The sequence below is a fragment of the Lentzea atacamensis genome, assembly GCF_003269295.1.
GTDB lineage: Bacteria > Actinomycetota > Actinomycetes > Mycobacteriales > Pseudonocardiaceae > Lentzea > Lentzea atacamensis.
Window position 1 is genome coordinate 399,976 of sequence record NZ_QLTT01000005.1, and the last position, 55,070, is coordinate 455,045.

The 55,070-nt window shown below is 69.3% G+C and carries 59 protein-coding genes and 1 tRNA gene (2 of these 60 only partly in view); 30 read left to right on the forward strand and 30 right to left on the reverse strand.

Annotation, left to right across the window (positions count from 1 at the left end; genetic code table 11):
* Positions 1 to 608 carry the 3' portion of a chitosanase gene (locus C8D87_RS24470; RefSeq protein WP_233442265.1) on the forward strand. Its footprint begins 181 nt before the window's first position, so the window shows 608 of its 789 coding nt (coding positions 182–789); the start codon falls outside the window, past its left edge; the stop codon is at positions 606 to 608.
* Positions 609 to 664: 56 nt separating this feature from the next.
* On the opposite strand, the gene C8D87_RS24475 is transcribed toward C8D87_RS24470, so the two are convergent.
* Positions 665 to 3,595 carry a glycine--tRNA ligase gene (locus C8D87_RS24475; protein ID WP_112228696.1) on the reverse strand — a complete coding sequence of 977 codons (2,931 nt, stop codon included), beginning with the start codon at positions 3,593 to 3,595 and terminating at the stop codon, positions 665 to 667.
* A 232-nt stretch (positions 3,596 to 3,827) separates the two neighbouring features.
* Entirely contained in the window at positions 3,828 to 4,253 is a 426-nt protein-coding gene (locus tag C8D87_RS47910) for a hypothetical protein (RefSeq protein ID WP_233442266.1), read from the reverse strand.
* On the opposite strand from C8D87_RS47910, the gene C8D87_RS24480 reads away from it, so the two are divergent.
* The 4 genes from C8D87_RS24480 to C8D87_RS24495 all read left to right on the forward strand — a co-directional run bounded on the left by C8D87_RS24480 (position 4,225) and on the right by C8D87_RS24495 (position 8,276).
* A complete protein-coding gene (locus tag C8D87_RS24480; RefSeq protein ID WP_109642031.1) occupies positions 4,225 to 5,649 on the forward strand; it encodes an LCP family protein in 1,425 nt (474 codons plus the stop codon). The two genes, C8D87_RS47910 and C8D87_RS24480, sit on opposite strands and share 29 nt — an antisense overlap.
* 116 nt (positions 5,650 to 5,765) lie before the next feature.
* A complete protein-coding gene (locus C8D87_RS24485) occupies positions 5,766 to 6,251 on the forward strand; it encodes a helix-turn-helix domain-containing protein (protein WP_233442267.1) in 486 nt (161 codons plus the stop codon).
* 77 nt (positions 6,252 to 6,328) lie between these two features.
* Positions 6,329 to 7,576 (forward strand): MurT ligase domain-containing protein, encoded by a 1,248-nt coding sequence (locus tag C8D87_RS24490; RefSeq protein ID WP_233440067.1) that lies wholly within the window; start codon positions 6,329 to 6,331, stop codon positions 7,574 to 7,576.
* Entirely contained in the window at positions 7,569 to 8,276 is a 708-nt protein-coding gene (locus tag C8D87_RS24495) for a type 1 glutamine amidotransferase (protein WP_109640110.1), read from the forward strand. Before C8D87_RS24490 ends, C8D87_RS24495 begins: the two co-directional genes overlap by 8 nt.
* On the opposite strand, the gene C8D87_RS24500 is transcribed toward C8D87_RS24495, so the two are convergent.
* The gene (locus tag C8D87_RS24500) at positions 8,242 to 8,826 is read right to left on the reverse strand and encodes a TetR/AcrR family transcriptional regulator (RefSeq protein WP_211337605.1); all 585 of its coding nucleotides are present in this window, start codon (positions 8,824 to 8,826) and stop codon (positions 8,242 to 8,244) included. The genes C8D87_RS24495 and C8D87_RS24500 overlap by 35 nt on opposite strands.
* A 116-nt stretch (positions 8,827 to 8,942) precedes the next feature.
* On the opposite strand from C8D87_RS24500, the gene C8D87_RS24505 reads away from it, so the two are divergent.
* The gene (locus C8D87_RS24505) at positions 8,943 to 10,430 is read left to right on the forward strand and encodes a flavin-containing monooxygenase (RefSeq protein WP_112228520.1); all 1,488 of its coding nucleotides are present in this window, start codon (positions 8,943 to 8,945) and stop codon (positions 10,428 to 10,430) included.
* On the opposite strand, the gene C8D87_RS24510 is transcribed toward C8D87_RS24505, so the two are convergent.
* Positions 10,414 to 11,448, reverse strand: a complete 1,035-nt coding sequence (locus tag C8D87_RS24510; RefSeq protein ID WP_109640062.1) for a zinc-dependent alcohol dehydrogenase family protein — start codon at positions 11,446 to 11,448, stop codon at positions 10,414 to 10,416. The genes C8D87_RS24505 and C8D87_RS24510 overlap by 17 nt on opposite strands.
* 110 nt (positions 11,449 to 11,558) lie before the next feature.
* Between C8D87_RS24510 and C8D87_RS24515 the strand changes: the two genes are divergently transcribed.
* Positions 11,559 to 12,701: a carboxylesterase family protein gene (locus C8D87_RS24515; protein WP_112228521.1), complete on the forward strand. Its 1,143-nt coding sequence runs from the start codon at positions 11,559 to 11,561 to the stop codon at positions 12,699 to 12,701.
* On the forward strand, positions 12,698 to 13,459 hold the full coding sequence (locus C8D87_RS24520) for a class I SAM-dependent methyltransferase (RefSeq protein WP_112228522.1): 762 nt from the start codon (positions 12,698 to 12,700) through the stop codon (positions 13,457 to 13,459). Before C8D87_RS24515 ends, C8D87_RS24520 begins: the two co-directional genes overlap by 4 nt.
* Here the strand turns inward: C8D87_RS24520 and C8D87_RS24525 are convergent.
* From C8D87_RS24525 to C8D87_RS24535, 3 genes are all read right to left on the reverse strand, one after another.
* Entirely contained in the window at positions 13,431 to 14,102 is a 672-nt protein-coding gene (locus C8D87_RS24525; protein WP_112228523.1) for a hypothetical protein, read from the reverse strand. The two genes, C8D87_RS24520 and C8D87_RS24525, sit on opposite strands and share 29 nt — an antisense overlap.
* 67 nt (positions 14,103 to 14,169) lie before the next feature.
* Entirely contained in the window at positions 14,170 to 15,810 is a 1,641-nt protein-coding gene (locus C8D87_RS24530) for an NPCBM/NEW2 domain-containing protein (protein ID WP_215732466.1), read from the reverse strand.
* A 20-nt stretch (positions 15,811 to 15,830) separates the two neighbouring features.
* A complete protein-coding gene (locus C8D87_RS24535) occupies positions 15,831 to 18,002 on the reverse strand; it encodes a glycosyl hydrolase family 95 catalytic domain-containing protein (RefSeq protein WP_112228699.1) in 2,172 nt (723 codons plus the stop codon).
* 354 nt (positions 18,003 to 18,356) lie between these two features.
* On the opposite strand from C8D87_RS24535, the gene C8D87_RS24540 reads away from it, so the two are divergent.
* A complete protein-coding gene (locus tag C8D87_RS24540; RefSeq protein WP_233442268.1) occupies positions 18,357 to 18,971 on the forward strand; it encodes a TetR/AcrR family transcriptional regulator in 615 nt (204 codons plus the stop codon).
* Here the strand turns inward: C8D87_RS24540 and C8D87_RS24545 are convergent.
* Positions 18,968 to 19,189, reverse strand: a complete 222-nt coding sequence (locus C8D87_RS24545; protein WP_030469566.1) for a DUF3618 domain-containing protein — start codon at positions 19,187 to 19,189, stop codon at positions 18,968 to 18,970. The two genes, C8D87_RS24540 and C8D87_RS24545, sit on opposite strands and share 4 nt — an antisense overlap.
* A gap of 109 nt (positions 19,190 to 19,298) precedes the next feature.
* Here C8D87_RS24545 and C8D87_RS24550 point away from each other — a divergent pair.
* Positions 19,299 to 19,372 (forward strand) — tRNA-Leu (locus C8D87_RS24550).
* A 649-nt stretch (positions 19,373 to 20,021) separates the two neighbouring features.
* On the opposite strand, the gene C8D87_RS24555 is transcribed toward C8D87_RS24550, so the two are convergent.
* Positions 20,022 to 22,268, reverse strand: coding sequence for an ATP-binding protein (locus tag C8D87_RS24555; RefSeq protein ID WP_112228524.1), 2,247 nt, complete (start codon positions 22,266 to 22,268; stop codon positions 20,022 to 20,024).
* Positions 22,269 to 22,470: 202 nt separating this feature from the next.
* Between C8D87_RS24555 and C8D87_RS24560 the strand changes: the two genes are divergently transcribed.
* Complete coding sequence (locus C8D87_RS24560) at positions 22,471 to 25,008, forward strand: glycoside hydrolase family 97 catalytic domain-containing protein (protein WP_215732467.1); 2,538 nt, start codon at positions 22,471 to 22,473, stop codon at positions 25,006 to 25,008.
* A 96-nt stretch (positions 25,009 to 25,104) separates the two neighbouring features.
* Positions 25,105 to 25,746, forward strand: coding sequence for a DedA family protein (locus C8D87_RS24565; RefSeq protein ID WP_233440065.1), 642 nt, complete (start codon positions 25,105 to 25,107; stop codon positions 25,744 to 25,746).
* Here the strand turns inward: C8D87_RS24565 and C8D87_RS24570 are convergent.
* Complete coding sequence (locus C8D87_RS24570) at positions 25,679 to 26,776, reverse strand: NAD(P)-binding domain-containing protein (RefSeq protein ID WP_112228526.1); 1,098 nt, start codon at positions 26,774 to 26,776, stop codon at positions 25,679 to 25,681. The two genes, C8D87_RS24565 and C8D87_RS24570, sit on opposite strands and share 68 nt — an antisense overlap.
* Before the next feature lie 21 nt (positions 26,777 to 26,797).
* Between C8D87_RS24570 and C8D87_RS24575 the strand changes: the two genes are divergently transcribed.
* From C8D87_RS24575 to C8D87_RS48680, 6 genes are all read left to right on the forward strand, one after another.
* On the forward strand, positions 26,798 to 27,532 hold the full coding sequence (locus tag C8D87_RS24575; RefSeq protein ID WP_233442269.1) for a hypothetical protein: 735 nt from the start codon (positions 26,798 to 26,800) through the stop codon (positions 27,530 to 27,532).
* 7 nt (positions 27,533 to 27,539) lie between these two features.
* On the forward strand, positions 27,540 to 28,568 hold the full coding sequence (locus C8D87_RS24580; RefSeq protein WP_112228527.1) for an LLM class flavin-dependent oxidoreductase: 1,029 nt from the start codon (positions 27,540 to 27,542) through the stop codon (positions 28,566 to 28,568).
* A gap of 323 nt (positions 28,569 to 28,891) precedes the next feature.
* On the forward strand, positions 28,892 to 29,419 hold the full coding sequence (locus C8D87_RS24585; protein ID WP_109640052.1) for a hypothetical protein: 528 nt from the start codon (positions 28,892 to 28,894) through the stop codon (positions 29,417 to 29,419).
* A gap of 114 nt (positions 29,420 to 29,533) precedes the next feature.
* Positions 29,534 to 30,001, forward strand: a complete 468-nt coding sequence (gene bcp / locus C8D87_RS24590) for a thioredoxin-dependent thiol peroxidase (protein WP_112228528.1) — start codon at positions 29,534 to 29,536, stop codon at positions 29,999 to 30,001.
* Between the two features lie 275 nt (positions 30,002 to 30,276).
* Entirely contained in the window at positions 30,277 to 30,618 is a 342-nt protein-coding gene (locus C8D87_RS24595; RefSeq protein ID WP_112228529.1) for a DMT family transporter, read from the forward strand.
* A 128-nt stretch (positions 30,619 to 30,746) separates the two neighbouring features.
* Positions 30,747 to 30,869, forward strand: coding sequence for a hypothetical protein (locus C8D87_RS48680; RefSeq protein WP_267899884.1), 123 nt, complete (start codon positions 30,747 to 30,749; stop codon positions 30,867 to 30,869).
* 63 nt (positions 30,870 to 30,932) lie between these two features.
* Here the strand turns inward: C8D87_RS48680 and rdgB are convergent, their stop codons facing one another.
* Both rdgB and rph read right to left on the reverse strand, forming a co-directional pair.
* On the reverse strand, positions 30,933 to 31,532 hold the full coding sequence (gene rdgB / locus C8D87_RS24600) for an RdgB/HAM1 family non-canonical purine NTP pyrophosphatase (RefSeq protein WP_112228530.1): 600 nt from the start codon (positions 31,530 to 31,532) through the stop codon (positions 30,933 to 30,935).
* A complete protein-coding gene (rph, locus tag C8D87_RS24605; protein ID WP_112228531.1) occupies positions 31,529 to 32,293 on the reverse strand; it encodes a ribonuclease PH in 765 nt (254 codons plus the stop codon). The genes rdgB and rph overlap by 4 nt, the downstream gene beginning before the upstream one ends.
* A gap of 49 nt (positions 32,294 to 32,342) precedes the next feature.
* Between rph and C8D87_RS24610 the strand changes: the two genes are divergently transcribed.
* Entirely contained in the window at positions 32,343 to 32,837 is a 495-nt protein-coding gene (locus C8D87_RS24610) for a DUF2231 domain-containing protein (RefSeq protein WP_233442270.1), read from the forward strand.
* On the opposite strand, the gene C8D87_RS24615 is transcribed toward C8D87_RS24610, so the two are convergent.
* From C8D87_RS24615 to C8D87_RS24630, 4 genes are read right to left on the reverse strand one after another with little or no spacing between them, the layout of a single operon-like run.
* On the reverse strand, positions 32,795 to 33,211 hold the full coding sequence (locus C8D87_RS24615; RefSeq protein ID WP_109640046.1) for an OsmC family protein: 417 nt from the start codon (positions 33,209 to 33,211) through the stop codon (positions 32,795 to 32,797). The genes C8D87_RS24610 and C8D87_RS24615 overlap by 43 nt on opposite strands.
* On the reverse strand, positions 33,208 to 33,975 hold the full coding sequence (locus C8D87_RS24620; protein ID WP_112228533.1) for an MBL fold metallo-hydrolase: 768 nt from the start codon (positions 33,973 to 33,975) through the stop codon (positions 33,208 to 33,210). Before C8D87_RS24620 ends, C8D87_RS24615 begins: the two co-directional genes overlap by 4 nt.
* 1 nt (position 33,976) lies before the next feature.
* Complete coding sequence (gene murI, locus C8D87_RS24625; RefSeq protein ID WP_109640106.1) at positions 33,977 to 34,726, reverse strand: glutamate racemase; 750 nt, start codon at positions 34,724 to 34,726, stop codon at positions 33,977 to 33,979.
* Positions 34,727 to 34,737: 11 nt separating this feature from the next.
* On the reverse strand, positions 34,738 to 35,349 hold the full coding sequence (locus C8D87_RS24630; RefSeq protein ID WP_233440062.1) for a rhomboid family intramembrane serine protease: 612 nt from the start codon (positions 35,347 to 35,349) through the stop codon (positions 34,738 to 34,740).
* Between the two features lie 32 nt (positions 35,350 to 35,381).
* On the opposite strand from C8D87_RS24630, the gene C8D87_RS24635 reads away from it, so the two are divergent.
* Positions 35,382 to 36,242 carry an SMP-30/gluconolactonase/LRE family protein gene (locus tag C8D87_RS24635; RefSeq protein ID WP_112228534.1) on the forward strand — a complete coding sequence of 287 codons (861 nt, stop codon included), beginning with the start codon at positions 35,382 to 35,384 and terminating at the stop codon, positions 36,240 to 36,242.
* 44 nt (positions 36,243 to 36,286) lie between these two features.
* Here the strand turns inward: C8D87_RS24635 and C8D87_RS24640 are convergent, their stop codons facing one another.
* The 4 genes from C8D87_RS24640 to C8D87_RS24655 are packed head-to-tail and all read right to left on the reverse strand — an operon-like array spanning position 36,287 to position 38,610.
* Positions 36,287 to 36,889 carry a maleylpyruvate isomerase mycothiol-dependent enzyme family protein gene (locus C8D87_RS24640; RefSeq protein WP_112228702.1) on the reverse strand — a complete coding sequence of 201 codons (603 nt, stop codon included), beginning with the start codon at positions 36,887 to 36,889 and terminating at the stop codon, positions 36,287 to 36,289.
* A gap of 50 nt (positions 36,890 to 36,939) precedes the next feature.
* On the reverse strand, positions 36,940 to 37,890 hold the full coding sequence (locus C8D87_RS24645) for a PLP-dependent cysteine synthase family protein (RefSeq protein WP_109640042.1): 951 nt from the start codon (positions 37,888 to 37,890) through the stop codon (positions 36,940 to 36,942).
* 8 nt (positions 37,891 to 37,898) lie between these two features.
* A complete protein-coding gene (locus C8D87_RS24650; RefSeq protein ID WP_109640041.1) occupies positions 37,899 to 38,171 on the reverse strand; it encodes a MoaD family protein in 273 nt (90 codons plus the stop codon).
* A 28-nt stretch (positions 38,172 to 38,199) separates the two neighbouring features.
* On the reverse strand, positions 38,200 to 38,610 hold the full coding sequence (locus C8D87_RS24655) for a M67 family metallopeptidase (RefSeq protein WP_109640040.1): 411 nt from the start codon (positions 38,608 to 38,610) through the stop codon (positions 38,200 to 38,202).
* 110 nt (positions 38,611 to 38,720) lie between these two features.
* Between C8D87_RS24655 and C8D87_RS24660 the strand changes: the two genes are divergently transcribed.
* From C8D87_RS24660 to C8D87_RS24670, 3 genes are read left to right on the forward strand one after another with little or no spacing between them, the layout of a single operon-like run.
* A complete protein-coding gene (locus tag C8D87_RS24660; protein ID WP_109640039.1) occupies positions 38,721 to 39,083 on the forward strand; it encodes an ArsR/SmtB family transcription factor in 363 nt (120 codons plus the stop codon).
* The gene (locus tag C8D87_RS24665; RefSeq protein WP_112228535.1) at positions 39,064 to 39,564 is read left to right on the forward strand and encodes an SRPBCC family protein; all 501 of its coding nucleotides are present in this window, start codon (positions 39,064 to 39,066) and stop codon (positions 39,562 to 39,564) included. Before C8D87_RS24660 ends, C8D87_RS24665 begins: the two co-directional genes overlap by 20 nt.
* Entirely contained in the window at positions 39,561 to 39,986 is a 426-nt protein-coding gene (locus C8D87_RS24670; protein WP_170155186.1) for an SRPBCC family protein, read from the forward strand. The genes C8D87_RS24665 and C8D87_RS24670 overlap by 4 nt, the downstream gene beginning before the upstream one ends.
* Here C8D87_RS24670 and C8D87_RS24675 read toward each other — a convergent pair.
* Genes C8D87_RS24675 through clpS form a run of 4 tightly spaced genes read right to left on the reverse strand, consistent with a single transcriptional unit; the run spans position 39,964 to position 41,994 of the window.
* The gene (locus tag C8D87_RS24675) at positions 39,964 to 40,215 is read right to left on the reverse strand and encodes a hypothetical protein (RefSeq protein ID WP_112228536.1); all 252 of its coding nucleotides are present in this window, start codon (positions 40,213 to 40,215) and stop codon (positions 39,964 to 39,966) included. The two genes, C8D87_RS24670 and C8D87_RS24675, sit on opposite strands and share 23 nt — an antisense overlap.
* Before the next feature lie 17 nt (positions 40,216 to 40,232).
* The gene (locus C8D87_RS24680; RefSeq protein ID WP_112228537.1) at positions 40,233 to 41,144 is read right to left on the reverse strand and encodes a P1 family peptidase; all 912 of its coding nucleotides are present in this window, start codon (positions 41,142 to 41,144) and stop codon (positions 40,233 to 40,235) included.
* Positions 41,141 to 41,698: a DUF2017 domain-containing protein gene (locus tag C8D87_RS24685; RefSeq protein ID WP_215732468.1), complete on the reverse strand. Its 558-nt coding sequence runs from the start codon at positions 41,696 to 41,698 to the stop codon at positions 41,141 to 41,143. Before C8D87_RS24685 ends, C8D87_RS24680 begins: the two co-directional genes overlap by 4 nt.
* Positions 41,695 to 41,994: an ATP-dependent Clp protease adapter ClpS gene (gene clpS / locus C8D87_RS24690; RefSeq protein ID WP_109640034.1), complete on the reverse strand. Its 300-nt coding sequence runs from the start codon at positions 41,992 to 41,994 to the stop codon at positions 41,695 to 41,697. Before clpS ends, C8D87_RS24685 begins: the two co-directional genes overlap by 4 nt.
* A 79-nt stretch (positions 41,995 to 42,073) precedes the next feature.
* On the opposite strand from clpS, the gene C8D87_RS24695 reads away from it, so the two are divergent.
* Positions 42,074 to 43,363 (forward strand): nicotinate phosphoribosyltransferase, encoded by a 1,290-nt coding sequence (locus C8D87_RS24695; protein WP_109640033.1) that lies wholly within the window; start codon positions 42,074 to 42,076, stop codon positions 43,361 to 43,363.
* Positions 43,360 to 43,899, forward strand: coding sequence for an isochorismatase family protein (locus C8D87_RS24700; RefSeq protein ID WP_109640032.1), 540 nt, complete (start codon positions 43,360 to 43,362; stop codon positions 43,897 to 43,899). The genes C8D87_RS24695 and C8D87_RS24700 overlap by 4 nt, the downstream gene beginning before the upstream one ends.
* Here C8D87_RS24700 and C8D87_RS24705 read toward each other — a convergent pair.
* The 4 genes from C8D87_RS24705 to C8D87_RS24720 all read right to left on the reverse strand — a co-directional run bounded on the left by C8D87_RS24705 (position 43,896) and on the right by C8D87_RS24720 (position 46,992).
* On the reverse strand, positions 43,896 to 44,525 hold the full coding sequence (locus C8D87_RS24705; protein WP_112228538.1) for a hypothetical protein: 630 nt from the start codon (positions 44,523 to 44,525) through the stop codon (positions 43,896 to 43,898). The genes C8D87_RS24700 and C8D87_RS24705 overlap by 4 nt on opposite strands.
* 242 nt (positions 44,526 to 44,767) lie before the next feature.
* A complete protein-coding gene (gene wecB / locus C8D87_RS24710) occupies positions 44,768 to 45,940 on the reverse strand; it encodes a non-hydrolyzing UDP-N-acetylglucosamine 2-epimerase (protein WP_112228539.1) in 1,173 nt (390 codons plus the stop codon).
* A gap of 66 nt (positions 45,941 to 46,006) precedes the next feature.
* Complete coding sequence (locus C8D87_RS24715) at positions 46,007 to 46,198, reverse strand: LPXTG cell wall anchor domain-containing protein (protein ID WP_112228540.1); 192 nt, start codon at positions 46,196 to 46,198, stop codon at positions 46,007 to 46,009.
* Between the two features lie 11 nt (positions 46,199 to 46,209).
* A complete protein-coding gene (locus C8D87_RS24720) occupies positions 46,210 to 46,992 on the reverse strand; it encodes a choice-of-anchor P family protein (RefSeq protein WP_109640029.1) in 783 nt (260 codons plus the stop codon).
* 293 nt (positions 46,993 to 47,285) lie between these two features.
* Here C8D87_RS24720 and xrtP point away from each other — a divergent pair, with 293 nt between their 5' ends.
* The 3 genes from xrtP to C8D87_RS24735 all read left to right on the forward strand — a co-directional run bounded on the left by xrtP (position 47,286) and on the right by C8D87_RS24735 (position 49,835).
* On the forward strand, positions 47,286 to 47,804 hold the full coding sequence (gene xrtP / locus C8D87_RS24725) for an exosortase P (RefSeq protein ID WP_407656995.1): 519 nt from the start codon (positions 47,286 to 47,288) through the stop codon (positions 47,802 to 47,804).
* Between the two features lie 44 nt (positions 47,805 to 47,848).
* Positions 47,849 to 49,171, forward strand: coding sequence for a glycosyltransferase (locus tag C8D87_RS24730; RefSeq protein ID WP_112228704.1), 1,323 nt, complete (start codon positions 47,849 to 47,851; stop codon positions 49,169 to 49,171).
* 88 nt (positions 49,172 to 49,259) lie between these two features.
* The gene (locus tag C8D87_RS24735) at positions 49,260 to 49,835 is read left to right on the forward strand and encodes a biotin transporter BioY (protein ID WP_233440060.1); all 576 of its coding nucleotides are present in this window, start codon (positions 49,260 to 49,262) and stop codon (positions 49,833 to 49,835) included.
* Here C8D87_RS24735 and C8D87_RS24740 read toward each other — a convergent pair.
* Positions 49,832 to 51,721 (reverse strand): PA domain-containing protein, encoded by a 1,890-nt coding sequence (locus C8D87_RS24740; RefSeq protein WP_112228541.1) that lies wholly within the window; start codon positions 51,719 to 51,721, stop codon positions 49,832 to 49,834. The two genes, C8D87_RS24735 and C8D87_RS24740, sit on opposite strands and share 4 nt — an antisense overlap.
* A gap of 167 nt (positions 51,722 to 51,888) precedes the next feature.
* Here C8D87_RS24740 and C8D87_RS24745 point away from each other — a divergent pair, with 167 nt between their 5' ends.
* Together C8D87_RS24745 and C8D87_RS24750 are read left to right on the forward strand one after the other, a co-directional pair.
* Positions 51,889 to 52,677: a TIGR04222 domain-containing membrane protein gene (locus tag C8D87_RS24745; RefSeq protein WP_170166569.1), complete on the forward strand. Its 789-nt coding sequence runs from the start codon at positions 51,889 to 51,891 to the stop codon at positions 52,675 to 52,677.
* A gap of 52 nt (positions 52,678 to 52,729) precedes the next feature.
* A complete protein-coding gene (locus C8D87_RS24750; RefSeq protein ID WP_233440059.1) occupies positions 52,730 to 54,742 on the forward strand; it encodes an ATP-dependent DNA helicase in 2,013 nt (670 codons plus the stop codon).
* Here C8D87_RS24750 and C8D87_RS24755 read toward each other — a convergent pair.
* On the reverse strand, positions 54,711 to 55,070 hold the 3' portion of the coding sequence (locus tag C8D87_RS24755; RefSeq protein ID WP_112228543.1) for a VOC family protein. 252 nt of this gene lie beyond the right edge of the window; only the last 360 of its 612 coding nucleotides appear in the window; its start codon lies off the right edge, out of view — the gene reads right to left on this strand; the stop codon is at positions 54,711 to 54,713. The two genes, C8D87_RS24750 and C8D87_RS24755, sit on opposite strands and share 32 nt — an antisense overlap.

The following is a 55,070-nucleotide window of genomic DNA, read 5'->3' on the forward strand; positions in this document are numbered from 1 at the left end:
AGGACATCAAGGACGGCCGCGGCTACACAGCGGGCATCATCGGCTTCTGCAGCGGCACCGGCGACATGCTCGACCTGGTGGAGCTGTACAAGAAACGCAAGCCGGGGAACGTCCTGGAGAAGTACCTGCCCGCACTGCGCAAGGTGAACGGCACGCCCTCGCACGCGGGTCTCGACCCCAACTACACCAAGGACTGGAAGACCGCGGCCAAGGACTCGGCGTTCAGGGCGGCGCAGGAGTCCGAGCGCGACCGGGTGTACTTCAACCCGGCCGTGAAGCAGGCCAAGTCGGACGGCGTGCGCGCACTCGGCCAGTTCGCCTACTACGACGCGATCGTCATGCACGGCAACGGTGGCGACAGGCTGAGCTTCAGCAGCATCCGCAAGCGCGCGCTGGGCAAGGCGAAGCCGCCGTCGCAGGGCGGCAACGAGACCACCTGGCTCAACGCCTTCCTCGACGCTCGAGTGTGGGCGATGAAGCAGGAGCCCGAGCACGAGGACACCAGCCGCGTCGACACGGCGCAGCGCGTGTTCCTCAAGAACGGCAACCTCGATCTGAAGACGCCGCTCAGGTGGACGGTCTACGGCGACAGCTACGAGATCAAGTAACCTCGTCGGCACGGACGAAGAGGGGCGCTCCGAGTGGAGCGCCCCTCTTCCCGTGACTACAGCTGGGTCCAGTCCAGCACAGGCGCCGCGAAGTCGCGGATCGACGCCAGCAGCCCGAGCCGCGCGGCCTTCACCGCCGGATCCTCTGCCATGACCAGCACCTCGTCGAAGAAGGTGTTGATCGGCGCGGTCAGTCCCTCGGCCGCGGCGACGAACGCCGCCAGACCTGTGACATCCCGCGAGACACCGTCGAACGCCTTGTGCAGCGCCACTTCCGCGGGCTCGGACAGCACCGAGGCGTCGTAGGAAGCGGAGACGCCGGCCGGCACGATCCGCCGGACGCGCTGCAGGGCCGCCACGAGCGCGTCGAAGGACTCGTCGCCCGCCAACGACTCCAGCTGCGCCAGCGTCTCGTCGGCCAGCACCGGCGAGTCGGCCAGCGGCAGCACCGCCTGGACGAACCGGTGCTCGTGGCCCGCGTCGAGCAGCGCCTGCTCGTAGCGCCGCACCGCGAACTCACGCGCGGTCTCCAGCGCCTCGGCCGACACGTCAAGGCCCTCCGCGGCAAGTGAAAGCGCCAGCGGAACCGTGATCGCCCGCAGGTCCGGGAACGCCCGCAACACCGACACCGCGCCCAGAGCCGCGCGACGCAGGCCGAACGGGTCGGACGAACCGGTCGGCTGCGCGCCGATGCCGAACAGGCCCGCCAGCAGGTCGAAGCGGTCCGCCAGGGACAGCATCGCACCCGGCACCGACGTCGGCAGCGCGTCGCCGGCCGAACGCGGGAGTTCCATCTCCCACAACGCCTGCGCGACCTCCGGGGTCTCCCCCGCGCGCGAGGCGTACTCGCGGGCCATCACACCGGCCAGCGACGACAGCTCGATCACCATCTGCGAGCCGAGGTCGAACTTGGCCAGGGCTCCGGCGCGGTCCAGCGTCTCGCGGTCGGCGTCGACCACCGAGGCGAAACGCCCTGCCAGCGCGGCGATCCGGGAAGCGCGGTCGGCCATCGAGCCCAGCTTGTCCGCGAACGTCAGCTTCGCGAGGCCCGACTTCATCTCCTCCAGCGGCGTCTTGAGGTCCGCCCGCCAGAAGAACGCCGCGTCCTCGTACCGCGCCCGCAGCACGGCCTCGTTGCCCGCCCGCACCAGGTCCGCGTCGACGGAACCGTTCGCCACCGCCACGAAGTGCGGCAGCAGGGAGCCGTCGGCGGAGCGGACCGGCAGGTAGCGCTGGTGCTTGCGCATCACGGTGGTGAGGATCTGGCCCGGCAGCTCCAGGTACCGCTCCTCGAACGAGCCGAGGATCGGCGTCGGCCACTCGACCAGGTTCGTCACCTCGTCCAGCAGCCCGTCGACCTCGACGACACCGCCGACGGACGCCGCGAGCTCCTGTGCGGCCTCCACGATCGAAGCGGCACGAACCGAGGCGTCGGCCTGAATGCCGTGCCCGGCGAGGAACTCCAGGTAACCGTCCGCGGTGGACACCTCCACGACCGGCGACGAGGCGGTCCGGTGCACCCGCGTGACGGTGCCGGAGACCAGCGACGACACCGCTACCGGAACCGGCGTGGAGCCGAGCAGCGCCACCAGCCAGCGGATCGGCCTGGTGAACGACAGCTTCGGGTCGTTCCACTTCATGTTCTTCTCGGCGCGCAGGTCCGCGACGACCTCGGCCAGCAGCCCGCTCAGCACCTCGACGGCGCCACGACCGGCGTCGGTCCTGGTCAGCGCGACGAACTCGACGCCGTTCTCCTCAACCCGCCCCAACGCCGAAACCTCGACGCCCTGACCGCGCGCGAAGCCCTGCACGGCCTTCGTCGGGTTGCCGTCGGCGTCGAAGGCGGCGGAAACACGCGGGCCGCGCACGGTGCGCTCGGCGTCCGGCTCGCGCGGCGCCACCGCGGGCACCAGCACGACGATCCGGCGCGGCGTCCCGTGCACGGTCACCTCGCCGTGCGTCAGCCTGGTCGCGCCGAGCTTCGACGTGATCGCCTCACGCACCGCGTCGACGGTCCGCAGCACCTCGTGCGGCGGCAGCTCCTCGGTGCCGATCTCGAACAGCAGCGTCGCGGGAGCGACGACGTCCTCGAACGACGAGGGCTTCTCCGCGACAGCGGGAACCTCTGCGACACCGAGCGGATGCCCGAGCTCGGCACGTCGCTCGGCCCACAGCCCGGCGACTTCCCGTGCCAGGCCACGCATCCGGCCGAACGCACGCGCGCGCTCGGTCGTCGAGATCGAGCCCCGCGCGTCCAGCACGTTGAAGATGTGCGAGCACTTCAGCACGAAGCTGTGCGCCGGAACGGGCAGGCGGGCGTCGAGCATCTTGCGCGCCTCGGCCGCGAACTCCTCGAAGAGGCGCTTGTTCGCCTCCACGTCCGCGTCGTCGAGGTAGTACCGCGACATCTCGTACTCGGCCTGGCCGAACGCCTCGCCGTAGGAGATGCCCGGCGCGTACGCGATCTTCTTGAAGTGGTCGACGCCCTGCAGCGCCATCATGATCCGCTCGATGCCGTAGGTGATCTCCACCGACACCGGGTCGAGCGTCATGCCGCCGGCCTGCTGGAAGTAGGTGAACTGGGTGATCTCCAGGCCGTCGAGCCAGACCTCCCAGCCGAGGCCCCACGCACCGAGTGCGGGAGAGGCCCAGTTGTCCTCGACGAACCGGACGTCGTGCGCGCGCACGTCGATGCCCAGCGCCTCCAGCGAACCGAGGTAGAGCTCCTGCGGGTCGCCCGGATCCGGCTTCAGGATCACCTGGAACTGGGTGTGGGTCTGCAGCCGGTTCGGGTTCTCGCCGTAACGGGCGTCGTCGGGCCGCACCGAGGGCTCCACGTACGCGACGCGCCACGGCTCGGGACCGAGCACCCGCAGGACGGTGGCGGGGTTCAGCGTGCCCGCTCCGACCTCGGTGTTGAAGGGCTGCACCACGATGCAGCCCCGATCGGTCCAGTACTTGGTCAGCGCGAGCAGCGCGTCCTGCATCGTCAACACGGCGACGAGTCTACGAAACGGGCAAAACCGCTGGTCAAGGGGCCTGAATCCGGTGGCGTTCGCCACTGTGTCACGCTTTGCACAACCGAGTGGAGTTCCCGCACGTCTACTTGGGGTACCCGGATGTGCTGAGAGGAGTGGGTGTGGACAACCGGCCGCCGCGGCCAGGAGAACCGAACGGAACTCCCAGGCGACCCTCCGCCACCCCGCGTCCCCCGGCGGGTCAGCCCCGCCGTCCCCAGGTACCGCCGCGCAGCTCAGAGCCCCCGCGCCGGCAGCCGAACCGGGCCGAACCGCCGCGGCGGGAGCCCCCGAAGCGCTCCGAACCACCGCGCAAGGAACCACCGCGCAAGGAACCCCCGCGCAAGGAACCCCCGCGCCGCGCGTCCGCGAGCCGCAGCGAGTCGCCGCGCCGCGACCCCCAGCGCGGCCGCGAGCCGGCCCGCGCCACGTCGTCGGCCCCGCGCCCGCGCCCCGTGGCCGACCGTCCGACGGTCCGCACGACTCCGGCCAAGGCGAAGTCCGCTGCCCCCGCGGCCCGTCCCCGGCCCAGGCCCTCCGCTCGCCGACCGAGCGCGGCCAAGCGCGGTGCGTCCACCGGCGCCAAGATCTTCATCAGCATGATCTCCGCGACGATCCTGCTGGTCACCGGCGTCGCGTGGCAGAACCTGAACTCGCTGACCGAGAACCTGACCAAACAGGACCTCAACCTCGCCGACGCCGGGGAGAAGCCCGCCGACGGCGCGATCGACATCCTGCTCGTCGGCATGGACAGCCGCACCGACTCCAAGGGCAACCCGCTGCCGCAGAACATCCTCAACGAGCTGCAGGCGGGCGGCAGCGACGACGGCGGGTTCAACACCGACACGCTGATCCTGCTGCACATCCCGAACGACAGCGGCAAGGCGTTCGCGGTGTCGTTCCCCCGCGACTCCTACGTGAAGATCGCCGGCGGCTTCGGGCGTCACAAGATCAACTCTGCCTACGGTTACGCCAAGGGTCAAGCCGCCGAAAAGCTGCAGGGCAGTGGCAAGAGCCCGCAGGAGATCGAGATGGAGACCCGCAAGGCGGGCGCGAACAACCTGATCGAGACCATCCAGAACCTGACCGGCGCCACGATCGACCACTACGCCGAGGTCAACCTGGTCGGCTTCTACGAGATCACCAAGGCCATCGGCGGCATCGACGTCTGCCTCAACAACAACGTCCGCGACAGCTTCTCCGGCGCGAACTTCAAGGCGGGCCCGCAGACCATCGAGGGCAAGAACGCGCTGGCGTTCGTCCGGCAGCGCCACGGCCTGCCCATGGGCGACCTGGACCGCGTCGTCCGCCAGCAGGTCTTCATGGCCGGTCTCGCCAAGAAGATGCTCTCAGCCGGCGTGCTCACCGACGGCACCAAGCGCAGCGAGATGATCAAGGCCGTCAGCGGCGCGATCGTGCTCGACGACGGCTGGGACATCACGAAGTTCGCTCTGCAGATGAAGGATCTGACGGGCGGCAACATGACGTTCCAGACGATCCCGACAGGCAACCCGGACCTGCAGACCCCCGAGGACGGCTCCGCGGTCGAGGTCGACGAGGCCGAGGTCAGGACGTTCGTGAAGAACCTCGGCAAGGCCCCCGCGTCCTCGGCCGCGCCGGACCCGAAGTTCAACAACGCCTCGGTGACCGTCGACGTCCGCAACGCCTCCGGCGTCGCAGGCCTCGCGAGCAAGGTGCAGCAGTCGCTCGTCGCGAAGGGCTTCGTGGCGGGTCAGACGGGCAACGCCGAGGCGATGGCCAAGTCGGTCGTCCGCTACGGCAAGGGCGGAGAGGACGGCGCCAACGCCGTCCAGAAGGCCCTCGGCGGCATGAAGATCGAAGAGGACGTGAACATCCCGGCCGGCCGGGTCCGCGTCTTCATCGGCTCCGACTACTCGGGTCCCGGCACCCAGGGCTTCACGGGCTCCGGAGTGCTCAACTTGGACGGTGCGCGGCAGCAGCCGGCGCCCGACCCGAACGCTCCCAAACCCATTACCGCGGACGGCGTGCGCTGCGTGAACTGATACTCAGAGTAGAGAAGTATCGCCCGTTCGGGGGAATCTGCCAGGAAGTTGCGTAAGCGACGAAGAACTGGCGCCTTCCATCACCGTGAGACCCGCTCACGGGGTGGAGGGACCAGGTGCAAACCGCGAACGGCCGAATCGACACGGCGGCGTACCAGCGCGTGCTCGGTGATGAGATCCGCAGCCTTCGCAAGCAGCGCGGCTGGACCCGCAAGGAGCTGAACAAGCGACTGCAGACCGAGATCTCGCTGCAGACGCTGGCCACCTACGAGCTCGGCACCCGCCAGTGCTCGGTCGTGCGCCTGGTGGAGATCTGCCACGCCCTCGACGTTCCGGCACACGAAGTCCTCGCTCGTGTGCACGAACGCTTCTTCGGCGACGCCCCCGCCGGGCACCTCACGCTGAACCTCGCCGCGGTCGCCGCGACCGACAACCCCCGTCTGGTGCCGCTCAAGCGCTGGGCCGCCGGACGCCTGCACGTGCTGCCGCCGGGAGCGTCCCCGGAGGTGCACCTCGACCTGCCCGCGCTGGAGAACATGGCGCAGCTCTGCCAACTCCCGACCGTCGAGCTCATCCGCGTCCTGCGCGAGCTGAGCCACTAGTTGTACCGAACCCCGTTCACACCAACGCAACGACCGCCCGAAAAGGTTCAACCACCACCGCCGGTAGCATCGCGTGGGTGAACGATTCCCCCGCCCGCCTCCCGCTGCGCACCGCGGCCGCAGTGAAACTGGGCAACCTGAGCTCCACGCTGTCCCAGAAGATGGGTCTCGGCGCAGGCGGCATGATCGGCGGCCGGGTGGCGCTGAAGCTCGACCCGCAGGCGCTGAACCGGTTGACGCAGGGCCGCAGGGTCGCCGTGGTGACAGGCACGAACGGCAAGACCACCAGCACGATGATGCTGGCGAGGGCCGTCTCCGCGCTCGGTGAGGTCGCCACGAACCACAGCGGCGCCAACATGCCCGACGGCCACGTCACGGCGCTGTCGAAGCAGCCGGACGCCCCGTACGCCGTGCTGGAGTGCGACGAGGGCTACTTCCCCGCCGTCGCCGGTGCGAGCAACCCGGCCGTCGCGGTGATCCTCAACCTGTCGCGCGACCAGCTGGACCGCGTCGGCGAGGTGCGCACCATCGAGCGCTCGCTGCGCGACACCGTCACCGCGCTCAAGGACTGCACGGTCGTCGCCAACTGCGACGACGTGATGGTGACGAGCGCCGCCTGGAACGCGCAGAAGGTCGTCTGGGTCGCCACCGGCACCGGCTGGCACCACGACTCCGCGAGCTGCCCGCGGTGCGGCAACCCGATCCAGTGGCAGGGCGAGCACTGGCACTGCACGGGCTGCGACCTGGCACGCCCGCACCCGAACTGGATCACCACCGACGAGGCGATGATCACCCCCGAGCACCACAAGGTGGAGCTCCGCCTGACGCTGCCGGGCAAGTTCAACCAGGCCAACGCCGTCATGGCGTCGGCGGCCGCGTACGCGCTGGGCGTGCCCACGGAAGAGGCGGTGCGCCGGCTGCGCGGCGTCTCCAACGTGAGCGGCCGCTACCGCACGATCCAGCGCAACGGCCGCAGCGCGCGCCTTCTGCTGTCGAAGAACCCCGCCGGCTGGAGCGAGACCCTCACGGTCGTCAAGGAGGCCAACCACCCGGCCGTCCTGGTGATCAACGCCCAGGAGGCCGACGGCCGCGACCTGAGCTGGCTGTGGGACGTGCCGTTCGAGCGGATGCAGGGCCGCACGGTCATCGCGTCCGGCGAGCGCGCGACCGACCTCGCCGTCCGCCTGACCTACGCCGAGGTCGAGCACACGATCGTGCCCGACCCGCTGAAGGCCATCGACCAGATGCCGCCGGGCGCGGTCGAGGTCATCGCCAACTACACCGCGTTCCGCGACTTGAATGCCAGGGCTGCCGCTGATGAGTGAGTCGACAATCCAGATCGCGCTCGTGCTGCCGGATCTCCTCGGCACGTACGGCGACTTCGGCAACGCCGTGGTCCTCGAGAAGCGCATGACGTGGCGCGGTATCAAGGCCGAGATCGTGCCGATCAACTACGGCCAGCCGGTACCGGACTCGTGCGACATCTACGTCGTCGGCGGCGGTGAGGACACGGCGCAGACGCTGGCCGTGAAGCACCTGCGTGAGCACCCCGGCCTGCAGCGCGCCGTCACGAAGAACGCCGTGGTGCTGGGCGTGTGCGCCGGCATCCAGATCTTCGGCGAGAGCTTCACCCGTGCCGACAACGTCACCCACCCCGGCATGGGCCTGATCGACTCGACCTCGCACGCGGGTGGCAGCCGCGCGATCGGCGAGGTCATCGCCGAGCCCGCGAACGGCCTCTTCGAAGGCGTGCTGACCGGGTTCGAGAACCACCAGGGCCGCACCGTGCTGGGCCCGTCCGCCCGGCCGCTCGCGCACGTCAAGGTCGGCACCGGCAACGACGGCAGCGTCGAGGGTGCCGTGCAAGGCCGGATCGTCTGCACCTACCTGCACGGCCCGGTGCTGCCGCGCAACCCGCAGCTCGCCGACCTGCTGATCGAGTGGGCGACCGGCACGAAGGTCGCGCCGCTGGACCTCCCGGCCGTGACCGCTATGCGGGCGGAGCGGGTGCGGGCAGCTTCATAAGCTTCTCCGCGACACCTGGCCAGATCACGGCCATCACGTACTCGGTCGCGAGCGCAGGTCCCACCGCGGGCCTGCGCTCGGTCCACACCGCGAGGCGTTCGGTCGCGCCGACGACGATCTCGGCGAACGCCTCGGCCTCCAGCGGGTCGATGTCCGGTGTGAACGACGCCAGCACGGCCCCGATCATGTCCGTCTGCTGCTGACGGATGCCTTCCACCTCTTCCTGCGCTGACGGCACGGCCACCGCCGCCTCCTGCCGCAGCAGCGCCCACGACCTGCGGTGCTCGTCGATGAACTCGAAGAACGCGAGCAGTCCGAGCCGCAGGAACTCCTCGGGGCTCCGCGCGCCCGCGATCGCCGCCGCCGTCTTCTCGCGCAGTTCCGTGCGCGCACGGTGGATGCAGCCGATGAGCAGGCCCTCCTTCGAGCCGAAGTACTCGTAGAGCATCGGCTTCGAGACGCCGACGCGTTCGGCGATCTCGTCCATCGACGTGGCCAGATACCCCTGCTCGGCGAAGATCTCCTCGGCGACGGTGAGCATCTGCGCCATGCGCTGGGCCTTGGGCATGCGGCGCCGCGGAGCAGTCACGAACGAAGTCTACCGCTCGTAACTTACTTCGAGTAACCTACTGAGAAGTAGGCTCAGCGAGCGGAGGGACGTTCCCCATGCATCGAGAGACAAAAGTGCTCGTCATCGGCACCGGCTTCTCCGGCCTCGGCATGGCCGTCGAACTGAAGCGCCGCGGTGAGCACGACTTCGTGGTGCTCGAGAAGGCGAGCGACCTCGGTGGCACCTGGCGGGACAACTCCTACCCCGGCTGCGCGTGTGACGTGCCGTCGCACATGTACTCGTTCTCGTTCGAGCTGAACCCGAAGTGGTCGCGGATGTTCGCCGAGCAGGGCGAGATCTGGGACTACCTGCGGCACGTCGCCGACAAGTACCGGCTCCGGTCGCACCTCCGCTTCAACACCAAGGTCTCCGGGGCGCAGTGGGACGAGGAGTCCAAGCGCTGGCACGTGACGACCGAGCAGGGCGACACGTACACGGCGTCCGCCCTGGTGGCCGGCGTCGGCGCGTTGCACATCCCGAACATCCCGGAGCTGCCGGGCATCGAGAACTTCGGCGGCAAGACGTTCCACTCGGCGCAGTGGGACCACGACTACGACCTGACCGGCAAGCGCGTCGCCGTCGTCGGCACCGGCGCGTCCGCGATCCAGTTCGTGCCGAAGATCGCCAAGCAGGCCGGCTCACTGAAAATCTTCCAGCGCACGCCGCCGTGGATCATGCCCAAGGCGGACCGCGAGATCAACGGCTGGGAGCAGAAGCTGTTCCGCGCCTTGCCCTTCACTCAGCGGCTCTACCGCGATCTCGTCTACTGGATCCGCGAGTCCAGCGCCCTCGGGTTCGCGATCAACCCCCGGATCATGCGGCTCGCCCAGGGCATCGCGTTGCGGCACATGAAGAAGCAGGTGCCGGACCCGTTGCTGCGCAAGAAGCTGAAGCCCGACTACACCATGGGCTGCAAGCGCGTGCTGATTTCCAACGACTACTACCCCGCGCTGGGGTATCCGACCGTCGACCTGGTGACGGACAAGATCTGCGAGGTGCGCGAGTCGTCCATCGTGGACAGTGCGGGAGTCGAGCACGAGGTCGACGTCATCATCTACGGCACCGGTTTCCACGTCACCGACTCGTTCGACTACCTCGACATCCAGGGCAAGGGCGGCGTCGACCTCGCGAAGCAGTGGCGCGAGCACGGGATCGAGACCTACTACGGCATCACGGTCTCGGGTTTCCCCAACCTGTTCTTCCTGCTGGGCCCCAACACCGGGCTCGGCCACAACTCGGTCGTGTTCATGATCGAGTCGCAGATCCGGTACATCTCGCAGTGCCTCCAGCTCCTCGGCAAACACCGCGCAGCGGAGCTGGACGTGCGACCGGAGGCCCAGCAGGAGTTCAACCGCGAGATCCAGGGCAAGCTCGCCAAGGGCGTGTGGACCCAGGGCGGGTGCAAGAGCTGGTACCTCGACGCGCAGGGCGTGAACCGCACCGTGTGGCCGGGCTTCACCTGGCGGTACTGGATGCGGACCAAGCGCGTGCGCGCCGAGGACTACGTGCTCACCGCTGCCAGGAAATCTACGGCCGCACGATGACCTTCAGGGCGGTCCGCTCGTCCATCGCCTGGTAGCCCAGCGCGACGTCGTCGAGCGAGACCGTCCGGTCGAACACGGGACCGGGGTCGATCCGCCCGGCGAGCACGTCGGCCAGCAGCTCCGGCAGGTACGCCCGCACCGGCGCGACACCGCCACCGATGTTGATGTTGCGCCCGAACAGCTTGCCGAGCGGCAGCCCCGGCATCCCGTGCGGCACGCCGACGTACCCGATCGTGCCGCCGTCGCGCACGATGCCCATCGCGGTCTCCCACGACTGCTCCGTGCCGACGCATTCGAGGACGCACGACGCACCGAGGCCGCCGGTCATCTCCTTGATGCGCTCGACCGCGGCCTCACCGCGCTCGGTGACCTGGTCCGTGGCACCGAAGAGCTTGGCGATCTTCGCTCGGTCCTCGTGCCGGCCCATCGCGATGATCCGCTCGGCACCGAGGCGCCTGGCGGCGAGCACGCCGCACAGGCCGACCGCGCCGTCACCGACGACCGCGACCGTGCTGCCGGGCCCGACACCCGCGCCGATGGCCGCGTGGTGGCCGGTGCCCATGACGTCGGACAGGCTCAGGAACGCGGGCAGCAGCTCCGGTGACGCGTCGGCGGGCACGCGGACGAGGGTGCCGTCGGCGAGGGGCACACGCACGGCCTCGCCCTGGCCGCCGTCGCTGCCCTTGCTGCCCCAGAAGCCACCTGACCTGCACGAGGTCTGCAGCCCAGCCTGGCAGTACGAGCAGGTGCCGTCGCTCCACACGAACGGCGCGATGACGCGGTCGCCGACCTGGACGCTCTTCACGTCCTTGCCGACCTCCTCGACGATGCCGAGGAACTCGTGCCCGATCCGCTGTCCCTCCGCGCGCTTGGCGACACCGCGGTACGCCCACAGGTCACTGCCGCAGATGCAGGCCAGCTCGACCCGGACGACGACGTCGGTGGCTTCCCGAACGGCCGCGTCCGGCACCTCCTCAACGCGGATGTCACGGGTGCCGTAGATCGTCGTAGCCCGCACCGGGCGCCTCCTCTGCCTCGTTGCCCAACCGCCCCATCGTGCTCCCGCCGCGGCTTCCGCGCCGAATCGAGACGCTGTGGAATTGGTTACGCGCGCTTACGATCGACGACGTGCTGATCAACACCGAAGGTCTCGTGCGAGCGCGCGCTGTCCGTTATGCGACGGCTTCCCGGTTCGCCGAGCCCGAGCCGCTCCCGTGGGACGGCGTGATCACCGAGGAACGCGGCCCCGCCTGCCCGCAGCCGCCGTCGGCGCTGGCGTCGGTGGTGGGCAGCTCCGTCGAAGGGCTGACGTTCGACGAGAACTGCCAGGTGTTGAGCGTGACCGCCCCTGCCGGCGCCTCCGGCCTGCCGGTGATGGTCTGGTTCCACGGCGGTGCCTACGTGACGGGCAGCGGCGAGTCCACGAAGTACGACGCCTCGCTGCTGGCTCTGGAAGGCGTCGTCGTGGTCAGCGTCAGCTACCGGCTCGGCATCTTCGGTTACCTGCGGGACAACCTGGGCCTGCTCGACCAGCTCGTCGCACTGCGGTGGGTGCGGGACAACATCGCCGCGTTCAGCGGCGATCCCTCGAACGTGACCGCGTTCGGGCAGTCGGCGGGCGCGGACTCCGTGTACGCGCTGATGCTCGTCTCCGACGAACCCCTGTTCCACCGCGCGATCCTGCAGAGCGCCCCGCTGGGTGCCCGCGGCCCCGAGCGCGCGGAGATGACGGCCGCCCTGCGCGAGTTCGTCTCCGTCGACGCCTCCACGTCGGTGGACGACGTGCTGGCCGTCCAGAAGGACGCCCTGTCGATGGCGAGCGCGCGCTTCAGCCCGTCCGGCGGCATGCCGTTCGGCCCGGTGCTGGGCGAGATCGACCTCGCTCCGGCGGCTTCCCGGATCGAGCTGCTCGTCGGGCACACCGCTGACGACGCCAGCCCGTACGTGCCGGACCAGCCGGAAGCCTGGGAGATCGCGACCGAGCTCGTCTTCGCCGGTCCGGCCCGTCAGCTCGCCGCGGACTGGACCACGGCAGGTGGTCAGGCCGCGACCTTCAACTTCAGGTGGCGGCCAGCGAACGCTCCCCTGGGCGCGTGCCACTGCATGGAGCTGCCGTTCCTGTTCGACCCGGCCGGGTGGTCGGGTGCGGGCATGCTGGCCGGGCAGGAGCCGGATCCCGTGCTGGCCAAGACCGTGCGGAGCCTGTGGACCGGCTTCGCCCGGAACGGGATGGACGCCCTGCCGTCGCGCTCGCTTGAATTGGGCGAGTGACCGACCGCGAGCGCTTGCGCACCACGTTCGGAGAGGACGCGGCCCGCTACCACCGGGCCCGCCCCACCTATCCCCCGCAGCTGTTCGCGCGGCTCAGAGGTCCACGCATCCTGGAGATAGGACCGGGCACCGGGCAGGCCACGCTGCCGTTGACGCGGATCGGCGACGTGACAGCGGTCGAGCTGAGCCCGGAACTGGCGGCGGTCGCCCGCGAGCACGCGCCGCAAGCACGGCTGGTGGTCGCGAACTTCGACGAGTGGCCACTGCCGGCGGAGCCGTTCGACCTCGTGGTGTCCGCGACGGCGTTCCACTGGCTCGATCCGTCGACCAGGATGGCTCGGTGCGCGGCCGCCCTGAAACCGGGCGGTGCGCTGGCCGTGATCTCCACGCACCACGTCGCGGGCGGGACCGGGCAGTTCTTCGTGGACGTTCAGGAGTGCTACGAACGCTGGGATCCCGCCACCCCGCCGAACCTGCGGCTGTCGCCGGCCGAGGACATCCCCCGCGAGTTCGACGACAGCGACCTCTTCGAGGAGCCCGAGTTCCACGGATGCGAGTGGGAGCAGGCCTACGACACCGAGGCGTACGTCGACCTGCTCCTCACGTATTCGAACCACATCGCGCTACCTGCCCGCGACCAGCTGATCGCGGACATCGCGCAGCTGATCGACACCCGCTACGGCGGCCGGGTCACCAAGCGGTACCTGACCCAGCTCGCCGTGGCGCGAGTCAGGAGCGCTTCGTCCGGCGGGCCATGACCACGGCCGCACCGCCGGCGCCCACGAGCGCGAGGCCACCGAGGCCCAGCGGCAGGACGTCGAAGCCGGTGAACGCGAGCTCGTCGGCCTCAGCGGCAGTCGCGACCTGAGGTGCCGGTGCCTGCGGCGCGCCTCCACCAGGCGGTGGCGGCGGCGGGACCTCGTGCTTGGTCGGAGGCGGTGGCGGGGTCACCGGTGGCGTCGTCGGCGGGGTCTCGGCGGGCTTGCAGCCCGTGTGCGCCGGGTTCGTGCGGCCGATGCCGTGGTTGGCGTCGCACTCGTAGCCCTTGTTGGCGTCCGAGCCACCCGGCAGCTGGCCGGGCGGGTTCTTGTTGTCCGCCTTGCCGACGCAGCCCGCGCACGGCTTGCCGACCGCTTCACCGCCACCGTTGCCGTTCAGCGACGGCGAGCCGTCTCTGGTCGAGTCGTACGGACCGTGGGTGTTCGCACCGTTGCCGGTGAAGTCCGCATTGGACGGTGGTTGTGGCGTCGAAGTGTCCTGGGTGGACTGTCCTGGTGGGACCTGAGGGTTGTTCGTCACCCCGTTCCCCTTGCCGTTGCCGGGATCGGCGAGCCCCAGTCCGGGGGCCAGCACCAGCGCGGCGGCTGCGGCGAGGGCAGGGAGAAGCCGAGTTGCATTCATAGTCTGAATATAGAGCGGCCTGTGAGCCGCGTTACATCGCTACCCACAGACCGCTTCAAAAAACACGCTACGAACAGGTGATGCGCGGAGACGCCCAGTCACCGTGGTCGGAATTTATGCCGTCACCGGCGTCTGTGATGACCAAGCGCAAATTCTCGGATTCGGAAAGTGACGCGGTGAGCTTCTTCGCCGGATCGGTTCCGGTCATCCGACCGGAATCCGCAACCTTTGTTGAATCCGCGTACATCTCGAAGACCACGGAGCCCCTGCCTGCGGCCACCTCGTCGTCGACACCGACGTCCACAGTGACCGACGAGCACTTGCGACCGAGGTAGAACTCGATCGTCGAGGCCGCGTGCGCACCGAAGCCCTTCTGGTGCGTCACACCGTTGATCGTCAGGGTCTTGCCGTCACCGGCCTTGTTGCCGCCGACGGACCTGTCGATCTCCACCGGGCCCCAGCCGTTCGTGGCCGAGGTCGCCTCGAACGCCGAGAGGTCGGAGGTACCGGCCGGCGGGGTCGGGCGCGGGCCGCCGTCCCCCTTGGACACCCGGTAGATCACGGTGGCGTGCGACGGGACCGAGGCCGAGATCGCGCCGGTCGTGGTGCGCGTGGACTTGGTCCAGAGATCCTTCAGCACAGCGGGACCGGACATGCCGATCTCGGACAGCGAGGTCGAGATCGTCTGCGTGGAGCCGGACTTGTTGAACAGCGCCACCGCCTTGTCGCCGTTCGCCAGCGGCTTCACGATCACGTCGACGCCGGTCTTGCCGGTCGTGCGGATGCGCTTGCCCTGCACGCCGAGCTTGTCCTGGTCGATCGCGATGACGTCCTTGTTTCCCAGGATCGTGTACGTGTCGGCGTTGACCTTGCGCAGATCCGAACCGATGAGCAGCGGCGCGGCCATGATCGCCCACAGTGAGAAGTGGCTGCGGTACTGCGTGGCGTTCATCTTGCCGTTGCCGACTTCCAGCATGTCGGGGTCGTTCCAGTGGCCAGGACCGGCGTAGGAATCAAGCACGACGTTCTTCTCGTAGATGTCCATCGTGCGCGGCCAGGTGTCGTTGATGTCGCCGGTAGTGCGCCAGAGGTGGCCGGTGTCGGACGCCCACTCCCACGGCTTGTTCTGACCCCACTCGCACAACGAGAAGACGATGGGCCGGCCGGTCTTCTTCAACGCGTCACGCATCTTGCGGTAACGCTGCTTCGCGTCCACGCCCTGGTTGTTGCAGTTGTCGTACTTCAGGTAGTCGACGCCCCACGACGCGAACTGCTGGGCGTCGGAGTCCTCGTGACCCAGGCCGCCGGGGAAGCCGTTGTCCTTGTTGCAGGTCTTGGTGCCGGCACTCGTGTAGATGCCGAACTTCAGACCCTTGGAGTGCACGTAGTCCGCGACGGCCTTGATGCCGTTGGGGAAGCGCGTCTTGTTGGGGACGAGCTTGCCTTGGGCGTCGCGGGACTTCTCCGCCCAGCAGTCGTCGATGTTGACGTACTCGTAGCCCGCGTCCTTGAGACCGCGGGAGACGAAGATGTCGGCGATGCCCTTGACCATCGCCTCGTTGAAGTCGGCACGGCAGTGAGTGGCGTTCCAGTTGTTGAAGCCCATTGGCGGGGTCAGCGCCAGACCGTCCGGTAACGCCTGGGCCGCAGGGGCGACCAGGACCGCACCGACCATCGTGGTCAGTGCGGCCAGGGCGAGTGTGCGCATGGGGCTTTCCTTTCCGAACATCACGCGGGAAGACCCCAGGGCTTGCCGGGGGTCGTGATGGCGACCGGCTGCACGGTCAGGCCGGGGCGGCGGCCCCTGGGATGCACCAGGACTTCCTGCCCGCGGCGCAACGGGATCTCCAGCGTCCCGTCGCCGCGGTCGTGGCACCGGACAGGGCGGCCGGACGGCGTCACCACGGACACCGGCCCGGCGATGCCGTGCCGCAGCACCAACGGCTCACCCGCGCGGCTGCGGACGAGCACGAACTGGGTCCTGCCACCGGAACGCTTCGCGGTGACGGAGAAACCACCCTCGCAGGAGTGGTCGGCGATGACGACGTCCGGCCACGCGGACGGCACGGCGGGGAAGACCCGCACGATGCCGCCCCAGCTCTGGCAGACGAAGTCGTGGATCGTCTGCGCGCCGGACAGCGGCGTCTCCACGACCGGGCCCGCCTCGGTGTACATGGTGTTCTCGAGGACCGGGTAGCGCTTGGTCGTGTCGAACATCTTCACGAAGTACGCGTAGGCCTCGTCGCCGCGGAACATGCGCGCGGCGATCGAGCCGGAGCCGGAGTAGCTGTAGCCGCGGTGCGCGGGCTCCAGCGACATCCAGTGGCGCAACGACTTCTCGATGAGCTCGCGGTTCTCCGGTTGCTCCCAGTTCACCGTCATCAGCGGGAACGTCGCGAGCAGGTGCGAGAAGTGCCGGTGCGAGTTCACGAACGGCACCCCCGCACCGACCATGAAACCGTTGGCGTCGACCGGGTACGGGGTGAGGTCGCGGAGAACCTCGTGCCACCTCGGCTCCAGCGGGTCGTTGATCTTCAGCAGCTTCGCGGAGTCGACCAGCGTCTGGCAGCCCCACCGGATCAGCTGCAGGTCGTAGTTGCAGTCGGGGGCGTCGCCGTACTCGGGTGAGGTCGTGACGTCGAGATGGAGCTTGCCGTCGTTGCCCTTCTTGAGGAAGTGCAGGTAGTAGTTGATCGACCGGCGCAGCAGCGGGAAGACGACGTCGGCGAGGATCCGCGTGTCCATGCTGTGCCGGTACGACAGCCAGACGTTGTGCAGCGCCCACGTCAGGTTGCCGAGCTCCTTCACCCCGGTGCCGCCGGTGCCCGGCTCGTACAGGGTGCCCGCGTTGGACGTCGTCCGGTCGGTGCTGCGGCCGACACCGGCCGAGTCGTGCCGGTACTTCTCCTTGACGTTGCGGACGAGCTGGTCCTGGTGGTCCTTCAGCGTGCTGGTGATCGAGTCCAGCTCCAGGTGGCCGGAGCCGTGGATCAGCCAGTACTCCAGCTGCACGTTGAGGTTCCACCAGGCGGCGGCCCACGGCGTCTTCTCGAGCCACGGTCCGGTCGTCGCCATCACGGGGCTGCCGGCGCGTGACCCGGACGCGATCTTGTAGAGCTGGATCCAGTAGAACGCCTGCAGCCGCTGCTCGCCGAACGACAGGAAGCTCTTCCGGTAGAAGGCGTTCCACCACCTGCGGTGCGACCTGACCAGCAGCCCGCCGAGCACCGCTGCCTCGCGCACGGCCTTCAGCACGATCTTGTCGGCTGTCGCCTCCGGGTAGGTGTGCGCGACCGAGAGCAGCAACCGTTGTGTCGCACCTGTTGTCGTGGCCCGGAAAGCGGTCGCTGTCTGACCACCCGCGTTCAGCGCCTGCGTCACCAGCGTCTCGCGGCCGTCGGCTTTCGTCACAGGATCGGGGTTGAGCACGTAGCCGTCCGGCAGCGGGTTGAAGTCCGCGCGCGGCGGAATCGCCTTGGACGGCACGAACTCCAGGACCGGCTTCTCGGTGCCGGTCGCGGAGACGGTCAGCGACAGCACCGAACGCTCGGTGTGGATGTAGGCGGCGAACGAGATCACGCCGAGCGACGTGGTCACGGTTCCGCGCAGCTCCGCGTTCCAGAGGTCGAGGCGCCAGTCGACGGCCGTGACGGTGCCAGCCGCGGTCATCTTCAGGTTTCCGACAGGAAGTCTGCACACCCCGAACTGGCTGCCGCCGGTGGTGCGGTGGTCCTGCACGTCGGCGTGCTGCACGGTGAACCGCACGGTGTTGCCCTCCGCGTACACGACGCTGCCCAGCCGCCCGTCACCGAGGAACGGCGCCTGCCCGTACTGGGTCGGAGGCCGCTGCCAAACGAGATCCTGTCGGCCGATGAACTCGCGCCAGTCGCGTTCCGACATGCCGTCGCACCCGAAGACATCCGATGACACGGTCTCTTTCCCGGTTGCTACACCCGTGTGGACGAGCAGTGCCGCCGCCGTGGTACCACCGATGAAACCCCGCCTGCCAAAGACCATTTCCCGCTCCTCGCCCGCGCATGACGACATCGACGTCTCGCTGCGCGGCGGGGCAGCTGGTCCAGACAACACGGAAAGGTAGGAGTTCTGGGGCACATCGCGCAAGAGCCAACTAACCACAACACGATGCAACAACCGGGTGCTGCTCACCCTGCAACATGGGTAAGACGCCTAGGATGTCCCGCCAAAGGGGCGGGGAGAAAACGCACGAGCCGTGCCCTTGTACGAGGAGGTGGCATGGCCGTGTCGACAGCGGCGTTCAACGAGGGCAGGGTCCCCCAGCGGGGCCGCCCTCGCGACGCCAGCAGGGATGACGCATTACGTCAGGCAGCGCTCGAGGTGATGGCCGAGGTCGGGTACCGGGCCCTCACCATGGACGCCGTGGCAGCACGCGCCCGCGCGGGCAAGGCCACGATCTACCGGCGGTGGGAGTCGAAGCTCGATCTCGTGATCGACACGTGCACCCAGCTCGCCACGCAGAACCTCACGGCACCGGACACCGGCTCACTCGCCGGCGACCTGCGCGAGTTCCTCTCGTCGTTCGCCGCGTTCCTCTCCGGACCGATCGGCAAGGCAGCCCAGGCACTCGTCGGCGAACTGCCGCACGAGCCAGAGCTGGCGTCGGCGTTCCGGGAGACGTTCCTGATCTCGCAACGCGACGTGCTGCGCGGAATCCTCGACCGCGCCGCCGAACGGGGCGAGCTCAAGGCGGACGCCCCGCGCGGCATGGCGGTCGAGATCGCGGGCGCAGCGCTGATCTACCGGCTGATGCTCACCGGTGACCCGCTCGACGAGCCGTTCGTGGAGAAGGTCGTCGAGCAGGTCCTCTTACCGTTGGTGCGGGTGCCCTAGCGGAACAGCTTGCGGACCAGCGCGAAGCCGACCACGGCGCCGACCGCGATCAGCGTGTACTTGACCTTGGGCTGGCTCAGCACGTCGAGCACGGACGACTTGCCCTGCTCGACGAGCTTCTGCGGGTTCGCCCGCTCGCTGAGCTCGTCCAGGGTGGCGGCCAGCGCGGTGCGAGCCTGTTCGATCTCGCGCTGGATGGTGTCGGGATCGCGAGCCACATGTCCTCCTAGCAGCGGTTCTGGCGCCAACCGTAGTGGACGGCCGGTGCTGGAGGATTGAGCGACCCGAGAGAGCGAGTACATGGAAGCGCTATAGGCTTCCACGTGAGGGGTCGTAGCCCAATTGGCAGAGGCACTGGGTTTAGGTCCCAGCCAGTGGGGGTTCGAGTCCCCCCGACCTCACTCGATGACGGGTAAGCCCTGCTCGCGGAGGGCGCTCGCCTGGTCATCTCGTCGTGTCTTGTGGGGGCCGAGCCCCCACACCCCCAGCCGGCGGGCTCCGCCCCCGGACCCCCGAGCCGGCCCGCGCGTTCAGCGGTTCACCGCAGGCCGGTCCGCCCCGCCGGCGATCCGCCAGAGAGCTGGTCCGGACTTTCAGCGATCCACCGCAGCGCCGACTCTCCGCCCAGAACCCCGAGCCGGCCCGCGCGTCCAGCGACTGACCGCAGGCCAGACCGCCCGTTCGGCGATCCGCCAGAGAGCTGGTCCGGACTTTCAGCGATCCACCGCAACGCCGACTCTCCGCCCAGAACCCCGAGCCGGCCCGCGCGTCCAGCGACTGACCGCAGGCCAGACCGCCCGTTCAGTGATTCACCGCAGGCAAGTCCGCCCGTTCGGCAATCCACCGGAGAGCTGATCCGCGCGTTCAGCGATTCGCCGTACCGTGACTCTCCGCCCCACCCCGGACCCCGAGCCGGCCCGCGTTCAGCGGTTCACCGCAGGCCGGTCCGCCCCGTCGGTGATCCGCCCGAGAGCTGGTCCGCGGGTTCAGCGATCCACCGCAGCGCCGGTCCGCGCGTTCAGCGACTCGCCGCAACACCGGTCTGCGTGGTCAGCGGTTCGCCGCGCCCCGGCTCTCGGCCCACTCGGCGATCTGGGCGCGTGTCGTGAGGTCCAGCTTCTGCCGGACCCGCTGCAGGTGCGTCTCGACCATCCGTTGCGAGATCCGCAACTCCGCCCCGATGCCCGCGTTGGTGCGCCCCGCCGCCACCAGCGCCACGACCTGCCGCTCGCGTTCGCTGAGCTCCTGGGGCTCGGCCCGGTCCGCCAGCGCGTAGGCCACGGCCTGCTCGCGGGTCATCTCCCTGCCCTCGGCCAGGCAGGTGTCCACGCCGCGCAACGCGACCCGTGACGCCCGCACGACTTCGATGACCTCCGACTGCCACACCAGGTCGTCCGCGAACGCGCCCTCCCGCAGGCACGAGGCCGCGCCGACCAGCCGCAGGGCCCGTCGCGGGTCGCCACGCCCATGCGCGATCAGGGCCAGGCCCTCCAGCACGTCCGCGACCCAGAACCCCGACCGGCACGACCGCAGCGACTCCAGGAACGACTCCGCGGCCTCGTCGACCTGGCCGCGTTGCAACGCGCGCACACCGACGGTGTGCAGGAAGACCGACAGCCGGCGCGGTGAGGCCAGCCGCCGGTACACGGGCAGGACGTCGGCGATCAGCGCGTCGGCGAACTCCACGTCGCCCGCGCGGAGTGCCGACCACGCCAGGTTGTGCTCGATGATCGCCAGGTCCAGCGGATCCGCGGCAGGCGCGAGCAGCGCGATGGCCTCCTCGTAGTACTTGCGGGCCTCGCCGTTGCGTTCGGCGCGAACGTACTCGCCGGCCAGCGCGTTGAGCGCCTGGGCGAGCAGCACCGGCTCCCCCAGCTCGCGGCCGAGCGTCACCGCCTCCTCGGCCCAGGCCACGCCGGCGTTGTGCTCGGTGCCCGCGAGATAAGCGAGGTGGCACAACGCGAGGCAGCGCACCGCCGGGTCTGCCACCGAGTCGCGCACCGCCGCGTCCAGCAACGCCCGGCCCCGCGAGACGTGGCCCTGGTCGCGCCACGCGGTGGCGAGCATCGTGGCGAGCTGCAGGTGTTCCGGATCCCCGGCACGGCCGGCCCAGTCGACGGCGCACCCCAGGGTGGCGCACTCGACGATCAGCGGGTCGACGACCTCGGGTGTGCTGAAGACCGTCGAGGTGAAACTGGGCCAGCGACCCGCGAACGAGTGCGCGACCCTCGCCATCACCTCGTCCGGGTCCGCGAGCTTTTCCCTGCCGTACAACCGGACCGACTCGAGCTGCTCGAACCGGCCGGCACCGGAGAACGTCAGCAGCGACTTGGCCACGAGCGCGGACAGCAGCGCCAGCACCCGGTCCGCGGGCAGGTCGCACGCGGCCACCGCGACGTCCAGCCCGAAACCACCCGGCAACAGCGAGAGGCAGCGGAACGCGTGCTGCTCCTCGGCGCTGAGGTGGTCGTAGCTCCACTCGATCGCGGCGCGCAGGCTCTGGTGGCGTTCGGCGGCCGTGCGGTTGCCTCGGTTGAGCAGCTCCAGCCGGTCGTCCAGACGCGCCAGCAGTTCCGGCACCGGCAGCACCGTGACGAGCCGTGCGGCGAGCTCGATGGCGAGCGGCAGGCGGTCCAGGCGCGCGCACAACGTGGTCAGCGCGGCCCGGTCGTCGAGCCGCAGGCCGAGCTGGCTGGCCCGCGCGCGGTCGGCGAACAGCTCCACCGCGCAGGTGATCTGCAACGGCTGCACCGGGAACAGCACCTCGCCCGGCACCCGCAGCGGTTCGCGGCTCGTCGCGACGACCCGGATTCCGGGGCAGCCGAGCAGCAACGGTTCCAGCAGCGCCGCGCACTCCGCCGCGACGTGCTCGCAGTTGTCCAGCACCAGCACCATCGTCCGGCTCGCCAGAGCGTGCACGAGGGTGCTCAGCACGGGTTCGCGGGTGACCTCGCCGATGCCGAGAGCAGTCGCGCACGCCAGCGCCACCTGACTGGAGACCGAGGCGAGCTCGACCCATTCCACACCGGCACGACCGCCGGTGAACTCCTTGGCCAGCCTGGTCTTCCCGACTCCCGCCGGGCCTACGAGGGTCAGCACGCGGGCGTCGGTGAACCTGGTGAGGCGGTCGAGCTCGTCGTCCCTGCCGATGAAGCTGTCCAGTGCGGTGACCGGCTCGTTCGCGCGTTGCCGGTAGGCCCGCTGACGGCAGGCGTTCGAGCAGTACCGCGCGTGTCGGCGCCGGGAGGTGGCGGTCGCGGCGCCGCAGGTCGCACACATCCCCACCTGTTCGGCCATCGGACGCATCGTAGTCAAACGATTACAGGGCAGAAAGGCCTTTCCGGAACGTTGTGGACCAATTGCTCTGGAGCGCGTATACATCGGATCTGTCGCCGCCGCGACCGAGGTTCTGGGAGGACTGGACATGCGGTTGTCTACCGTGCGGCGGCGCGCGGCGGGAGCACTGGTCATTGCACTGGCAGCAGGCCTAACAAGCCCAGTGGCATCAGCAAAAACCGACGTTTGGCCGAAGGCGGTCGTCCAGCTGGCGAACGGCGTGCCGACGCTGTCGGTGACCCGTGGCGGCACCACCGTGCTGGAGCCGAGCCCACTGGGCCTGGTGACGGAAAGAGCGGATCTTTCCGGTGGACTGAAGTTGACCGGCCGTTCCGAGCGGCGCGTGGTCGAGCACTACACCGCGTCGTCGGGCAAGCAACGGCAGCGCACGGTGATCCACAAGGAAGAGCGCTACTCGTTCGCCGGCGCGGCCCGTCTTGATCTTGTCGTGCGCACGGCGCGGGACGGCGTCGCGTACCGGTACGAACTGCCGGCCGGGCTGGGCAACGTGCTGCGCGAGACGTCGGCGTTCGTGGTGCCGTCGTCCTCCACGGCGTGGATCGCGAAGTACCGGCGTGACTACGAAAACCCGTTCGTGGAAACCGGTGCGGCCGCCGCGGAGACCGCCGAGTACCTGCATCCGGCCCTGTTCGAGACGAACGGGGTGTACTCGCTGCTCACCGAGTCCGCCGTGGACGGTCGCCACTCGGGCGCGCGGCTCGCGCACACCGCGGGTGCCGGCGTCTATTCGATCAAGTACTGGGACGCGCGGGTGCTCGTCGACGGGCCGTGGCAGTCGCCGTGGCGCACCGCGGTCATCGGGTCGCTGGCGGACGTGTCCACGTCGACGTTCGTGGACGACCTGGCACCGCGTTCCCAGGTGCGCGACACGTCGTGGATCAAGCCCGGCAAGGTGTTCTGGAGCTGGCTCGCCGGCGGCCGGGAAGCCGGGCAGAGCCTCGCGATGCAGAAGCGGTACGTGGACTACGCGGCTCAGCACGGCTGGCCGTACGCGCTGGTGGACGCAGGCTGGTACTTCGACCCGAACTGGGACTACGACCCGACGTGGGAACAGACCTCGTGGATCCCGTCCCTGGTCTCCTACGCGCGCGCTCGTGGTGTGAAGATCCATCTGTGGATCCACTACGACGAGCTCGACACGCCCGCTGAGAGCGCTGCCAGGCTGGCGCTGTTCGAGAAGTGGGGCATCGCGGGCGTGAAGATTGACTTCATGGACTCCGACGGCCAGGACCGCTACCGCTGGTACGACCGGATTCTCGCGGAGACGGCCGCCCACAAGTTGCTGGTCAACTTCCACGGCTCGACGATCCCGCACGGCATTCACCGCACATGGCCGCACGTCATGACGATGGAAGCTGTGCACGGTGGCGAGAAGTCCTCGGGTCTCACGGGGACACACCTGACTGCTTTGCCGTTCACACGCGGCGTCGTCGGTGGCATGGACTACACGCCGTTGGCTTGGCACCGTCCGTCCCGCACGACGTCTGACGCACACGAGCTGGCTCTGACCGTGATCTACGAGTCGGGTCTCGCGAACCTGGCCGGGCGTCCGGAGGACTACGCGGCGCGGCCCGTCGCCGAGCGGTTCGTCGACCAGGTGCCGACCGCGTGGGACGAGACCCGGTTGTTGTCCGGCCGTCCTGCCGACCACTCGGTGTTCGCGCGGCGCTCCGGTGATCGGTGGTTCATCGGTGGCGGCTACTCGGGTGCCGCGCGCACGGTTTCGGTGCCTTTCACGCTGCCGTCCGGGCGCTGGCTGGTGGAGATCACGCGGGACGGTCCCGCCGGTCTGGTGCGCGAGTCTCGGACCGTGCGGTCCGGAGACGTGCTGACGCTGGACGTGGCTGCCAACGGCGGTTTCGCGGCCATCGCCTGCCGGGCGGGGTCGCGCACGTGTGAGCGGCCGGTTTCCACGGTGCCCTCCGCTTCGGTTTCGGCCTCAGCGCGTGGTTTCACGGTGACCGGGCTGTTCACCTCGCGTGAGGACGTGCGAAACGTCGTGCTGGCACCGCGCGTGCCCGCCGGGTGGTCGGTGCAGGGGCCTGTGGTCTCGGCCCGTGTCGTGCGGCCCGGCCAGGCGTTGTCCGGCTCGTGGACCGTCGTGCCGCCCGCACAACCCTCGTCCTACGGCTACTTCGACATCCCGGTGGTCGCGTCCTTCAACCGGGGCGTGGAAGCCGAGCAGACCGCTCGGGTGCATCTGGTCCGGCCGCTTCCGGACGGCTGGACGTACCTTTCGGACCGGCAGTGGGCGTCCGCCACCGGTGGTGACGGGCCGGTCGAGAAGGACATCACCAACGGCGGCACTGCTGCTGGTGACGGCCGCGGCATCGCCATCCGCCGCACGACGTTCGGCAAGGGACTCGGCACGCACGCGTCGTCAGAGATCACTTACTCGTTGGGCTCCCGCTGCAGCGGCTTCGCCGCTTCGGTGGGCGTGGACGACGAGGCGGGTCTGGACGTGGCCAGGCAACGCGCCGGCGGCACGGTGTCGTTCCAGGTTCTCGGCGACGGCGTGGTGCTGGCCGACACCGGCGTGCTCGGCGTGCGCACCCCGGCCCGAGACCTGTCCGTGGACGTGGCTGGCGTGAGCACTCTCACCCTGCGCGTTCTCGACGGCGGCGACGGCACCCAGAACGACCACGCTTCCTGGGCCGACGCAAGGATTCGCTGCTCGTAGCAAGGGTTTTCCCGGAGTCGGGGTGGGGCTACCCCCACCCCGACTCTGCGGATCACCCCGATGTCGTCTCAGTTGGGCGTCCGTAACTTGGATCGCATGAACTTGGTCAACTGGGTCACCGACCTGATGCAGACGGCCGGCGCACCCGGAGCGGCCTTGGCCATCGCGCTGGAGAACCTGTTCCCGCCGCTGCCCAGCGAGGTCTTCCTGCCGCTGGCCGGTTTCACCGCGGCCCAGGGCAAGATGGGGCTGTTCGACGCGATCCTCTGGACCACCTTCGGCTCCGTCGCGGGCGCGCTGGTGCTGTACTGGATCGGCGCCATGCTCGGCCGGGACCGCGTCCGGCGCATCGCGACGCGCATGCCGCTGGTGCGGGTGTCCGACGTGGACAGGACCGAGGCCTGGTTCCTGCGCAACGGCTACCGCGCCGTGTTCTTCGGCCGGATGATCCCGGTGTTCCGCAGCCTGATCTCGATCCCGGCCGGCATCGAACGGATGCGGATGGGCCCGTTCCTCGCCTACACCGCGGCGGGCAGCCTGTTGTGGAACACCGCCCTGATCCTCGCGGGCTACCTCCTGGGCGACAACTGGCACCTGGTCGAGCAGTACGTCGGAATCGGCTCGAAGGTCGTGCTGGGCCTGGCGGTCGTCGCGCTGGGGATCTTCGTGGTCACGCGGCTTTCGCGCCGTCGAGATGCCGCATCAGCTCGCGAACAGCACTCCGACCAGCTCGGTTAGCCCCGATGGTGCTCGCCGACGGCCCGTAGCCCACGAGGTGGATGCGCGGATCTGACACCACACGGGTGCCGTCGACCTGGATGCCGCCACCAGGCGCACGGAGGTGCAGCGGCGCGAGGTGGTCGAGATCGTGCCGGAATCCGGTGGCCCACAGGATGATGTCGGCGTCGTAGTGCTCTGAGCCCCACGCGACACCGGTCGGCGTGATCCGGTCGAACACGGGCTTGCGGTCCAGCACCCCGGACGCGATGGCGGCGCGCGTCTGCTCGTTGAGCGCCAGTCCGGTCACGCTCACGACGCTGCGCGGGATCAGCCCCTTGCGGACGCGGTCGTCCACCATGCCGACGACCCAGCGGCCGTAGTCCTCGGTGAACGGGCCTTCGCGCCACACCGGTTCGTGCCGCGTGACCCAGCGCGTATCGGCGGCCAGCGGGGCGAGTTCCATGAGCAGCTGGGTGGCGGAGGCACCACCGCCCACCACCACGACCCGCTTGCCCGCGAACTCCTCGGGTCCCTGGTAGTCGGCGGTGTGCAGCTGACGGCCCCGGAACGTCTCCTGGCCCGGGTAGTACGGCCAGAACGGGCGGCGCCACGTGCCGGTCGCGTTGATCAGGCCGCGCGTGGTCCACACGCCGTCGGTGGTCTCGACCTTCAGCAGCGCGCCGTCGTCGACCACCTGCGTCACGTTCACCGGGCGGATCACCGGCAGGTCGAAGAGCTGTTCGTAGCGGGCGAAGTAGGACGGAATCGCCTCGTTGGCCCGTTCGTCCGGCGAGGGCTGTTCGAACGGCATGCCGGGCAGCTCGTGGATGCCGTGCACGGTGCGCATGCGCAGGCTCGGCCAGCGGTGCAGCCACGCGCCGCCGGGAGCGTCGTTCGCGTCCAGCACGACGTGGTCGACGTTGCGCCGACGCAGGAAGTAGGACGCGGACAGGCCCGCCTGTCCGGCGCCGATCACCACCACATCCGTCACACCAAGGTCAACCGAAAGCGGGCGCCGGTCCTTCTCAGGGTGTGACCCACGGATCATTCGCCGATAGCGTCCACGATCGTGCACCTACTTCTGACGATGGCCTTGCTCGCGACGCCGGTTCCCACGACAACAGCGTCCTACGCGGTCTACGACCGGATCACGCACACGCTGACCGGCCGGGACGTGCACAAGCCGATCAGATCCGCCTCGCTGGTGAAGATCCTGATCGCCATCGAACAGCTGGAGACGCGCGGCGACGACCCGCGGATCGAGCCGATGTTGCGCGCGAGCGACGACTACGCGGCGAGCGAGCTGTGGGTGGAGAACGGCTGGGAGCAGGTCGTCGTCCGCACGGCCGAACGCCTCGGGCTCAAGGACACGCGACCGCCGGAGAGGCGCGGCATGTGGGGCTACACGGCCGTGAGCGCCTACGACGTCGTGAAGATCTACAGGTACGTGCTCGAGGACGCGAAGCCGAAGGTCCGGCGCACGATCATAGGACACCTGCAGAGGGCGGAGAAGTGCGCCTCGGACGGTTTCGACCAGTCGTTCGGGCTGCCCTCCGCCACCTGGAGGCCCGCGTTCAAGCAGGGCTGGTCAGGTTTCGGCGACCCGGTTAAGCCGTGCGTCGACAGGCCGCGCCCGCGCGTGCAGTGGGACCTGGACCTGAAGTCGCCGGCCATGCACACCTCGGGGACGTGCCTGTTCAGCATCGTCGCCGTCCTGACCCTGCATCCCGAGGGCACGACGTACGAACAGGCCGCGAAACGAGTTACCCGCGTCACGGAAGAAGTCACCAAGTATCGGTGTTGATCGATATATGAGCCGACTGAGTGAGATCCCTCTTTCCGTTCTCGACCTCGCCCCGATCACATCGGGATCAGACGCGACGACCGCGCTGCGGAACTCCAGGGAACTCGCTCAGCAGGCAGAACGGCTCGGCTACCACCGCTACTGGTTCGCAGAGCACCACAACATGCCCGGCATCGCGTCCTCCGCGCCCGCCGTGCTGATCGGGCACATCGCCGACGCCACGTCGACGATCCGCGTCGGCTCCGGCGGCGTGATGCTGCCCAACCACGCGCCGCTCGTGGTCGCGGAGCAGTTCGGGATGCTCGAAGCGCTGCACCCCGGCCGCATCGACCTCGGCATCGGCCGCGCTCCCGGCACGGACCAGAAGACGGCACGGGCGCTGCGGCGCACCGAGGCAGGGCTGTCCGCGGAGAACTTCCCGCAGGAGCTGACCGAGCTCATCAAGTACTTCGAGGGCACCGCCGAACTCAACGCCGTGCCCGCCGCGGGCAACAAGCCGCCGATCTGGCTGCTCGGCTCGTCCGGCTACAGCGCGCAGGCCGCGGGGCTGCTGGGCCTGCCGTTCGCGTTCGCCCACCACTTCAGCGCGCAGAACACGTTGCCGGCGCTGGAGCTGTACCGGAAGCACTTCCGTCCGTCCGAGGTGCTGTCCGAGCCGTACGCGATGGTGTGCGCCTCGGTGATCGTCGCGGACACCGACGAGCACGCCCGCTGGATCGCCGGTCCGGGGGCGCTCTCGTTCGTGCGGCTGCGCCAGGGCCGTCCAGGACCGCTGTCGACGCCGGAGGAGGCCGCGGCCTTCCCCTACACCGAGATCGACGAGCTGGTGATCGAGGACCGCATGTCCACCCAGATCATCGGCTCCCCCGAAACGGTCCGCGCCGGACTCGACGAGTTGATGGAGTCGACGGCCGCCGACGAGCTCATGGTGACGACCATCGTGCACGGCCATGAGGACCGTCTCCGTTCGTTCGAATTGCTCAGCGAGGTGGCCGAACGGACGCCGTCGCTCGGCCGTTCAGCGGCACATACGTGAGTCGGCCAGGCGTGAGCTTCACGTTTCGTACGACTGACGCTGGTCCGAACGGGTGATAAACGGCTCCGCTTGTAGCGCCAGACACACGCTGCGCGATGATCGGTGTGAGCGCGCACGCCCCCCGACGCGCTCCCTAGCTTCACCAAGTGACGGCGTGGGGCAGGCGCACTGTGTGGCGCCGCCCACGCCGCCCATCACGAGACGGCCACGGCCTGGCACCAGGTCCGCTTCAAGGCCTCTTTTCGGTCCCCGCCACCCCTGCGACACCGTCACAGTTGACAGGAGTCGTCAACACCCACCGCCGGGGTGGGAAAGGGGAGTTCGTGAAGTTCGCCAAATCGGCCGCGGGCCTGTGCCTGTTGCTGGCCGTGGCGGGATGTGCGGGCCCCAGTGTCGCCGTCACCCCGAACGAGAGCCTGACGGTGGAACAGCGCGCCGAGACGCCCAGCGCATCCGGCGCCGCCGCGTTCGGCACGCAGCGCGTGTGGGCCTCAGGTCTCTCCGTCGTCGTGTCCGCACCCCGCTCGCTGGCGCCGTCCGCGACGGCCATCCCACCCGCCAAGCGCACCGCGGTCTTCACGATCACGGTCTACAACGGCTCCAAGGCCTCCTACCGCCCGTCCCAGCTGGCCGTGCGCGCCACGGCCGACGGCAACCCGGCCTCCGAGCTGGTCGACTCCGTGCAGGGCCTCAACGGCCTGGCCGCGGCGGTGGCCGAGCTCCCGCCGGGCCGCGACACCCAGATCCAGCTGGCGTTCGCGGTGTCCGAACTGCCGGTGCAGATGCAGCTGACCATCCAACCCGGTGGACAGGGCCAGGACGCGGCGACCGTCTTCGAGGGCCAGGCCTAGTGCCGTGGTAGTCGGCCTTTGCCCCGTGTTCGGCGGTCAGACGGCCGGATCGTGGTGCCGCTGAGCGGTGAAGACGCGGCGAAGGCTGGCTGTCACGGCACTAGTCTTTCCGGCATGACCAGTCGTCTCGAACCTGGAGACACCGCGCCCGCCTTCACGCTGCCCGACAGCGAGGGCAAGCCGGTGTCCCTGTCCGACTACCTCGGCAAGTCCGTGGTCGTGTACTTCTACCCGGCCGCGAGCACGCCGGGCTGCACCAAGCAGGCGTGCGACTTCCGCGACAGCCTCGCCCAGCTGAACGACCTCGGCTACGCCGTGGTCGGCATCTCCCCCGACAAGCAGGAGAAGCTGGCCAAGTTCCGCGACGCCGAGGGCCTGACCTTCCCGCTGCTCGGCGACCCGGACAAGAAGGTCCTGGTCGAGTGGGGCGCCTTCGGCGAGAAGCAGAACTACGGCCGCACCGTCCAGGGCGTGATCCGCTCGACGTTCCTCGTCGGCCCCGACGGCAAGATCGTCAAGGCCATGTACAACGTGCGCGCCACCGGCCACGTCGCGAAGCTGCTGCGCGAACTCCCCGCCTGATTTTCTCCGGTCGCCGCCGTTGTGGTTGCGGCGGCGACCCCTTTCTGAGGTATGGTCGGGTGGAGGGCGTGCAACAAAGCCGCCCCTGTTCCGGTGAGGGTGATACACCGTGTGTCGCTTGACGGCACCTCGCGGCCCCGACATCCCGTCTGATTTCGTTCTGCGTGTCCACTTCCCCACGCGCGGCGGTTGACCTGGGCTTTTAAGCCCCGTCCTCCGTTCGTCTACAAACACGTATGCCCTGCGCTGCGTGCATTTCGTGCTGGGAAAATTCAATGCTCAAGTGGATATTGCTGACCGTCGCCGTGGGCGCGGAAGTTTTCGCAACCCTTTGTCTCAAGTACTCCGACGGCTTCACAAAACCGTGGCCCGTCATCGGCCTGGGCACGGGCTTTCTGACCGCCCTTTACCTGGAGTCGGTGGTGATCCGGATGGGCCTGCCGGTCGCCATCACCTACGCGATCTGGGCGGGCGCCGGCATCGCCCTGGTGGCGTTGACGAGCCGCGTGCTGTTCGCCGACCCGCTGAACCTCGCCATGCTCGCCGGCATGGCGCTGATCGCGGCCGGCGTCTGCGTTGTGTCCGTTGCGTCCCACGCGCAGGCGGCCACCGTCTAATCTCGTTTGGGTGCACTTCGAGATCGCCGTCGTCTCCCAGCTCGGTCAGTCGGTGGCGATGCGCGCCGCCACCGAGCCTTCGACGCACTCGCCGGACTCCCGCCTGTGGAGACCTTCAGATCGTCAACATGAAGGCAGGCAACGATCTCGGCGAGCTGCCCGAACTATCCGGCGTCGGCACTCTCCGCCTTCGAAGCAAGGCCACTATCGACCTGCGCGCAATCGCGGGAAAGTCTTTGCGGCTCGACTGAACCGGGAGCAGCGCCACATCGGGCTCGAGGACTCGGGCCCGATGTGATGATCAACTGGGTCGGCTAGACCAGCTTGCGCAGGTGCGGCACGAGCAGCTTCAGGGCGCGGCCACGGTGCGACTCCGCGTCCTTCTGCTCAGCGGTCATCTCGGCCGACGTGATCTCGTACCCCTCGGGCACGAAGATCGGGTCGTAGCCGAACCCGTTGGTACCGCGCCGCTCCCGCAGCAACGTCCCACGCCACTCACCACGCACGACGACCTCTTCGCCACCGGGCACGACCATCGCGACCACCGACACGAACGCCGCGCCGCGCCGCTCGTCCGGCACGTCGCCGAGCTGGCCGAGCAGCAGGTCGAGGTTGGCGTCGTCGTCACCGTGACGACCCGACCACCGGGCGGACAGCACACCGGGCATGCCGTTCAGCTCGTCGACCGCGAGCCCGGAGTCGTCCGCAACGGACACCAAACCGGTCGCGGCGGCGGCGTCACGGGCCTTGGCCAGTGCGTTGCCCTCGAAGTCGGGCGCGGTCTCGGGCGCCTCTGGGAACTCGGGCACGTCCGACAAGGACAGCACCTCGATGCCCACCAGGCCCTCGGCGGCCACGATGCGCTGCAGTTCGCGAAGCTTCTTGGCGTTGCGCGAGGCCAGCAACAGCTTCATCGCTTGCCCGCCTTGGGCTCGGGCAGCACGCCGGGGTAGGGCTGAGCCAGCGCGGCGGCCTGGAGGCGGTTCAGCTCGGCGCACCCGAGCAGCGCCACGTCCAGCATGCGGTCCAAAGTGGACCGGGCGAAGGTCGCGCCCTCACCGGTGCCCTGCACCTCGATGAGCGTGCCGGCGTCGGTGGCGACGACGTTCATGTCGACCTCGGCCCGCGAGTCCTCCTCGTAGGGCAGGTCGAGACGCACCCGGCCGTCCACGACACCGACCGACACGGCGGACACCGCGCAGGACAGCGGCGACGGGTCGGCCAGGCGGCCCGCGGCGCCCAGGTACGTCACGGCGTCGGCCAGGGCCACGTAGGCACCCGTGATCGCGGCGGTGCGGGTGCCGCCGTCGGCCTGGATGACGTCGCAGTCGATGACGATGGTGTTCTCGCCCAGCGCCGCCAGGTCGATGCAGGCGCGGAGAGACCGGCCGATGAGGCGGGAGATCTCGTGGGTGCGGCCGCCGATGCGGCCCTTCACGGACTCGCGGTCGCTGCGGCTGTGCGTGGCTGAGGGGAGCATCGCGTACTCGGCGGTCACCCAGCCGAGGCCGGAGCCCTGCCGCCAGCGGGGGACGCCTTCGGTGACACTCGCGGCGCACAGCACGCGGGTGTTCCCGAACTCGATCAGGACCGAGCCCGCGGGCCAGGTCTGATATCCACGCGTGATCCGGATGTCACGCAACACGTCGTCGTTTCGGCCGTCGCTTCGCACCACGCCGCCTACCCTAATGAACCCTGCGGAGCGCCATGGCGTAGGGAGAGACATGCTGACGATCGACGGTATTCCGCTTCACCCGTTGTTCGTGCACGCGGTGGTCGTGCTGCTGCCCCTCGCGGCGGTCTGCTCGATCGCGATCGCGCTGGTCCCGGGCTGGCGGCGCAAGTACGCGTGGCCGGTTCTCGGGGTCACCCTCGCCGGTGTCGCGGCGGTACCGATGGCCAAACAGGCCGGTGAGGACCTGCAGGCGGCCCTGGAGCGCAACGGCGTGCAGAACCCCGCCATCCAGACCCATGCCGACCTCGGCACGACGCTGCTTCCCATCGCTCTCGGCTTCGGCGTCGCGGTGATCGCGCTGCTCGTGGCCGGGCGGCTCGCCGACCGGGAGCGGCAGGCGGAGGCACCCACCACGAAGACGTGGCGGGTGATCTCAGTCGTCGTGTCGGTGCTGGTCGTGCTGCTGGCGGTCGGTACCACCGTGCAGACGGTCCGCGCCGGTCACAGCGGGTCGACGGCCGTGTGGAGCGGCGTCGGGAGCTGAAGGGGCGCCGTTGCCGACTGCTTGAGCGTCCGCGTGACCGTGCAGAGTTGTTCCACGGCGCGCCGGACGAGGGTTTCGAGCGCCTCGGGATCGTCCACGGCGGACAGGTCGTACGAGAGCGTCACCGGGATGGAGATCACCTCGTTGCCGCTCTCGGACTGCACCGCGTCCGCGGTCGCCGTCAGCTGGTCGCCGCCGGTGCGGCGCAGGATCAGGGTTTCCGACGTCACCATCGCGCAGCCCGCCGCGGCCGCCACCAGCAGTTCGACCGGGCTGAACGAGCCCTCCTGGCCCTTGCGGCCGATCCGGACGGACGCGCCACGCCCGTTCGTGGCCATGAACTCGTGCTCTCCGACTCTCTCCAGCTCGATCATGTGCTCTCCCCCACCTCGTACCGGCCGCCCTGCACGACCAGCTCACACGGCCCGCCGAACACGGATCGGGCCTCCTCCAGCACGTCCTCGCGCGACGTCCACGGCGGCACGTGCGTGATCAGCAGCCGTCCGGCGCCCGCCCGCGCGGCCAGTTCGCCCGCTTCACGCCCGGACAGGTGCAGGTCCGGCTGCCGGTCGGGGGCGTGGGTCCAGCTCGCCTCGCTCAGGAGCACGTCGACGCCGGAGGCCAGCGTGTTCAGCGCGTCGCACGGGCCGCTGTCGCCGGTGTAGGCCAGCGACACCCCGCCGTACGAGATCCGGAACCCGTAAGCCTCGCAAGGGTGCGCCACCACAGCCGAGTCCACAGTGAACGGTCCGATCCGGACTGGAGAACCGAGGCCGTGGAAGCTGAAGACGTCCGAGAGGTCCAGCGACGAACGTTCAGCCGCATCGGGCGCGTAGGCCGCGGCGAAGCGCGTGGGAGCCTCGGAAGGCGCGTAGACCGGCAGCACCGAGGCAGGCGGTTGCGGGTGGTACTTCCGCGCCACGTACAGCGAGGACACGTCGATGCAGTGGTCGGGATGCAGGTGCGACAGCACCAGCGCGTCCATCGAGAACAGCGGCCGCTCCTCCTGGAACCGCGACAGCACCCCGTTGCCGAACTCGAGCGCCAGCGTGAACCCGTCGGCCTCGAGCAGGTAGCCCGACGCCGCCGCGCCGGGTCCGGGAATGCTGCCGGAGCAGCCGAGCACGGTCAGCAGCACGTCAGCCCCATTGTTCGAAGGTAGGCAGGAACCGGGCCGCGAGCTTCGCGAACCGCTCGGGTGGACCAGTGCACGTCACCCGGTGAACGGGTGGGTCGGAGGCGAACTCGTCGCGCTCGGTCAGCAGCCGCACGACGTCCTTCACCGTCTCCTCGGCGCTCGACACCAGCGTCACGGCCTCGCCCATGACGATCTGGATCACGCCGGTCAGCAACGGGTAGTGCGTGCAGCCGAGCACGACGGTGTCGACCTCGGCGCGCTGCAACGGTTCCAGGTACGCCTGCGCCAGCCCGAGCACCTGCCGCCCGGACGTGATGCCGCGCTCGACGAAGTCGACGAACCGGGGGCACGCCGCTGCCGTCACCGTCACGTCCCGCGCCGCCTGGAACGCGTCCTGGTAGGCGTGCGAGTTGATCGTGCCGACCGTGGCGATCACGCCGATCCGGCCGTTGTGAGTGGTCGTCACCGCGCGCCGCACCGCGGGCAGGATCACCTCGACCACCGGCACGTCGTAGCGCTCACGCGCGTCGCGGAAGCAGGCGGCGGACGCGGTGTTGCACGCGATCACGAGCATCTTCGAGCCCTCGTCGACCAGCCGGTCGCAGATCTCCAGGGCGTGCTTGCGCGCCTGCGCGATCGGGAGCGGCCCGTACGGACCGTTCGCCGTGTCGCCGATGTAGTGGATCGACTCGCCGGGCAGCTGGTCCATGATCGCTCGGGCGACCGTGAGGCCGCCGACGCCCGAGTCCATGATCCCGATCGTCACGCGGTGAATGTAGCCGGTGCGCTCCTGCGGCGGTTGTCACGAGACACACCCCACGCGGCGAGAACGCCGCCGATTGCGCCGAACAGGTGGCCTTCCCACGACACCCCTGGCTGACCGGGCAGCACGCCCCACAACGCGGCGCCGTACAGGGCGAACACGCCGACCGCGATCACCAGCTGCAGCCACGACCGCGCGAAGAGCCCGCGCACCAGCAGGAACGCCAGGAACCCGAACACCAGCCCGGACGCGCCGATGTGGCTGCCGGGGCTGCCGAACACCCACACGCCGAGCGCCGACGACAGCCAGATGACCGCGGTGATCTGGAAGAACTGCTTGAGCCCACCGGAGGTCGCGAGGAACCCGAGCAGCAGCAACGGAACCGCGTTGCCGGTGAGGTGGCTCCAGTCGCCGTGGATCAGCGGCATCCACAGGAGGTTGTCCCACTCGCCGAAGTCGCGCGGCCGCACGCCGTCGCCCTCCAGCGAGCCGCCGGTCGCCATGTCGAACGCCTCGACGACGTAGAGGAAGCCGACGAACCCGGCCACGACGAACAGCGACAGCACGGGGTGCGGCGGGATGACCCGTTTCGCTAGGGCGGTGCGGTCCACGTTTCCAGAGTACGTGCCCATAAGCTGATCAGGTGTCGATCGAAGTAGCGGTGCGCGCATCGGCCCAGCTCGGCGAGGGGCCGACATGGGACCACAGCAGTTCCACCCTGCTGTGGGTGGACATCCTGGCCTCCGAGGTCCACCGCTACGCCCCGGCGCGGGACGACGACGCCGTGCTCGTGGTGCCCCAGCACGTGGGCGCCGCCAAGCCGCGGGCCCAGGGCGGCATCGTCTGCAACCTCCGCGACGGCATCGCGTTGATCGACCGCGACGGCACCAAGTCGTGGCTCGTCTACTGGGCGCGCGACGGCGTGCGCGGCAACGACGCGGGCATCGACCCGTCGGGTCGTCTGTGGGCCGGCACGATGCGCTACGACCAGGCCTCCGACGAGGGCTGGCTCGCCAGGATCACCGGCGAGGGCGCCGCAAAGGTCATGGTGGACAAGGTGAACACCAGCAACGGCGTCGGCTGGAGCCCCGACGGCACGCTGATGTACTACATCGACACCCCGACCCGCCGGATCGACGTGTTCGACTTCGACAACGCCTCCGGCACCGTCGCGAACCGCCGTCCGCTGACGCACGTCGGCAACACCGATGGCTGGCCGGACGGGCTGTGCGTCGACGCTGACGGGTGCGTGTGGGTCGCGCTGTGGGGCGGGCACGCCGTGCGCCGCTACACGCCTGCCGGTGAGCTGGACCGGGAGATCGAACTGCCGGTCGACCAGCCGACGGCGTGCTGCTTCGGCGGCGAGGACTTCACCGATCTCTACGTCACGTCGGCGCGGGTCGGCCTGTCGGATCAGGCGTTGATGGACCGGCAGCTCAACGGCTCGGTGCTGGTGCTGCCGGGCGTCGGTGCCGGGGTGCCTGGAACGGCCTTCGCAGGCTGACGCAGGCGTCCCCCTGAGCTGGGAACCCCTGCGTCACAACGTACTCAGCGGGTCTGACGGTTTTCGGGCTCTGCCGGCGGGCCCTGCCAACGCCAGCCGGTCTGCGGCTCACGGCCGGGCAGGCTGGTGCGGTTGGTGGCCCAGAGCAGGCCGGTCCAGGGATCCACGTCGAGGTCGCCGTGGGGGAACATCCTCGCGAGCACGCGAGCACAGACGTCGCGTGGCGGGTCGAGCCGAAGACCGAGGCCGCGGGCGATGTCCTCGCCGTGCACCAGTGCTTCGACGCAGCCCATGCCGGCGAAGTGCGCGGGGCCGGCCATGCCGGTGGGGTGGTAGGCACGCACGGACGGCACTGTTGTCCGCACCACCGAGGCGAGGATCCTGCCACCGGTCACCGCGAACTCCAGCACTTCGGCCGGGCTCGCCTCCTTGTCCGCAACAGCGAGGAAGCGCACGTAGCGGGCATCAGGCCGGGCGACGAGCTGCGCTGCGTAGGACAGCAGGCAGTCGCCGACGTGTTCGGCGGTCTGCCGGCAGTTCCACTCTCCTGTGCCGGGGAGGGTCACCCAGTCCCGGCCGGTCGCGGGGCCGAGTGTGCCGGCCAGGCAGGAGACAGCCGCGTCAAGATCGTCAGCGGTGACCGTCACCGCCGCAGGATAGCGGGCAAGGGCGGACGCGTTGGACACGTCCGCCCTGCTCAGGCCCAGAGGTGGCCGTCGAGCTTGGCGGCCGCCTCGTCCAGCGTGCCGGCGTAGGCACCGGTGGACAGGTACTTCCACCCCGCGTCCGCGACGATGAACACGATGTCGGCGCTCTTCCCGGCGACCTCGGCCTTCTGCGCGACAGCCAGTGCGGCGTGCAGGATGGCCCCCGTCGAGATGCCGGCGAAGATGCCCTCGGTCTCCAGCAGCTGGCGGGTGCGGCGCAACGCGTCGTAGGAACCGACCGAGTACCGCCCGGTCAGCACCGACTCGTCGTACAGCTCCGGCACGAAGCCCTCGTCGAGGTTCCGCAACCCGTAGACGAGCTCGCCGTACCGCGGCTCGGCGGCGATGACCTGCACGTCCGGCTTGGCCTCCCGCAGGTACCTGCCGACACCGACCAGCGTGCCGGTGGTGCCCAGCCCGGCGACGAAGTGCGTGATCGTCGGCAGGTCGGCCAGGATCTCCGGGCCGGTGCCGCGGAAGTGCGCCTCCGCGTTCGCCGGGTTCCCGTACTGGTAGAGCATGATCCAGTCCGGGTTCTGCTTGGCGAGCTCCTTGGCCGTCGCCACGGCCTGGTTCGACCCGCCTGCGGCCGGGGAGAACACGATGCGCGCGCCGTAGGCCTGCAGCAGCTGGCGACGCTCGGTCGAGGTGTTCTCCGGCATCACGCACACCAGGCCGTAGCCCTTGAGCTTCGCGGCCATGGCGAGCGAGATGCCGGTGTTGCCGGAGGTCGGCTCCAGGATCGTGGCGCCGGGACGCAGCACGCCGTCCCGCTCCGCCGCCTCGATCATGGCCAGCGCGGGCCGGTCCTTGATCGAGCCGGTCGGGTTGCGGTCCTCGAGCTTCGCCCAGATGCGCACGTTCTCCGACGGCGACAGCCGCGGCAGCCCCACCAGCGGTGTCCCGCCGAGCGCGTCCAGGAGCGAGTCGTAGCGGGCCATGGCGGAGATCAGCCGCCCGCGACGGCCGGGAGGATGGTGACGTTGTCGCCGTCCTTCACCTGGGCCTCGAGGCCACCGGCGAAGCGCACGTCCTCGTCGTTGACGTAGACGTTGACGAAGCGGTGCAGCGCGCCTTCCTTGACCAGGCGGGCCTTGAGGCCGCCGTGGTTGTTCTCCAGGTCGTCGATGACCTCGGCGAGCGTCGCGCCGTTGGCGGAAACCGACTTCTCGCCCCCGGTGTGGGTGCGCAGGATGGTCGGGATCGACACGGTGACGGCCATGATGGTTCTACCTCCGGGGAAACGTAACTCAGGACTCGATGATCTTGACCGGTTCCTCGGTCACGACACCGTCGACGATGCGGTACGACCGCAGCTCGTACTCGATCGGATCACGCGTGGAGATCAGCACGTAGTGTGCCTGAGGCTCGTTCGCGAACTTGATGTCCGTGCGAGACGGATAGGCCTCTGTCGCGGTGTGCGAGTGGTAGATGACCACCGCTTCCTCGTCGTTGGCCTGCATCTCGCGGTACACCTTGAGCTGCTCAGCTGCGTCGAACCGGTAGAACGTGGGCGAGCGCTCCGCGTTCTCCATCTCGATGAGGCGCTCAGGGCGATCAGAGCCCTCGGGCCCCGCGATCTGCCCGCACGCCTCGTCGGGATGATCGCGACGCGCGTGGGCCACCATCGCGTCCACCAGGTCACGGCGAATCACCAGCACGTTGTCAATCCTACGGGCTGGCGGGACTTGTCTCGGTATGCGAGATAACCGCGGCACGCTGGTTGTTTTAGCACTGGCTAATATTAGTCGCAGCTACTACAGTCGCTGTCGTGCACGCGTTCGACGTTCTCGGAGACCCGGTGCGCAGGCGGATCCTGGAGCTCCTCGCCGGTGGCGAGCGGGCGGCGGGTGACGTCGGCGCAGCGGTGCAGGCCGAGTTCGGGATCACCCAGTCCGCGGTCTCGCAGCACCTGAAAGTGCTGCGCTCGAACGGGTTCGTCCAGGTCAGACCCGAGGGCAACCGCCGGGTCTACGCCGTGGCGCCCGACCCGCTGCGGGAGATCGACGCGTGGCTCGACCACTTCCGGCGGTTCTGGGAACCGCACCTCGACGCGCTCGCGACCGAACTGGCCCGCGGCAAGCGTGAGCGCAGGCTCCAGGAGGAGGCAGACCATGACCGACCGCAGCTATGAGGGCGAGAAGCTCGTCATCCGGCGGCACTACAAGGCCGAGCGTGAGGACGTCTGGGAGGCGATCACCGATCCCGCACGCCTGGTGCGCTGGTTCCTGCCCATCTCGGGAGACCTGCGCGTCGGCGGCCGGTACCAGCTGGAGGGCAACGCGGGTGGTGAGATCGTCCGCTGCGACAGGCCCAGCGAGATCGGCCTCACCTGGGAGATCGGCGAGATGAGCACAGACGTGCTCGTGCGGCTCGACCCGGACGGCGACTCCACGATCCTCACGCTGACCCACTCCCCCATGCCCGGCGAGTTCGTCCCCGGTACCGGCGCCGGGTGGGAGCTGGGACTCGTGGCGCTGGAGAAGTACCTCGCAGGAGAACTGCCGGACGGCCGCGCGGTCGACTGGATCGCGGCATCGGCGCAGGAGGACCTGGCGGCGGCGCACGAGCTGGCGGAGCAGATCGCCGGAGAATGGGTGAAGGTGGTCCGATGAGGTTCACCAGCGAGATCGTGCTGAACAAGCCGATCGAACGGGTGCGGGTGCTCACCTCCGACCCCGCCCACGTGCACCAGTGGCAGCCGGACCTGCTCAGCATCACCCAGCACAGCGAGACGCCCGGCGCGGCCGGGTCGACGGCGACGCTGACGTACCGCAAGTTCACGCTCGAAGAGACGGTGCTGGCCGCGACCGCCGACGAACGGACCTCGCGCTACGAAACGCGCGGCATGGTGCACACCATCACCAACCGGTACACCAGGATCGACGATCAGCGCACGAAGCTGGTGAGCGACAACGAGTTCCAGCTCTCCGGCCTGCTGAAGCTCGGCCGGAGGGTGCTGGAGAAGTCGTTGCGCGAGCAGGCCGAGCGCAACCTCGGCAACTTCAAGGCGTTCATCGACAACGCAGCGCCCTGACCAGGCACCACGTGGCGGCGGCGAGCCCGCAGAGCCGCAGCACACCACCGCGGCGTTGCTCCTCGGAGAGAGTGGGCCATTCGGCCAGCTCCACCGCCGTTGCCGCCGCGGTCGCGCCGATGGCCATGCGCAGCAACGCCCTGTTGCGGCCGTGCAGCGGATGACGACGGACGGGTGGCGGTACGAGCTCGGACACGACACCGGCAGCCTGGTCAATCACATCGGTCATACCCGACGGCTACCCACTCAGAGGTCGCGGAACGCCTTGACCTCGTTCAGCGACGTGGCTTCGCGGGCACCGGACACCACGGCCTCCGCGAACATCTCCGCTGCCGCCGCGCAGAGAGCGTCCAATGCGAACGGACGCGGCTCAGCCAGCGGCACGGCACCCGTGGCCAGCGCGAACACCGTGTCACCGTCGAACATGGAGTGGGCGGGCCGCACCGCGCGCGCCAGACCGTCCTGCGCGGCCATCGCCAGCCGCTGACACTCCGCTTTGGACAGTGCCGCGTCCACCGCGACCACGCCGATCGTGGTGTTGAGGCCCTCGGGTTTGCGCTCGGGCAACGCGACAGCGCTGGTGCCGAGCGACGGCAGCCACGGCAGGCCCGTCGCGCGGTCCACGACCTCGCCGGCCGCGTTCACCACGGCCAGGGCACCGATCCGATGCGCACCGACCGTCGTCGACGCCGACCCGATGCCGCCCTTCAACGACCCGACCCGGGCACCGGCACCCGCACCGACGCAGCCGAGCGCGAACTCCTCGGCAGCCGCCTCGCAAGCCGCATAGCCGAACGATGAATCCGGTCTGTTGCCCCAGGACGACATCGGCAGGTCGAAGATCACCGCACCCGGCACGATCGGCACCACGTGGTGCGGCTGCGGGCCGACGGGAAAGCCGATCGACCGTTCCGCCAGCCACCGCATCACACCGTCCGCGGCCGCCAGCCCGTACGCCGAACCGCCGGAAAGGCAGACGGCGTGCACCTGTTGCACGAGGTTCGCCGGGTCCAGCAGGTCCGTCTCGCGGGTGCCCGGCGCACCGCCGCGACCGTCGACCGCGCCGACCGCACCGGCGGGCACCAGTACGACGGTGGTGCCGGTGGCCCAGCCGGGTTCGATCCGGTGGTGGTGCCCGACGAGGACGCCGGGGATCACGGCATCATCGCGTCGACCAGGGTGTCCTGCACCCAGGTCAGCCAGTGGTAGACGCCGAGGTGAGGCGATCTGGGGTCCTCCGGCGGCAGCTCGTCCGGCATGTCCTCGGTGACGTCCAGCGCGGTGCCCAGGGCGAGGCGCACGTCGTTCAGCGACGCGAGCCACGCTTCGGCCTCACCGATGGAGAGCCGGATCTCGCCGCCGTCGGGCGAGCAGGTCTGCAGCACGATCTCGGCCGCACCCGTCTTGTGGTCCAGAAGCTCCGGCTCGTGCAACGACCGCAGCGCCGCCGCCGAGTTGACCTCGTCCGGATCCGGTGCGTCGTCGTCCAACCGATGAAAATCAGGCAGAAGCCTGCCCAGGATCGGATCATCCGGCGCTTCCGACGGGCCTGTTCTGATGCCGGTCAGCTCGGCGAGCTCGTCCTGCGGCGCCTCCTCGGCGCGAGCGAGCAGCATGTCCTGGATCTGGCTGACCAGACCGCGGACGACCGCCGCTTCCTGGCGGTCGAGCCTGCCGATGACGACGTCACCGTCGCGGATCCACCGCTTCACGAGGCCCGCTGCATGGTCGCCCAGAGCCCCGCCGCGTGGAGCTTCGCCACGTCGGCCTCCACCTTGTCCTTCGTGCCCGATGTCACGATCGCCTTGCCCTTGTGGTGCACGTCGAGCATCAGCTTGGTCGCTTTGTCCCTGCTGAAGCCGAACAGCTTCTGGAAGACGTACGTCACGTACGACATGAGGTTGACCGGGTCGTTCCAGACCACGGTCTGCCAAGGCCGGTCCTCCGCGGCGATCTCCTCGCCGATGGCCTCTGGCTGCGTCCGTTCCTGTTCGACGGGCGTGGTCATACCGCCAATGGTGTCATGTTCGCCGCAGTGGCGGAGACCGCATGCGGCTAAACCGGATGCGACCTTAGGGTTGGCGACCATGAACTCGACGGCGTTGCTGACCGACCACTACGAGCTCACGATGCTCGCGGCCGCGCTGCGTGACGGGACCGGTGACCGTCCGTGCGTGTTCGAGGTCTTCGCCCGCAGGCTCCCCGACGGCCGCCGCTACGGCGTCGTCGCAGGGGTGAACCGTCTTTTGGACGCGATCGAGAACTTCCGCTTCGGCGAGGAGGAGATCGACCAGCTGCGCCGGAACGCCGTGGTCGACGACGCGACCTTGGACTGGCTCGCGAACTACCGGTTCTCCGGGGAGATCGACGGCTATCCGGAAGGCGAGCTGTACTTCCCTGGCTCGCCGGTGCTGACGGTTCGGGCGTCCTTCGCGGAAGGCGTCGTGCTGGAGACGCTCGCGCTCTCGATCCTCAACCACGACAGCGCCATCGCGTCCGCAGCTGCCCGCATGGTCACCGCGGCGAACGGCCGCCGCATGATCGAGATGGGCTCGCGGCGCACGCACGAGGAAGCCGCCGTGGCGTGTGCCCGCGCGGCCTACCTCGCGGGCTTCACGGCGACCTCGAACCTGGAAGCGGGCCGCCGTCACGGCATCCCGACGGCGGGCACGTGCGCGCACGCGTTCACATTGCTGCACGACAGCGAGGAAGAGGCGTTCCGCAGCCAGATCGAAGCACTGGGCGCCGGCACCACGTTGCTGGTCGACACCTACGACATCACCGAGGGCATCAAGAGCGCCGTCGCCGTCGCCGGTCCCGACCTGGGCGCGATCCGGATCGACTCGGGCGACCTTGGCGTGCTGGCCAGGCAGGCACGTGACCAGCTCGACTCGCTGGGCGCGCGCAACACCCGGATCGTCGTGTCGGGCGACCTCGACGAGTACTCGATCGCCGCCCTGCGCGCCGAACCGGTGGACGCGTACGGCGTCGGCACGTCGGTGGTGACCGGTTCCGGCGCACCGACCGCGGGCATGGTCTACAAGCTGGTCGAGGTCGACGGCAGGCACGTCGAGAAGCGCAGCACGTCGAAGCAGTCGCGCGGCGGCTGGAAGAAGGCGTTGCGGCGGCACAAGGACACCGGCACCGCACTGGAAGAGGTCGTGTTCCAGGCGTCCGCCGAGCCCGAGCTCGGCAAGTTCGACAAGCTCGTGCAGATCCCGCTGATGCGCGCTGGACAGGTCACCCCCGAGGTCCCCACGCTGGAGCAGAGCCGCGAACGTCTGCGCGCGGCACTGGTGAGCGTGCCGTGGGAGGGCCTCAAGCTCTCGCGCGGCGAGCCCGCGATCCCGACGGTCTACCTGGAGGAGTCCCGATGACCAAGGCACTGATCGTCGTCGACGTGCAGAACGACTTCTGCGAGGGCGGTTCGCTCGCCGTCGCCGGTGGTGCGGCCGTCGCGGCGGCCATCTCGCAGCACATCGCCTCGTCGTCGTACGACCACGTCGTGGCGACGCGCGACTACCACGTGGATCCGGGCTCGCACTTCTCCGAGACCCCGGACTACGTCGACACCTGGCCCGCGCACTGCGTCGCGGGAACGCCCGGTGCGTCGTTCCACCCGGAACTGGACGTGTCGTCGGTCGAGCAGGTCTTCTCCAAGGGCCGTTTCGCCGCCGCCTACTCGGGTTTCGAGGCGGAGAACGACCTCGCGGGGTGGCTGACCGACAGGGGCGTGACCGATGTGGACGTCGTCGGCATCGCGACCGACCACTGCGTCCGCGCGACGGCGCTCGACGCCCAGCGCAACGGGTTCCGCACGACGGTGCTCGCCGGCCTCACCGCGGCCGTTGCCGAGAACACCCGCGACGCCGCTCTGACCGAGCTGCGCGCCGCGGGTGTGCTTGTCGCCTAAGGCGTCGGTGTGCAGGCCGTGGTGCCGATGGTGATGCTTCCGGTGTAACCGGACGACGGCTCGAACGTGATCTTCAGCAGCGTCATGCTGAGGCTGCCGTCGTTCGGCACCGGGAACACCGTGTCGGTGAACTTGGCCCTGGCGAGCACGGTTCCGTTGCCCGCCTTGATGTCGTGCACGTAGCCGGACGAGATCTGCTGCGGCAGCCCGGTCCAGCCGGACATCCCCTTGAGCTCCCACCCGGCACTGGTGCCGGCGTCGGTGGCCTCGCAGGTGATCTTCCACTCACCGATCTTGAGCCGCGGGCCCTTCGCGGCGACGAGCGCGGACAGCTCGAAGGCCTTGCCCGTGGCCACGGACCTGGTCTTGGTGATGAACTCGTCCGGGTTCACGACCTCGGTCGTGCACGCCGAGCTGGTCTCACCGATCTTGAGCCCGCTCCTGCTCACTGCCGGGCTGGACCCGGTCACGGTGCCCGCCTGGTCCGGGTTCACGTCGCACACGGCGAGCGGTTCGACCTTGAAGGTCTGGTCCGCCTTGGCGAAGTCGGCGGAACCGGCGGACGCGGTGCCCGGCGGGTTGCTCGCGAACGCAGGGGCCGCGTTCGCCAGGGCCATGGCGATCACGGCTCCTGCGATCAAACTCTTGTGCACTGTTCGCCCTCCCCTTGGCTCTTGTTCTGTGCACCTGATAATGGTTGTGATGCGCGGTGCAGATAACAACTCGGCACCCCATGCCACTCGTTCGTGAATTAGCAATTACACGACCGAGTGACAGGCGAGCTGTTCGTCACCAAAGGAAGTCACGATTAAGCTGAGGATCACCCGCTTTCGCCACTCGAATTGACGGCAATCTCACTCGCGCCGGCTCACCTCACGCCGACGAGCGTGGCGAACGGCTCCCGGCGCGGCAGAGCAGTCGGCAGGCCCGCCAGCCTCTCCAACGCGGAGCACACCCGCACGGCGGCACGCCCGTCGCCGAACGGGTTGCGCCCCAGCGGAAGCCGCAGCCGGGAGCCGAGCACCCATCCCGCTTCGGCGAGGATGCGGGTGGTGTCCGTGCCGACGAGCCAGGCGCACCCGGCGTCGACGGCGAGCATGCGTTCGGTGGTCTCCCGCAGCACCAGCACCGGCACGCCGAACGTGGGCGCTTCCTCCTGGATGCCGCCGGAGTCGGTCAGCACGAGGGCCGCGCGCCGCAGCACGCGCACGAGGTCCGGGTAGTCCAGCGGGTCGGTGATGACGACGCGTTCGTGCCCGCCCAGCAACGACACGACCTGTTCGCGCACACCGGGGTTCGGGTGCGCGGGGATCAGCACGTGCACGTCGGGGTGGCGGTCGGCGATGGCGCGCACGGCGTTCAGCACGCGCATCAGCGGGCGGCCCCACGACTCGCGGCGGTGCACCGTGACGAGCATGAGCCGGCCACCGGTGGCGTCCAGGGTGCGTTCCAGCGCGACGAGATCGGGGCTGGACGCGGGGAGATCGGCGGCCGCGACGCGCTGCACGGCGTCCACGACGGTGTTGCCGGTGACGACGATGTGGCTGTCCGGCAGGGACTCCACGTTCAGCGCGTTGGCGGCGTCGTCGGTCGGCGCGAGGTGCAGCGAGGTGATGCGGGAGATCATCTGCCGGTTCCCCTCCTCGGGGAACGGGCCGTAGAGGTCACCGGTGCGCAGACCGGCTTCGAGGTGCGCCACGGGGATTCCGCGCCAGAAGGAGGCGAGCGCCGCGGCCAGGGTCGTGGTGGTGTCGCCCTGCACGAGCGTGACCGCCGGGTCGCGTTCCTCGAGCACGGCGTCGAACTCGGGCAGCAACCTGGAGACCAGCTCGGCCTGGGTTCCGTTGACCCTGGGCACGTCCAGCCGCACGTCGGGCACCAGGTCGAACGCGCTGAGCGCCTGCTCGACCATGCCGGCGTGCTGTCCACTGTGGACGATTGTGGGGCGGAGGCCGGGGTGCCCCCTCAACGCGATGGCGACGGGGGCGATCTTGACGGCTTCCGGCCGGGTACCCGCCACCAGCAGAACTTCTTTGCTCACCGTTGTCCTCTCTCGGGGAGACCGGGTGGTCCGCCTGGGAGCGGGGGCAACCCCAGGCGGACCGTGTCAGCCAGCTCGGTTCGGTCTGGCCTTGACGGCGACGGCACGGCGCTTCCTGCGCGTCGAGTGCATGAGGAACGCACCCGCGACCAGAAGAACGATTCCCGCGACGATCCACCACGTCACGTCCGCGCCGGTGACCGCGAGGGCTCCGACGCCCGTGCCGACACCGACGCCGGTACCGGGGACCTTGTACATCTGCCGCTCCTCTAGGCCTGCCCGAAGTGAGGCTGGGACTTGAGCGACGCGCGGCGGCGCAGCGCCACGAAAGCGACCGGAGCGGCGACGACACCGAGCAGGCCGAGGCCGATCCACAGGCCCGCACCCGACGCCATCGGGATGGGCAGGCCGGCGGGACCGCACGTGGCGGACGAGATGATCACGTCACCGGTGCCGATGGACCCGAGCTTGCCCTGCAGCAGCTTGATGTGAATCGCGTTCACGGTGAGGCTGCCGTCGTTGTTCTTGATCTGCTCGTTGAAGATCACTTCAGCGATCTTGATGCCGGCCAGCTGCACGTCGAGAACCGTGTTGGCCGCCGGGTCGGCGTTGACCTGGCCGAGCTTGCCGAGGTTGACGCCCGCGAGCTTGGACTTGCCGGCCAGACCCTTCTGGGTCGCCGTGCACTCCGCCTCGACCAGCTCGGCGGAGATCTTGCCGGTGACCTTGCTGAGCAGGTCGACCCGGACGTCCGCGGTGCTCGCCCGCGAGTACACGCCACCGGACTTGTCGTCCCGCGACGCGGAGGCGTTGATGACACCGGTCTTCAGGATCCCGGTGAGGTCGACGCCGGCGAACGTGTTCTGCGTCGGCCCGTTCGCGTTGGCGGCGGCGAACGGTTCCGCGTTGACCGCGGGGTTGCCGAGCAGCGTCACGCTGAGCTTGGCACCGTAGGCCGAGGCGTCCCCCGGAGCGGCCGAAGCAGGCGCGGCACCGGCCAAGAGAGCTGCGATCGCAACCACTCCGGCCAGTCCCGTCATTCGGACACGCATGAAACTCCTTCCGTCATTCCTCCGGCCCCTGGGCATGGTCGAACCAATCTGGTTCACGCTTTCCGGGGCAATTACCGGCATCGGCTTTCTTTCGAGGGAACTGAGGGTTACTCCCCGTATCGGGGGACACGACCACCCAACTCGCCCAACGAACGCCACTCATCGTGGGTTTTTTGATCAATTTCCGGTTACGGCGTCACCCGATCCGGGGGTGCGGGCTGACGTTGCGTCGACCGATGGAACGTCAGGTAGCCCGTCTGGGCGCTCCCTCAATCGGTGGAAAGGATCCTCGGGTGACGCTTGCCGTGCGCCGCACCGCATTCCCGAGCCGGGTGACGGTGGTCGTCCTGCTCGCCGCTGCCGCGGGACTCGTGTTCGCACACCGCCTGTACCGCACGGCGGAGATCTCGCTGTCCGGCGCGATCCTCGGCGTCATCAGCTCGTACGGGGTGGACGTGGTCCCCGACCGCCAGACCGTGTACTTCGGGCTGGGTTCGGACACGCCGCTGGGCCTGCGGATGACGCCGGAGTGCACGTCCGCGTTCCTGCTGCTGCCGCTGATCGTGGTGGGCGCCGTGATGATCGCGCTGCGCCCGCGCATCCAGCACCGCGTGCTGCTCGCCCTGGGCATCGCCGGGCTGGCGGTCGTGGTCGTCAACCAGTTCCGCGTGCTCACGCTCGTGGGCCTGGTGAACTGGCTGGGCGTCGACACCGGCTACTACTGGGGACACACGCTGCTCGGCTCGATGGTCAGCGTCTTCGGTGGCGCGGCCGCACTCGTGGCGTTCGTCTGGCTGGCCACCCGCAGGTGAGCCTCGACCTCGTTCTCGGGTTCACCCAGGCGCTCGCTCTGACCATGAGCGTCGCCTTCGTGACGTACGTGTTCGTGATCGTGGTGCCGTACCTGCGGCGCAAACCCGCCCCCGTCGGCGTGCCGAACTCGTTGGAGTGGCACTTCTTCGTGCCGTGCCGCGACGAAGAGGCCGTCATCGGCGACACGATCAGGTACCTGCGGACGATGTTCCCCATCGCGCACGTGTGGGTCATCGACGACGACTCCGACGACCGCACCGCTGGTGTCGTGCGGGCGTTGCGGCGCAACGGCGGTGTCCGCGATCCGCACATCCATCTGGTGCAGCGCCAACGCCCATATGCCCGCACCGGCAAGGGCAACGCGTTGAACGACGCCTACCGCACGCTGAAGCTGTGGATGGGCCGACGCGCGGACACGGACCGCGCGATCATCGTGGTGGTCGACGCGGACGGCCGCCCGGCACCGAACTGCCTGGAGGTCTGCGCGGCACAACACCTCTTCGGCAACCCGCGGATCGGTGCCGTGCAGGTGGACGTGCGGATGATCAACGCCGGGCAGCGGCAGCCCGGAGTGTCGTGGTGGCGCAGGACGTTCGGCGCCGGACTCGTGCGGATGCAGGACCTGGAGTTCCGCACGGCCATCGCGGCGATCCAGATGTCGCGCGGCGCCACCGGCACGATCTCCATGGGCGGCAACGGCCAGTTCACCCGTCTGTCCGCTTTGGACTCGATCGCCGGGCCGACCGGCAGCCCGTGGCGCGGATCGTTGCTGGAGGACTTCGAGCTCGGCGTGCACCTGCTGACCGCGGGCTGGCACACCGGGTTCACGCTCGACACGCACGTGAACCAGGAGGCGCTGTACTCGTTGCGGCGCTTCCTCGCCCAACGCACGCGCTGGGGCCAGGGAACCATGCAGTGCATGCGTTATCTGCGCCGGATCTGGGACTCGGAGCACCTGACGACTCTCGGTGCCGCCGAGATGATGTACTACCTCGCGCAGCCGTGGATGCAGTTGCTCGGCACCCTGATCTACCCGATCCCGATGGCCCTCATGGCTTACCGGTTCGCCGTCTCACCTGGCGAAGTCGTGGCGTGGTTCTTCGACGGCGCGTGGATCCTCTTCACCGTGTACGGCGCGTTCGGCCTGTTGCCGTTCGTCCTGTGGGGACCGGTGTATCGCGCACGCTGTGTGCCCGTGGGCTTCTGGAAGTCCATTGGGTACGGGTTCGGCTACGCGCTGTACATCTACACCTTCTACATCACGTCGTGGCGCGCGCTGTTCCGGTTGGTGCGCGGCAACAACGGCTGGACCAAGACCCGCCGGAACACCGAGCGAGCGGCGGGCAAGGTCGCCCTCGATGTGTGACCTGTCACTTTGTGGACATCAGACAAAGACGTTCTCGAGCCGCCCTGGTTAACCTCAGTTCACTCGCCTATCCGCCAGGGAGGGAACTGTGGCTCTCGCACTCGCGCCCCGTCGCACCGTGCTCGCCGACTTCGTGCCGGGCGCACTCGTCCGCGACCTGACCCTGGTGGTGGCAGGTGCCGCGATCACCGGCCTCGCCGCGCAGGTGGCCCTGCCGATTCCGGGCAGCCCGGTGCCGCTGACCGGCCAGACGTTCGCGGCGTTGCTCGTCGGTGCCGCTCTCGGCTGGCAGCGCGGCGCGACCTCGATGCTCCTGTACCTGATCGCGGGGGTCGCCGGGGTGCCGTGGTTCCAGGGCGGTACGTCGGGTGCGCCCGTCTCACTCGGCTACGTCGTGGGCTTCGTGTTCGCGGGTGCTCTCGTCGGCGCGCTGGCCAAGCACGGCGGCGACCGCACGCCGTTGCGCACGGTCGGCACCATGGTGCTCGGCAACCTGGTGATCTACAGCGTCGGTGTGCCGTGGCTGATGGCCGCAGCCGGGATGGGCCTGGGCAAGGCCGTCGCCGTCGGTGTGCTGCCGTTCCTGATCGGCGACGCCGTGAAGATCGCCCTGGCGGCGGGCGTGCTGCCCACCGCCTGGGCTCTCGTCAAGCGGATGAACTAGTTGCCCGTGTACTCGAAGATGTACAGGCCGTAGTCGCGATCGCTGGCCGCGACGTACTCCCTCCCGTTGTGCGAGAACACCTGGACGCCCCAGAAGTTGTTCCCGCCCTCGTCGATGAAGTGGCCGACCTCGACCAGGCTGTCGTTCACGATCTTCGTGACGCGGAGACCGCCCGAGTAGTAGGACAGGTACGCGAGGTCGTTGCGGGTCGGTGAGGTCGCGACCTCGTGCACCGACAGGTCGCCGTGCCCGGACGCCTTCGCCGGGTCGTGCGCCTCGGGGATGGCGTAGGTGTCGAGCTCGGCCATCTTCCCTTCGTTGTTGCGGTACAGGTGCACGTAGCCCCACCCGTCGAACGACGAGCTGAAGGTGATGACGTCACCCGTGGCACCGATGGCGAGGCCGGGGATCAGGCTGCCCTGCTCCGTGTCGCCGCCGGCGAGGCACTGGGCCTCGTCGTACTCGCCCTCCTTGTCGAAGAAGCCGAAGCCGGTCCTGCGGTCGACGGAGAACGCGGGCAACGTGCCCTCGAGCGTCATGCCGAACGCGCCGCACTCGCCTTCGCGGTTGACCACGACGGCCGCCTCGTAGCCACCGGCGGCCACCACGTTCGCAAGCTTCTCGGTGAACGTGCACGCGCCGCGGGTGACAACGGCGATCTGGCCGGTGCCGGCAGCGGGCGCGGCGGGCACCGCGGTGTCCACGTCGCACGCTCGGCCGACGTAGATCCCGGTACCGGACAGGGTCTGGCCCGCGGCCAGCTGCGGCGTCAGGTCGCCCTGGTTGGCGCCGAAGCTCGTGCCGTCATCGGTGAAGGCCTTCAGCGCGTAGGGACCGAAGTCCTCGTCCGCGGCGATGACGTAGTCGTTGTTCTTCGTGAACTCGGACTGGTGCGCGTTGCCTTCCGGTGCGGCGACGATGCCTGCCGACTCGAGCAGTTCGGGGTCGGGGTTCGCGAAGTCGGTGTCACCGAGGTAGACGGGGTTCAGCGGGTTGGTGACGTCGAGCTTCACGTAGCCGGCGTCCCAGTAGGAGATCAGCATGACCTGCCTGCCCGCGATCTCCTTCACGATCATGTCGTGGTGGAAGACCTCGACCAGGTTCGCCGGTGCCGCCTGGAGGATCTGCGGGAACCGCTCGAACAGGTCGTACTCCGCGATCATCACGGGCGCGCGCGGGTCGGTGATGTCGAAGATGTCGACGTCGGCGAACTCCTCGTCGTCGACGAGCACCGCGTAGGCCTTGTCGCCCGCGTCCCAGATGAAGACGCTGTGCACCTCGTGTGCGAGGCCGGCGGCGTTGCGGCTCACGGGATCGAAGTCGCCGAAGCCCTGCGCGAGGTACTTGTGCACCTTGGGGTTGGTGACGTCGACGAGGGTGGCGCCGCCGACGGTGGTGGTGTTGAGGTGGGTACCGCAGATCTCGTTGTTGAACGCGAGGACGTCGCCGGTGAACTTCGGCGTGTCGATGCGGACCACCTGGGAGCCCTCACCGACGTAGCTGTCCTGGCCGGTGCGGATGAAGTTGATCTGCTTGGGTTTGGCGGGGTCCCTGATGTCGAAGACGTACACGCCGCCCTTCTGACAGTTGGGGTCCCGGAACGCCGCGAGGTAGGCGTAGCCGTTGTGGACCCCGACGTCGGCGACGCGGCCTTCGGTGTCCTGGTTGATCGCGGCCTTGCCGACGACCTTGACGTTGGCTTTGCTCGCGGGCAGGTGCCCGTGGTCACCTCCGTGCTGGTGGTGGCCGTGGGTGGCTTCGGCGTGGTCGATGCCTCCGTCGGTGGAGGTGGAGCCGCCCGCCTCGTGGGCGACGGCGGCGGGGGTGATGAGGATCAGCGCGGAGAGCGCTGCGAGGAGTACCGGTCTGCGGCGGAGAGAGGACACGAGTGCCTCCTTTTGGTGCATTGTGAGCCGCGTCACTCTCCGTCGCTTCTTGTCGGAACACAAGCGTCTGCGGACCTGATTCGGTCCAGTAGCCGTGTGCGGGTTCGCGCTGTTCGGCCGGATCCTCCACGACGTAACGACGTGAGGTCCGCAGCCGAGAAATCCGCGTGACAACGCATACCCCGGAAGAGCTGGGCTGTCTCGCCGGCGGTCCCGCGCGCGCCGCCGAGGTCGCGCTGGCCAGGCTGCTGCACGCCGGCCTGGTGCGGATCTCCCGCGAGGGCGTGGTGACCGCCGTCCACCTGCCAGGCCGCCGCCCGGCGACACCGCTGGAGGCGCAGATCCTGAACGGACTGCGGGGCCGCCGGTACCTGGAGGAGGTCCTGCGCGATGCCGCGGCCTCGGCCGAGGCCGCGGGCCTGCGCGCCCACCTGGCGGACCGGGGGCTGCTGCGGCGCCGGCGCTCGTGGCGGCCCCGGCTGTACCCGTGGCTGTTCCTGCTGGGGATCGGTCTCGTGCTGCTGGGGTTCGCCGACCTCGTCTTCCCGGAGATCACCGGGTTCCTGACCGACGTGGTGCCGCGGCTCGCCGAAGTCCCGCGCTGGGCCTTCTTCGCCGCCGGGGCGGCGCTGATCGTGTGGGCGTCGGCGCTGAAAGCGCGCGATCCCGGCCGGCTGCGCACCAGGGCCGGCTACCAGCTGGTGAACCGGGCGGGCCGGCACGTCTCCCCGCACGACCCGCTGAACGCGGTCGCGGTGCTCGGCCTGCGCGGCAGGATCGGCCGGGTCGCGGTCGCCGGGCTGGTCGGGCTGACGCCCGCGATGGCAGGGCTGCTGCCCGCGCGTGAGACGTCGTCGAGCAGCAGTTGCGGGAGCGGTTGTTCGTCGAGCTCGTGCGGCGGCGACAGCGGTGGTAGCGGCTGCGGTGGTGGATGCGGCGGCGGTGGCGGCGACTGAAGTCCGCGATGCCTGACGGGGACTGTCGGACCTGCCGGGTACGGTCTGTCCCGTGCCTGAAGTTCCCCCCACCCTGAGCCTGCTCGAGACAGCCGTCAACGCCGTCGGTGGTGCCGAGCGCCCCGGCCAGGTGGAGATGGCCGAGGCCGTCGACCGGTCGATCCGCACCGGTGAGCACCTCGCGGTCCAGGCGGGGACGGGCACCGGCAAGTCGCTCGCGTACCTGGTGCCGTCGATCAGGCACGCCGTGGCGGAGGACGAGACGGTGGTGGTCTCCACGGCCACGATCGCCCTGCAGCGGCAGCTGGTCGACCGGGATCTGCCGCGCCTCGCCAAGGCGCTCAAGAAGGAGCTCGGCCGCGAGCCCACGTACGCGATCCTCAAGGGCCGCAGGAACTACCTGTGCATGCACCGCGTGCACAACGGCGCGCCGGACGAGCCGGAGGACGCCGGGCTGTTCGACCCGTTCGCCGTGTCGCGGCTCGGGCGTGAGGTGAAGCGGCTGCACGAGTGGTCGTCGGACACCGAGACCGGCGACCGGGACGAGCTCGTGCCCGGTGTCAGCGAACAGGCGTGGCGGCAGGTGTCCGTCACGGCGCGCGAGTGCCTGGGCGTGTCGAAGTGCCCGATCGGCGCCGACTGCTTCGCGGAACGGGCGCGTGCGCAGGCGGGCAAGGCCGATGTGGTGGTCACGAACCACGCGATGCTCGCCATCGACGCGTTGGAGGGCTACCAGGTTCTGCCGGACCACGACGTGGTGGTGATCGACGAGGCGCACGACCTCGTCGACCGCGTCACGTCGGTGGCGACGGAGGAGCTGAGCGGGGCGTCCGTGGCGATGGCCGCGCGCCGGTGCGGCCGGCTGATCGACCAGGACATCGCGGACCGGCTGGCCGAGGCGAGCGACGGGCTCGCGATGATCCTGGAGGACATGCCGTCCGGCCGCCTCGACACGCTGCCGAGAGCGCTCGCCGGGGCGCTGGCGGCCACGCGCGACGCGGCGCACAACTGCGTGTCGGCGATGGGGCCGGAACGCAAGGAGGACGTGGAGGGTGCGACGGCGCGCAAGCTCGCGTTGTCGTTGCTCGAAGAGGTGCACGACTGCGCGGTGCGGATCCTCGAGGCGTTCGGCGAGGAGCACGACGTCGTCTGGGTGTCGGGCGACTTCAACCAGAAGGCGCCGGTGTTGCGCGTCGCGCCGCTCGGGGTGGGCGGGCTGCTCAGGGAGCGGCTGTTCGCCAAGCGCACCACGGTGCTGACGTCCGCGACGCTCACGCTGGGCGGCGCCTTCGACACGATGGCGCGCCAGTGGGGGCTGCCGCCGTCGGAGCAGGTGCGCAAGATCGAGGGCGCGGCGACGGACAAGGAGATCAAGGACGTCGAGGGTCCGAAGTGGACGGGGCTCGACGTCGGGTCGCCGTTCCAGCACGGCACGAGCGGAATCCTCTACGTGGCACGGCATCTGCCGCAGCCGGGCCGTGACGGGCTGCCGCCCGAGTACCTCGACGAGATCGAGGGACTGGTCAACGCGGCGGGAGGCAGGGCACTCGGCCTGTTCTCGTCGACGCGGGCGGCCAAGGCGGCCACGGACGCGTTGCGGGACAAGCTCGACTTCCCGATCCTGTGCCAGGGCGACGACGCGACGGGCCTGCTGGTCAAGAAGTTCTCCGAGGACGAGCGCACGTGCCTGTTCGGCACGCTGTCGTTGTGGCAGGGCGTGGACGTGCCCGGCCCGTCGCTGCAGCTCGTGATCATGGACAGGATCCCGTTCCCGCGCCCGGACGACCCGCTGGCCTCCGCGCGCCAGAAAGCCATCAACTCGCGCGGAGGCAACGGCTTCCTGACGGTCGCGGCGACCCACGCGGCCCTGCTGCTCGCCCAGGGAGCCGGCCGGCTGCTGCGGTCGATGTCGGACAAGGGCGTGGTGGCCATCCTGGATCCCAGGCTGGCCACGGCCCGCTACGGCGGCTTCCTCAGGGCCTCACTCCCCCCGTTCTGGACGACCTACGACCCCGAGGTGGTCCGCGCCGCGCTCAAGCGCCTGGACGCGGCCCAGACTCGTTAGAAACAGACGCGTTGACCCGTTCGATCAGCTCCTCGCGGAACTGCTGGGCTTCCTGCAGTTCCGCCTCGGAACCATCAGCGCGTTTGAGAGCACCTTCGAGGATCTTCAACGCCTGGCGTTCGTTGCCGCGCGCGTCCGCCTGCCGGGCGGCGTCCTCCATGGCCTTGGCCAGTTTGGTCGTCGCCTCGGGTTCCTGGGTCGCGCGGTTGATCCGGATCCAGTTGCCACCCGGATCGATGACGGTGAACCCGGTGTACCTGTCGTTGCGCAACCGGGGCCGGGTCATCCGCGGAATGCCGGAGATGAGCAACTTCCCGTGCACAGCACG

Excerpts from the sequence above, each read along its gene's own strand:
- C8D87_RS24475 (WP_112228696.1), bottom strand. The coding sequence starts at position 3,595 with ATGCAGGACGCGCTGCTCGCGCTGACCAAGTACTGGACCGATCGGGGC.
- C8D87_RS24480 (WP_109642031.1), top strand. The coding sequence starts at position 4,225 with ATGATCTCCGCGACGATCCTGCTGGTCACCGGCGTCGCGTGGCAGAAC.
- C8D87_RS24495 (WP_109640110.1), top strand. The coding sequence starts at position 7,569 with ATGAGTGAGTCGACAATCCAGATCGCGCTCGTGCTGCCGGATCTCCTC.
- C8D87_RS24500 (WP_211337605.1), bottom strand. The coding sequence starts at position 8,826 with ATGGCGCAGATGCTCACCGTCGCCGAGGAGATCTTCGCCGAGCAGGGG.
- C8D87_RS24505 (WP_112228520.1), top strand. The coding sequence starts at position 8,943 with ATGCATCGAGAGACAAAAGTGCTCGTCATCGGCACCGGCTTCTCCGGC.
- C8D87_RS24525 (WP_112228523.1), bottom strand. The coding sequence starts at position 14,102 with ATGAATGCAACTCGGCTTCTCCCTGCCCTCGCCGCAGCCGCCGCGCTG.
- C8D87_RS24530 (WP_215732466.1), bottom strand. The coding sequence starts at position 15,810 with ATGCGCACACTCGCCCTGGCCGCACTGACCACGATGGTCGGTGCGGTC.
- C8D87_RS24535 (WP_112228699.1), bottom strand. The coding sequence starts at position 18,002 with ATGTCGGAACGCGACTGGCGCGAGTTCATCGGCCGACAGGATCTCGTT.
- C8D87_RS24540 (WP_233442268.1), top strand. The coding sequence starts at position 18,357 with ATGGCCGTGTCGACAGCGGCGTTCAACGAGGGCAGGGTCCCCCAGCGG.
- C8D87_RS24555 (WP_112228524.1), bottom strand. The coding sequence starts at position 22,268 with ATGGCCGAACAGGTGGGGATGTGTGCGACCTGCGGCGCCGCGACCGCC.
- C8D87_RS24565 (WP_233440065.1), top strand. The coding sequence starts at position 25,105 with ATGAACTTGGTCAACTGGGTCACCGACCTGATGCAGACGGCCGGCGCA.
- C8D87_RS24570 (WP_112228526.1), bottom strand. The coding sequence starts at position 26,776 with ATGATCCGTGGGTCACACCCTGAGAAGGACCGGCGCCCGCTTTCGGTT.
- C8D87_RS24580 (WP_112228527.1), top strand. The coding sequence starts at position 27,540 with ATGAGCCGACTGAGTGAGATCCCTCTTTCCGTTCTCGACCTCGCCCCG.
- bcp (WP_112228528.1), top strand. The coding sequence starts at position 29,534 with ATGACCAGTCGTCTCGAACCTGGAGACACCGCGCCCGCCTTCACGCTG.
- C8D87_RS24595 (WP_112228529.1), top strand. The coding sequence starts at position 30,277 with ATGCTCAAGTGGATATTGCTGACCGTCGCCGTGGGCGCGGAAGTTTTC.
- C8D87_RS48680 (WP_267899884.1), top strand. The coding sequence starts at position 30,747 with ATGAAGGCAGGCAACGATCTCGGCGAGCTGCCCGAACTATCCGGCGTC.
- rdgB (WP_112228530.1), bottom strand. The coding sequence starts at position 31,532 with ATGAAGCTGTTGCTGGCCTCGCGCAACGCCAAGAAGCTTCGCGAACTG.
- C8D87_RS24610 (WP_233442270.1), top strand. The coding sequence starts at position 32,343 with ATGCTGACGATCGACGGTATTCCGCTTCACCCGTTGTTCGTGCACGCG.
- C8D87_RS24615 (WP_109640046.1), bottom strand. The coding sequence starts at position 33,211 with ATGATCGAGCTGGAGAGAGTCGGAGAGCACGAGTTCATGGCCACGAAC.
- murI (WP_109640106.1), bottom strand. The coding sequence starts at position 34,726 with ATGGACTCGGGCGTCGGCGGCCTCACGGTCGCCCGAGCGATCATGGAC.
- C8D87_RS24645 (WP_109640042.1), bottom strand. The coding sequence starts at position 37,890 with ATGGCCCGCTACGACTCGCTCCTGGACGCGCTCGGCGGGACACCGCTG.
- C8D87_RS24650 (WP_109640041.1), bottom strand. The coding sequence starts at position 38,171 with ATGGCCGTCACCGTGTCGATCCCGACCATCCTGCGCACCCACACCGGG.
- C8D87_RS24665 (WP_112228535.1), top strand. The coding sequence starts at position 39,064 with ATGACCGACCGCAGCTATGAGGGCGAGAAGCTCGTCATCCGGCGGCAC.
- C8D87_RS24670 (WP_170155186.1), top strand. The coding sequence starts at position 39,561 with ATGAGGTTCACCAGCGAGATCGTGCTGAACAAGCCGATCGAACGGGTG.
- C8D87_RS24675 (WP_112228536.1), bottom strand. The coding sequence starts at position 40,215 with ATGACCGATGTGATTGACCAGGCTGCCGGTGTCGTGTCCGAGCTCGTA.
- clpS (WP_109640034.1), bottom strand. The coding sequence starts at position 41,994 with ATGACCACGCCCGTCGAACAGGAACGGACGCAGCCAGAGGCCATCGGC.
- C8D87_RS24695 (WP_109640033.1), top strand. The coding sequence starts at position 42,074 with ATGAACTCGACGGCGTTGCTGACCGACCACTACGAGCTCACGATGCTC.
- C8D87_RS24700 (WP_109640032.1), top strand. The coding sequence starts at position 43,360 with ATGACCAAGGCACTGATCGTCGTCGACGTGCAGAACGACTTCTGCGAG.
- C8D87_RS24715 (WP_112228540.1), bottom strand. The coding sequence starts at position 46,198 with ATGTACAAGGTCCCCGGTACCGGCGTCGGTGTCGGCACGGGCGTCGGA.
- C8D87_RS24720 (WP_109640029.1), bottom strand. The coding sequence starts at position 46,992 with ATGCGTGTCCGAATGACGGGACTGGCCGGAGTGGTTGCGATCGCAGCT.
- C8D87_RS24730 (WP_112228704.1), top strand. The coding sequence starts at position 47,849 with ATGAGCGTCGCCTTCGTGACGTACGTGTTCGTGATCGTGGTGCCGTAC.